The sequence below is a fragment of the Nonomuraea monospora genome (assembly GCF_039531895.1).
GTDB lineage: Bacteria > Actinomycetota > Actinomycetes > Streptosporangiales > Streptosporangiaceae > Nonomuraea > Nonomuraea monospora.
Map to the genome: position 1 here is coordinate 525,580 of NZ_BAAAQX010000001.1, position 56,368 is coordinate 581,947.

The 56,368-nt window shown below is 71.5% G+C and carries 52 protein-coding genes and 2 pseudogenes (1 of these 54 cut by a window edge); 36 read left to right on the forward strand and 18 right to left on the reverse strand.

Annotation, left to right across the window (positions count from 1 at the left end; translation table 11 throughout):
* Window positions 1-640, reverse strand: the 5' portion of a protein-coding gene (locus tag ABD331_RS02405; protein ID WP_344470513.1) for a pseudouridine-5'-phosphate glycosidase. The gene continues 287 nt to the left of window position 1, outside the view; the window shows 640 of its 927 coding nt (coding positions 1-640); it begins with the start codon at window positions 638-640; its stop codon lies off the left edge, out of view.
* A 119-nt stretch (window positions 641-759) separates the two neighbouring features.
* On the reverse strand, window positions 760-1,995 hold the full coding sequence (locus tag ABD331_RS02410; RefSeq protein ID WP_344470514.1) for a putative sulfate exporter family transporter: 1,236 nt from the start codon (window positions 1,993-1,995) through the stop codon (window positions 760-762).
* A gap of 70 nt (window positions 1,996-2,065) precedes the next feature.
* Between ABD331_RS02410 and ABD331_RS02415 the strand changes: the two genes are divergently transcribed.
* Window positions 2,066-2,956, forward strand: a complete 891-nt coding sequence (locus tag ABD331_RS02415; protein WP_344470515.1) for a LysR family transcriptional regulator — start codon at window positions 2,066-2,068, stop codon at window positions 2,954-2,956.
* Between the two features lie 198 nt (window positions 2,957-3,154).
* Window positions 3,155-4,678 carry a phytoene desaturase family protein gene (locus ABD331_RS02420; protein ID WP_344470516.1) on the forward strand — a complete coding sequence of 508 codons (1,524 nt, stop codon included), beginning with the start codon at window positions 3,155-3,157 and terminating at the stop codon, window positions 4,676-4,678.
* Here the strand turns inward: ABD331_RS02420 and ABD331_RS02425 are convergent.
* Window positions 4,665-5,180, reverse strand: a complete 516-nt coding sequence (locus ABD331_RS02425) for a TetR/AcrR family transcriptional regulator (RefSeq protein WP_344470517.1) — start codon at window positions 5,178-5,180, stop codon at window positions 4,665-4,667. The genes ABD331_RS02420 and ABD331_RS02425 overlap by 14 nt on opposite strands.
* A 128-nt stretch (window positions 5,181-5,308) precedes the next feature.
* Between ABD331_RS02425 and ABD331_RS02430 the strand changes: the two genes are divergently transcribed.
* From ABD331_RS02430 to ABD331_RS02465, 8 genes are all read left to right on the forward strand, one after another.
* Window positions 5,309-6,499, forward strand: a complete 1,191-nt coding sequence (locus ABD331_RS02430; RefSeq protein WP_344470518.1) for a cytochrome P450 — start codon at window positions 5,309-5,311, stop codon at window positions 6,497-6,499.
* Window positions 6,500-6,564: 65 nt separating this feature from the next.
* Window positions 6,565-7,263, forward strand: a complete 699-nt coding sequence (locus ABD331_RS02435) for a response regulator transcription factor (RefSeq protein ID WP_344470519.1) — start codon at window positions 6,565-6,567, stop codon at window positions 7,261-7,263.
* Window positions 7,260-8,660 carry a HAMP domain-containing sensor histidine kinase gene (locus ABD331_RS02440; protein ID WP_344470520.1) on the forward strand — a complete coding sequence of 467 codons (1,401 nt, stop codon included), beginning with the start codon at window positions 7,260-7,262 and terminating at the stop codon, window positions 8,658-8,660. Before ABD331_RS02435 ends, ABD331_RS02440 begins: the two co-directional genes overlap by 4 nt.
* 25 nt (window positions 8,661-8,685) lie before the next feature.
* Complete coding sequence (locus tag ABD331_RS02445) at window positions 8,686-9,861, forward strand: bifunctional glycosyltransferase family 2/GtrA family protein (protein WP_344470521.1); 1,176 nt, start codon at window positions 8,686-8,688, stop codon at window positions 9,859-9,861.
* Window positions 9,858-11,864: an ArnT family glycosyltransferase gene (locus ABD331_RS02450; protein ID WP_344470522.1), complete on the forward strand. Its 2,007-nt coding sequence runs from the start codon at window positions 9,858-9,860 to the stop codon at window positions 11,862-11,864. Before ABD331_RS02445 ends, ABD331_RS02450 begins: the two co-directional genes overlap by 4 nt.
* 38 nt (window positions 11,865-11,902) lie before the next feature.
* Complete coding sequence (locus tag ABD331_RS02455; protein WP_344470523.1) at window positions 11,903-12,691, forward strand: ATP-binding cassette domain-containing protein; 789 nt, start codon at window positions 11,903-11,905, stop codon at window positions 12,689-12,691.
* Window positions 12,688-13,635 carry an ABC transporter permease gene (locus ABD331_RS02460; RefSeq protein WP_344470524.1) on the forward strand — a complete coding sequence of 316 codons (948 nt, stop codon included), beginning with the start codon at window positions 12,688-12,690 and terminating at the stop codon, window positions 13,633-13,635. Before ABD331_RS02455 ends, ABD331_RS02460 begins: the two co-directional genes overlap by 4 nt.
* Window positions 13,636-13,645: 10 nt before the next feature.
* Window positions 13,646-14,602 (forward strand): ABC transporter substrate-binding protein, encoded by a 957-nt coding sequence (locus ABD331_RS02465; RefSeq protein ID WP_344470525.1) that lies wholly within the window; start codon window positions 13,646-13,648, stop codon window positions 14,600-14,602.
* A gap of 34 nt (window positions 14,603-14,636) precedes the next feature.
* Here ABD331_RS02465 and ABD331_RS02470 read toward each other — a convergent pair whose 3' ends face one another.
* Window positions 14,637-14,777, reverse strand: a complete 141-nt coding sequence (locus ABD331_RS02470; RefSeq protein WP_344470526.1) for a hypothetical protein — start codon at window positions 14,775-14,777, stop codon at window positions 14,637-14,639.
* Window positions 14,778-14,987: 210 nt separating this feature from the next.
* Between ABD331_RS02470 and ABD331_RS02475 the strand changes: the two genes are divergently transcribed.
* On the forward strand, window positions 14,988-15,398 hold the full coding sequence (locus tag ABD331_RS02475) for a GntR family transcriptional regulator (RefSeq protein WP_344470527.1): 411 nt from the start codon (window positions 14,988-14,990) through the stop codon (window positions 15,396-15,398).
* Window positions 15,399-15,622: 224 nt separating this feature from the next.
* Here ABD331_RS02475 and ABD331_RS02480 read toward each other — a convergent pair whose 3' ends face one another.
* From ABD331_RS02480 to ABD331_RS02500, 5 genes are all read right to left on the reverse strand, one after another.
* Window positions 15,623-15,889 (reverse strand): hypothetical protein, encoded by a 267-nt coding sequence (locus ABD331_RS02480; protein WP_344470529.1) that lies wholly within the window; start codon window positions 15,887-15,889, stop codon window positions 15,623-15,625.
* A 70-nt stretch (window positions 15,890-15,959) separates the two neighbouring features.
* The gene (locus ABD331_RS02485; protein WP_344470530.1) at window positions 15,960-16,811 is read right to left on the reverse strand and encodes a helix-turn-helix domain-containing protein; all 852 of its coding nucleotides are present in this window, start codon (window positions 16,809-16,811) and stop codon (window positions 15,960-15,962) included.
* A gap of 57 nt (window positions 16,812-16,868) precedes the next feature.
* Complete coding sequence (locus tag ABD331_RS02490) at window positions 16,869-17,138, reverse strand: hypothetical protein (protein WP_344470532.1); 270 nt, start codon at window positions 17,136-17,138, stop codon at window positions 16,869-16,871.
* Window positions 17,139-17,241: 103 nt separating this feature from the next.
* Window positions 17,242-18,255, reverse strand: coding sequence for a phosphotransferase family protein (locus ABD331_RS02495; RefSeq protein WP_344470534.1), 1,014 nt, complete (start codon window positions 18,253-18,255; stop codon window positions 17,242-17,244).
* Window positions 18,256-18,317: 62 nt separating this feature from the next.
* Window positions 18,318-19,124 (reverse strand): GNAT family N-acetyltransferase, encoded by an 807-nt coding sequence (locus tag ABD331_RS02500; RefSeq protein ID WP_344470535.1) that lies wholly within the window; start codon window positions 19,122-19,124, stop codon window positions 18,318-18,320.
* A gap of 46 nt (window positions 19,125-19,170) precedes the next feature.
* Here ABD331_RS02500 and ABD331_RS02505 point away from each other — a divergent pair, with 46 nt between their 5' ends.
* Window positions 19,171-20,145, forward strand: coding sequence for an ROK family protein (locus tag ABD331_RS02505; protein ID WP_344470536.1), 975 nt, complete (start codon window positions 19,171-19,173; stop codon window positions 20,143-20,145).
* Here the strand turns inward: ABD331_RS02505 and ABD331_RS02510 are convergent.
* The 6 genes from ABD331_RS02510 to ABD331_RS02535 all read right to left on the reverse strand — a co-directional run bounded on the left by ABD331_RS02510 (window position 20,087) and on the right by ABD331_RS02535 (window position 30,530).
* Window positions 20,087-22,291, reverse strand: a complete 2,205-nt coding sequence (locus ABD331_RS02510; protein WP_344470537.1) for an acyclic terpene utilization AtuA family protein — start codon at window positions 22,289-22,291, stop codon at window positions 20,087-20,089. The genes ABD331_RS02505 and ABD331_RS02510 overlap by 59 nt on opposite strands.
* 2 nt (window positions 22,292-22,293) lie before the next feature.
* Window positions 22,294-23,061, reverse strand: coding sequence for an enoyl-CoA hydratase-related protein (locus ABD331_RS02515; protein ID WP_344470538.1), 768 nt, complete (start codon window positions 23,059-23,061; stop codon window positions 22,294-22,296).
* Window positions 23,062-23,095: 34 nt separating this feature from the next.
* Window positions 23,096-24,964, reverse strand: coding sequence for an ATP-binding protein (locus tag ABD331_RS02520; protein ID WP_344470540.1), 1,869 nt, complete (start codon window positions 24,962-24,964; stop codon window positions 23,096-23,098).
* On the reverse strand, window positions 24,961-26,556 hold the full coding sequence (locus ABD331_RS02525) for an acyl-CoA carboxylase subunit beta (RefSeq protein ID WP_344470542.1): 1,596 nt from the start codon (window positions 26,554-26,556) through the stop codon (window positions 24,961-24,963). Before ABD331_RS02525 ends, ABD331_RS02520 begins: the two co-directional genes overlap by 4 nt.
* A gap of 72 nt (window positions 26,557-26,628) precedes the next feature.
* Entirely contained in the window at window positions 26,629-28,998 is a 2,370-nt protein-coding gene (locus ABD331_RS02530; protein WP_344470544.1) for a serine/threonine protein kinase, read from the reverse strand.
* 170 nt (window positions 28,999-29,168) lie between these two features.
* The gene (locus ABD331_RS02535; protein WP_344470546.1) at window positions 29,169-30,530 is read right to left on the reverse strand and encodes an FAD-binding oxidoreductase; all 1,362 of its coding nucleotides are present in this window, start codon (window positions 30,528-30,530) and stop codon (window positions 29,169-29,171) included.
* A gap of 70 nt (window positions 30,531-30,600) precedes the next feature.
* Between ABD331_RS02535 and ABD331_RS02540 the strand changes: the two genes are divergently transcribed.
* Window positions 30,601-31,164 carry a hypothetical protein gene (locus ABD331_RS02540; protein WP_344470547.1) on the forward strand — a complete coding sequence of 188 codons (564 nt, stop codon included), beginning with the start codon at window positions 30,601-30,603 and terminating at the stop codon, window positions 31,162-31,164.
* 30 nt (window positions 31,165-31,194) lie between these two features.
* Here ABD331_RS02540 and ABD331_RS02545 read toward each other — a convergent pair whose 3' ends face one another.
* Complete coding sequence (locus tag ABD331_RS02545; RefSeq protein ID WP_486348503.1) at window positions 31,195-32,406, reverse strand: aspartate aminotransferase type Ic; 1,212 nt, start codon at window positions 32,404-32,406, stop codon at window positions 31,195-31,197.
* 191 nt (window positions 32,407-32,597) lie between these two features.
* Between ABD331_RS02545 and ctaD the strand changes: the two genes are divergently transcribed.
* The 8 genes from ctaD (at window position 32,598) to ABD331_RS02585 (ending at window position 41,681) form a co-directional block, all read left to right on the forward strand.
* The gene (gene ctaD / locus ABD331_RS02550; protein WP_344470548.1) at window positions 32,598-34,319 is read left to right on the forward strand and encodes an aa3-type cytochrome oxidase subunit I; all 1,722 of its coding nucleotides are present in this window, start codon (window positions 32,598-32,600) and stop codon (window positions 34,317-34,319) included.
* A gap of 41 nt (window positions 34,320-34,360) precedes the next feature.
* Entirely contained in the window at window positions 34,361-34,594 is a 234-nt protein-coding gene (locus ABD331_RS02555) for a hypothetical protein (RefSeq protein ID WP_148433964.1), read from the forward strand.
* Window positions 34,595-34,599: 5 nt separating this feature from the next.
* Window positions 34,600-36,333 (forward strand): fumarate reductase (quinol) flavoprotein subunit, encoded by a 1,734-nt coding sequence (gene frdA, locus ABD331_RS02560; protein ID WP_344470549.1) that lies wholly within the window; start codon window positions 34,600-34,602, stop codon window positions 36,331-36,333.
* Window positions 36,326-37,087, forward strand: coding sequence for a succinate dehydrogenase iron-sulfur subunit (sdhB, locus tag ABD331_RS02565; protein WP_344470550.1), 762 nt, complete (start codon window positions 36,326-36,328; stop codon window positions 37,085-37,087). Before frdA ends, sdhB begins: the two co-directional genes overlap by 8 nt.
* Window positions 37,084-37,488, forward strand: coding sequence for a hypothetical protein (locus ABD331_RS02570; protein WP_344470551.1), 405 nt, complete (start codon window positions 37,084-37,086; stop codon window positions 37,486-37,488). The genes sdhB and ABD331_RS02570 overlap by 4 nt, the downstream gene beginning before the upstream one ends.
* Window positions 37,485-37,826, forward strand: a complete 342-nt coding sequence (frdD, locus tag ABD331_RS02575) for a fumarate reductase subunit FrdD (RefSeq protein ID WP_344470552.1) — start codon at window positions 37,485-37,487, stop codon at window positions 37,824-37,826. The genes ABD331_RS02570 and frdD overlap by 4 nt, the downstream gene beginning before the upstream one ends.
* A 122-nt stretch (window positions 37,827-37,948) precedes the next feature.
* A complete protein-coding gene (locus tag ABD331_RS02580) occupies window positions 37,949-40,693 on the forward strand; it encodes an immune inhibitor A domain-containing protein (RefSeq protein ID WP_344470553.1) in 2,745 nt (914 codons plus the stop codon).
* A 49-nt stretch (window positions 40,694-40,742) separates the two neighbouring features.
* Window positions 40,743-41,681 carry a diacylglycerol/lipid kinase family protein gene (locus ABD331_RS02585; protein ID WP_148433960.1) on the forward strand — a complete coding sequence of 313 codons (939 nt, stop codon included), beginning with the start codon at window positions 40,743-40,745 and terminating at the stop codon, window positions 41,679-41,681.
* Between the two features lie 126 nt (window positions 41,682-41,807).
* Here ABD331_RS02585 and ABD331_RS02590 read toward each other — a convergent pair whose 3' ends face one another.
* Together ABD331_RS02590 and ABD331_RS02595 are read right to left on the reverse strand one after the other, a co-directional pair.
* A complete protein-coding gene (locus ABD331_RS02590) occupies window positions 41,808-42,575 on the reverse strand; it encodes an SWIM zinc finger family protein (protein WP_344470554.1) in 768 nt (255 codons plus the stop codon).
* Window positions 42,575-45,550: a DEAD/DEAH box helicase gene (locus ABD331_RS02595; protein ID WP_344470555.1), complete on the reverse strand. Its 2,976-nt coding sequence runs from the start codon at window positions 45,548-45,550 to the stop codon at window positions 42,575-42,577. The genes ABD331_RS02590 and ABD331_RS02595 overlap by 1 nt, the downstream gene beginning before the upstream one ends.
* 312 nt (window positions 45,551-45,862) lie before the next feature.
* Here ABD331_RS02595 and ABD331_RS02600 point away from each other — a divergent pair, with 312 nt between their 5' ends.
* The 15 genes and pseudogenes from ABD331_RS02600 to ABD331_RS02670 form a co-directional block, all read left to right on the forward strand.
* Complete coding sequence (locus ABD331_RS02600; protein WP_344470556.1) at window positions 45,863-46,615, forward strand: methyltransferase domain-containing protein; 753 nt, start codon at window positions 45,863-45,865, stop codon at window positions 46,613-46,615.
* Between the two features lie 326 nt (window positions 46,616-46,941).
* Window positions 46,942-47,322 carry a phage holin family protein gene (locus tag ABD331_RS02605; protein WP_344470557.1) on the forward strand — a complete coding sequence of 127 codons (381 nt, stop codon included), beginning with the start codon at window positions 46,942-46,944 and terminating at the stop codon, window positions 47,320-47,322.
* Window positions 47,319-47,954 (forward strand): DUF3618 domain-containing protein, encoded by a 636-nt coding sequence (locus ABD331_RS02610; protein ID WP_344470558.1) that lies wholly within the window; start codon window positions 47,319-47,321, stop codon window positions 47,952-47,954. The genes ABD331_RS02605 and ABD331_RS02610 overlap by 4 nt, the downstream gene beginning before the upstream one ends.
* Window positions 47,955-47,986: 32 nt before the next feature.
* Window positions 47,987-48,421 carry a protease inhibitor I42 family protein gene (locus ABD331_RS02615; protein WP_344470559.1) on the forward strand — a complete coding sequence of 145 codons (435 nt, stop codon included), beginning with the start codon at window positions 47,987-47,989 and terminating at the stop codon, window positions 48,419-48,421.
* Window positions 48,422-48,764: 343 nt separating this feature from the next.
* Entirely contained in the window at window positions 48,765-49,472 is a 708-nt protein-coding gene (locus ABD331_RS02620; protein WP_344470560.1) for a DUF1838 family protein, read from the forward strand.
* The gene (locus ABD331_RS02625; RefSeq protein WP_344470561.1) at window positions 49,469-49,873 is read left to right on the forward strand and encodes an HIT family protein; all 405 of its coding nucleotides are present in this window, start codon (window positions 49,469-49,471) and stop codon (window positions 49,871-49,873) included. The genes ABD331_RS02620 and ABD331_RS02625 overlap by 4 nt, the downstream gene beginning before the upstream one ends.
* 81 nt (window positions 49,874-49,954) lie before the next feature.
* A complete protein-coding gene (locus tag ABD331_RS02630) occupies window positions 49,955-51,136 on the forward strand; it encodes a sensor histidine kinase (protein WP_344470562.1) in 1,182 nt (393 codons plus the stop codon).
* Between the two features lie 33 nt (window positions 51,137-51,169).
* Complete coding sequence (locus ABD331_RS02635; protein ID WP_344470563.1) at window positions 51,170-51,919, forward strand: LytR/AlgR family response regulator transcription factor; 750 nt, start codon at window positions 51,170-51,172, stop codon at window positions 51,917-51,919.
* Window positions 51,916-52,284, forward strand: coding sequence for a hypothetical protein (locus tag ABD331_RS02640; protein ID WP_344470564.1), 369 nt, complete (start codon window positions 51,916-51,918; stop codon window positions 52,282-52,284). Before ABD331_RS02635 ends, ABD331_RS02640 begins: the two co-directional genes overlap by 4 nt.
* Before the next feature lie 31 nt (window positions 52,285-52,315).
* Window positions 52,316-53,803 (forward strand): sodium/solute symporter, encoded by a 1,488-nt coding sequence (locus ABD331_RS02645; RefSeq protein WP_344470565.1) that lies wholly within the window; start codon window positions 52,316-52,318, stop codon window positions 53,801-53,803.
* Between the two features lie 150 nt (window positions 53,804-53,953).
* Window positions 53,954-54,763, forward strand: coding sequence for a phosphate/phosphite/phosphonate ABC transporter substrate-binding protein (locus ABD331_RS02650; RefSeq protein WP_344470566.1), 810 nt, complete (start codon window positions 53,954-53,956; stop codon window positions 54,761-54,763).
* Window positions 54,760-55,182 (forward strand): annotated as a pseudogene (locus ABD331_RS02655) (ATP-binding cassette domain-containing protein); the annotation flags it as partial. The gene ABD331_RS02650 and the pseudogene ABD331_RS02655, both read left to right, overlap by 4 nt.
* 85 nt (window positions 55,183-55,267) lie before the next feature.
* A complete protein-coding gene (locus ABD331_RS02660; protein ID WP_344470750.1) occupies window positions 55,268-55,522 on the forward strand; it encodes an ATP-binding cassette domain-containing protein in 255 nt (84 codons plus the stop codon).
* Window positions 55,519-56,082, forward strand: a complete 564-nt coding sequence (locus ABD331_RS02665; protein ID WP_344470751.1) for an amidohydrolase family protein — start codon at window positions 55,519-55,521, stop codon at window positions 56,080-56,082. The genes ABD331_RS02660 and ABD331_RS02665 overlap by 4 nt, the downstream gene beginning before the upstream one ends.
* Window positions 56,083-56,142: 60 nt before the next feature.
* Window positions 56,143-56,368 (forward strand): annotated as a pseudogene (locus ABD331_RS02670) (hypothetical protein); the annotation flags it as partial.

Genomic DNA, 56,368 nt, shown 5'->3' on the forward strand with positions numbered 1-56,368 from the left:
CCGCGGCCTCGTCGGGCGACTCGATCCGCCAGTCGATCGGCTGGCCGGAGGAGTGCAGGTAGAAGCCGGGGAACGTGTCCGTGCCGAACCCCGCCACGCTCACGCCCCGCGTCTCCAGCCGCTGCAGCGTCGCCGGCACGTCCAGGATCGACTTGACGCCCGCGCACACCACGGTGATCCGGGTGCGGGCGAGCGTGTCGAGGTCGGCGGACTCGTCCTGGTCCTCGGCCCAGCCGCGGTGCACGCCGCCCAGCCCGCCGGTGGCGAACACCCGGATCCCGGCCCGCGCCGCCAGGAACGACGTGGCCGACACCGTCGTCGCGCCGCTCGCCTTCAGCGCCGCCGCCACGGGCAGGTCCCGCTGGCCCAGCTTGCGCAGCCCGGACTCGGTCGCGATGCGCTCCAGCTCCGCCTCGTCGAGACCGATGCGGGGCACGCCGTCCAGGACGGCGATCGTGGCCGGCACGGCGCCCGCCGCCCGTACGACTCCCTCGAGCTCCCGCGCCACCTCCAGGTTGCGCGGCTGCGGCAGCCCGTGGGAGATGATCGTGGACTCCAGCGCCACGACCGGCGCGCCGGCGGCCAGGGCCGCGGCGACCTCGTCGGACGGCTGCAGGACGGAGTCGGTGGTGCTGTGCATGGCGGTTTTCTTGCTCCTCGAGTGGTGCTGGACCTGCTTATCGGAACGGCCGCTTTCGCGTTATTTGTTCCGAACGGAGCAGGGTACGGGCCCCCTGGCCCGGCCGTCCACTCCGAGGATCACACGAGCAGCGCGACCCCGGCCAGGGACGTGGCCGCGATGATCGCCGTCGCGATGCCGCCAAGCAGCGCCGCCCGGCCGCCCCGCACGAGTTTGCGCACGTCGATGCCGGTGCCGAGGCCGAACAGGGCGGCGGCCATCAGCACGTTCGTGGTGCCGGGCAGCGCGGCCGTCACCGCCCCGGGCACCAGGCCGGTGCTGCGCACGGCCACCATCGCCAGGAACGCGACCACGAACAGCGGCACCACCGGCGGCCGCTTCCGGTCCTGTGGCTCTGCGGCGGCCGGTTCCGGGCGCTTCCCGTCCTGCGGCGGTGCGGCGGCCGGTTCCGGCCGCTTCTGGTGCTGTGGCGGTGCGGCTGGTTCCGGTCGCTTCCCGTGCTGGGCCTGTGCGGTCATCCGGCGCCTTCGGTACGTGGTCAGCGCCACGAGCGGGGCCAGCAGGATCACCCGGCCGAGCTTGACCGTCACGGCCGCCGCCAGCACGCCCGAGGCCGCGCCGATCGCGGCCACCTGCGCCACCTCGTGCACGGCCGCGCCCGTCCACACGGCGAGCTGCGCGGGTGACAGGCCGATGGCGGAGGCCAGCAGGGGGATGAACGCGATGGCCGCGGTTCCGTACAGCACCACGACGCCGAGCGCGCTCGCGGCGGCCTCGTCGTCGTCCGGCAGGTCCGTGCTCTCGCGCATCGCCGCGATGGCCGCCGCGCCGCAGATGGCCACGCCTGTGGCGATGAGCAGGGACGTGCCGGGGCTCAGGCCCAGCCTGCGGCCGATCGGCGGCGTCACGGCGAACGTCAGGCCCGTCGCGACCGCCACGACGGCCAGGCTCTGCCAGCCGAGCGCCAGCACCTGGGGCACCGCTATCTGCAGGCCCAGCAGGGCGATCGCCACGCGCAGGACCCGCCTGGACACGAACGCCAGGCCCGGCCTGAGGCGGTCGTCGACGCCCGCCACGCTTGCCATGGCCGCGCCGGCGGCTACGGCCAGGACGGCGGGGGTCGCGGCCGGCACGAGCCGGTTGGCGAGCGTCGCGCACACCACCGCAGCGGCCGTCACGGCCAGGCCCGGCCCGAGCAGCGCGACTTGCGCCTTGGCCCGCGCCGCCCACCGGCCGCCCGGCTCGCCGGAGACCACCGGGTGGGCGCTGAGTCCGGGAAGACGCGCCCCGCGCGTGTCGGAGTTGGAGCTAGGGCGGGGTGAGCGGGAGCCGGGGTTGGGCGGGCTCGTGAGCATGATCCCAGTCTTCAGACCCCCAGAACCCCCCGGTAGCCACGCCTTGCCTGTGAGCCCATAGCCTGAGGCTATGAGCGCCCTGCCCGACCTCGACTCACTCAAGCTCCTCGTGGACGTAGGCGAGCTGGGCAGCCTGGGCCGGGCCGCCAGGGCGGCGGGGATCGCGCAGCCGTCCGCCAGCAAGCGCATCGCCCTGCTGGAACGCCGCCTCGGCCTCCCCCTGCTGGAACGCACGCCGCGCGGCTCCACCCTCACCGCCGAGGGCAAGATGGTGGCCGGTTGGGCCACGCAGGTGCTGGCGGCGGCGCAGGAGCTGATGCGGGCCGCCCAGGCGGTGCGCCTGAGTGAGGCCGCGCACCTGCGGGTGGCGTCGAGCATGACGGTGGCCGAGTACCTGGTGCCGCGCTGGCTCGGGGAGTTGCAGCACCGGGAGCCCGAGGTGCAGGTGGGGCTGGACGTGGTCAACTCGGCGGACGTCGCGGCCAGGGTGCTGGCAGGGGAGGTGGAGCTGGGGTTCGTCGAGGGCCCGACCGTGCCGGACGGGCTGGACGTGCGGGTCGTGGGGACGGACCGGCTGGTGGTCGTGGTGGCGCCGGCGCATCCGTGGGCGCGCCGGCGTACCGCGCTGAGGGGACCCGAGCTGGCCGCCACGCCGCTCGTCGTGCGGGAGCCCGGCTCCGGTACGCGCGAGACGCTCGACGTGGCGTTCGCGGCGATGCAGCGGGCCGTGCCGCGGCTGGAGCTGGGGTCGAACTCGGCGGTGAAGGGGGCGGCGCAGGCGGGGGTGGCGCCCGCGGTGCTGAGCGGGTACGCGGTCGAGTCGGACGTGGCCACGGGGCGGCTGGTGGAGGTGCCGCTGACCGGCGTGAACCTGGTGCGCAGCCTGCGCGCGGTGTGGCGCCGCGGCCGCCCGCTGACCGGCCCGGCGGCTACCCTGCTGACCATCGCGAGCCGCCCTTGACCGGCCCCTGCCGTCATGTGGCCAGGCCATGGCGGGCCGCCCCCGCCTCCGTACGGACACACGACCGGAAGCGGCGCGACTGAGCCGCCGCACCGGCGCAGGACCGGAAGCGGCGCGATCCGGCCACGCTGGGGGAGAGCCGGGTGGAAGCCGTGATCCCCGGTTGAGGAGGGGCCGGGTGGGTCGTAGGGTGCCAGGGTGGCTTCGTATGACGTGGTCGTGGCGGGCGGCGGGCACAACGGGCTGGTCGCGGCGGCCTACCTGGCCGGCGCCGGCCGCCGGGTGCTGGTGCTGGAGCGGTACGCGCACGCGGGCGGCCTGGCGATCTCCGCGCGGCCGTTCCCCGGCGTGGACGTGCGTCTGTCGCGCTACTCCTACCTGGTGAGCCTGCTGCCCACCAGGATCGTCCGCGACCTGGGCCTGGACCTGGAGCTGCGCCGCCGCCGCTACGCCTCCTACACCCCCAAGGCGGGCACGGGCCTGCTGGTCGACCACGAGGACGACCTGCGCACGGCGGCCTCGTTCAGGACTGTCACGGGCGGCGAGGCCGACCACGAGGCGTGGCGCCGCTTCTACGGCATGACGGCCGGGGTGGCCGAGGCGCTGGCCCCGACGCTGCTCGAACCGCTGCGCCCCCAGGCGGAGATCGAGCGCCTGGTCGGGCCGGAGGCGTGGCGTGACCTGTTCGCGCGGCCGATCGGCGAGGTGGTGGACGAGCGGTTCGCGGACGACACGGTGCGCGGCGTCGTGCTGACCGACGCGCTGATCGGCACGTTCGCGGATCCCGCCACCGACCTGCTGGCCAACCGGTGCTTCCTGTATCACGTGATCGGCGACGGCACCGGCGACTGGAACGTCCCGGTGGGCGGCATGGGCGCGGTGTCGGGCGCGCTGGAGTCGGCGGCCAGGCGGGCGGGCGCGGAGATCAGGACGGGGGCGGAGATCGTCGGCATCTCGCCGTCGGGCGAGGTGACGTTCGTGGCGGAGGACGGCGAGCACACGGTGACCGGCGGCCACGTGCTGGTGAACCTGCCGCCCGCGGTGCTCGACCGGCTGATGGGACGGCCTGAGACGGTGCCTGAGGGGGCGCAGCTCAAGGTCAACATGGTGCTGACGCGGCTGCCCCGGCTCAAGGACGCCTCGGTGGACCCGGTGGCGGCCTTCAGCGGGACGTTCCACATCAACGAGGGGCGCGACCAGCTCGCGGCGGCGTACGAGCAGGCGGCCCGCGGCCTGATCCCCGAGCTGCCGCCCGCCGAGGTCTACTGCCACTCGCTGACCGACGCGTCCATCCTGGGCCCGGGGCTGCGGGGCAGGGCCGAGACGATGACGCTGTTCGGCCTGCACATGCCCGCCCGCCTCTTCCGCGACGACCCGGAGCAGGCGCGCAAGCAGGCGCTGGAGGCCACGTTCGCCTCGATGAACGCGGTGCTCGCGGAGCCGATCGAAGGCTGCCTGCTCACCGCGCCCGACGGCGCCCCCTGCGTCGAGGCGAAGACCCCGGTGGACCTGGAACGGGACGCGGGCCTGCCCGGCGGCCACATCTTCCACACCGACCTGAGCTGGCCGTACGCCGAGGAGGGTGGCTGGGGTGTGGAGACGGAGCACGAGCGGATCCTGATGTGCGGCGCGGGCGCCCGCAGGGGCGGCGGCGTCAGCGGCATCGGCGGCCACAACGCCGCCATGGCCCTGCTGCGGCCGGAGCCGGCTACTCGTCGGTGACGAGCTTGGCCGCGACCTCCAGGGCGACGTTCGCCCGCTCGGTCTCGTCCAGCTCCATGTCGAACAGGAACGGCACGCTGCCGAGGATCACCGCGAACACCGCCAGCCTGGCCTCGAACTGCTTGACGGCGCCCGCTCCCGGCACGGACAGCACCGACAGCATGCCGATCATGCCCTGCTGCATGCGCTGCCCGGCGGCGTTGCCCTGCATGACGCCCTGGTTCACCTGGGCGAACTTGAACAGCGGCCGCCACTGGTCCTCCAGCAGCCCCGAGATGCGCCGCAGGATCTCCTGACGTGATTCGGCGGTCGCCGGCTGCTCCTTGGCCCAGGCCACCAGCTCGTCGATCGAGTCGCACAGTCGCTCGACCACGCTGGCGAGGATGTCCTCCTTCGTGCGGAAGTGGTAGTAGAGCGCCGGTCTGGTGATCTCCAGCCGTTCGGCCACCTCCTGCAGCGAGGTCTTGTCGTATCCGCGTTCGGCGAACAGCTCCAGCGCCACCTGCTGGATTCGCTCTCGTGTGTCCGTCCGCCGGCCCGCCATTGCGCTCCCATCACTTGACGGCCCATCGCATCATTGCTTACTTTCGCGTAAGTAAGCAATGCGATCGGCTACCTGGAGGCAACACTATGGCGCATTCCTTCCCAGTTCCGCGTACCTGCCCGTTCGCCCCGCCCCCCGAGTACGAGGCCCTGCGCGAGGAGGCCCCGCTCGTCCGCGCCACCCTGCCCAGAGGCGAGGTGTGGCTGGTCACCAGGCACGCCGAAGCCCAGCAGGTGCTCAGCGGCGGCGGCATCAGCACCAGCCCGGCCACGCCAGGACATCCCGGCTCCGCACTCCACGACGCGCCGTCCCCCGAGGAGGCGGCGGCCCTGGAACGGTTCATGACCGGCCACTTCATCGACCTGGACCCGCCCGAACACACCAGGTTCCGCCGCCTGCTCATCCCCGAGTTCACCGTCAGGCGGATGAAGGAGCTGCGGCCCGGCATCCAGGCGCTGGTGGACGGGCTCATCGACGACATGGTCGCGGCGGGCTCCGAGGCGGAGCTGGTGCAGGCGTTCGGGCTCGCGCTGCCCTCGCTGGTGATCTGCCAGCTTCTCGGCGTCCCGTACGACGAACGCGAGTTCTTCCAGTCGCGCACCAGGCGGATGCTCACCCCCGGCGAGGACTTCCACGCGGCCGCGTACGAGATCAGGGACTACCTCGACGGACTCGTCACCAGCGCCGAGAAGGCCCCGCGGGACGACCTCCTGGGCAGGCTGATCACCGGCGGGCGGCTCACGCACGACGAGCTGGTCGGCGTGATGTTCCTGCTGCTCGTCGCCGGCCACGAGACCACCGCCAACATGATCCCGCTGGCCGCGCTCACCCTCATGAAGCACCCCGCCCAGCTCGCCGCCCTGCGCGAGGACCCCGGCCGCTGGCCCATGGCGGTCGAGGAGCTGCTGCGCTACCACTCGATCGTGGACTGGGCGGCCTTCGACCGGGTCGCCGTGGAAGATCAGGAGATCGGCGGTCAGCTCGTCAGGAAGGGCGAGGGCATCTTCGTGCTCGGCGCCTCCGCCAACAGGGACGAGCGGGCGTTCGAGCGGCCCGACGAGTTCGACGTCGAGCGCGGCGCCCGCCACCACGTGGCCTTCGGCTACGGCGTCCACCAGTGCCTGGGGCAGAACCTGGCGCGCGCCGAGCTGGAGATCGCGCTCCGCACGCTGTTCGAACGCCTGCCCGGCCTGCGGCTCGCCGTGGCCGAGGAGGAACTGCCCGCCAAGTACGATGGACCCATCTTCGGGCTCACCTCGATGCCCGTGGCGTGGTGAACCTTATGAATCTTCTGTGAGGTCGTTCATCACGTTCTCATGATGAACATCTAGCGTCGGTAAGTATGAGTGAGCCCGCACGGTTGCTGGTAGTGGACGACGAGCCCGCGTTGCGCGAGGCTCTGCAGTCGAGCCTGGAGTTCGAGGGCTACAAGGTCGTCACGGCCAACGACGGGCAACAGGCGCTCGACGCCCTCGCGGCGGAGCCGTACGACGCGGTGCTGCTCGACGTCATGATGCCCAAGCTCGACGGGCTGACCGCGTGCCGCAGGCTGCGCGGGTCGGGCAACCACGTGCCGGTGCTCATGCTCACGGCCCGCGACGCGGTCGGCGACCGGGTGTCCGGGCTCGACGCGGGGGCCGACGACTACCTCGTCAAGCCGTTCGAGCTGGACGAGCTGCTGGCCAGGGTCAGGGCGCTGCTGCGGCGCGGCGCCCTGAGCACGGGCGCCCAGGAGGGCGACACGCTCTCGTACGGCGATCTGCACATGGACCCGGCGACCAGGGAGGTCACGCGCGGCGAGCGCAGGCTCGACCTGACCAGGACTGAATACCTGCTGATGGAGCTGTTCCTGGCGCATCCGCGTCAGGTGCTGACCAGGGATCAGATCCTCAGCGAGGTGTGGGGGTTCGACTTCGAGCCGACGTCCAACTCGCTCGACGTGTACGTCATGTACCTGCGGCGCAAGACGGAGGCCGGGGGCGAGCCGCGCGTGATCCACACCGTGCGCGGGGTCGGTTATGTCCTGCGGGCCTCGCAGTGAAAGGCGCGAGCCTGGGTGAGCGCCTGCGCGGCCTGGCCACGCGGGGGACTCTGCGCACGCGGCTGACGCTCCTGGTCACGGTGGCGGTGGCGCTGGCCATCGCGACGTGCGCGGGCGCGTCGTACGTCATCCTGGAGAACCGGCTCATCGGCAACTTCGACCAGAGCATCCTGGAGTCGCTGCGGGCCGGCGACAAGGGGTTCATGGAGCGCAACTGCACGCCGGAGGGCGCGCGGGGCCCGTTCAGTGACGGGCTGGCGACTTTACTGTACGACGACAACACCACGTGCTCGATCGGCCCGTCCCCGATCGTGCCGGACTACGAGAACGACTCGAAGGCCTTCGAGCCGTGCGAGCCGGTCTACCGTTACGGGACGACGCGCGACGGCAAGGACGTGCGCGTGGTGACGATCAACTTCAAGCCCGGCGTGGCGGTCATGGAGGCCAGGCCGGTCGGGTACATCCAGCGCACGCTGCGCAACGCGGGCATCATGCTCGTGGGCGTCTCGGTGCTCGGCGTGCTCGGCGCGGCCCTGGCCGGGCTCGCGATCTCCCGCTCCGCTCTGCGTCCGGTCGGCGACCTGACCAGGGCGGTCGAGCACATCGCGCAGACCGAGGACCTCGACACGCGCATCCCCATCCAGGGCAACGACGAGATCGCCCGCCTGTCCTCCTCCTTCAACGCCATGACGGCCGCCCTAGCCGGATCGAGAGAACGCCAGAAACAGCTCGTCGCCGACGCGGGCCACGAGCTGCGAACCCCCCTGACCACCCTGCGCACCAACATCGACCTGCTGCTGCGCAGCGAGCAGACGGGCCGCAGCCTCGACCCGGGCGCCAAGGAGCGCCTGCTGGTCAATGTGAAGGCGCAATTCGCCGAGCTGTCCACGCTGGTGGCCGACCTGCTGCAGCTGGCCAGGGGCGACACCGACCACGAGCCGCACGTCGAGCTGGGCTTCCACGAGGTGGTCACGGCCGCCGTCGAGCGTGCCAGGCTGCGCGGCGCCGAGGTCGTCACGGACCTCAGCCCCTGGTACGTCGTGGGCAGCGCCACCTCTCTGGAACGTGCCGTGCTGAACCTCATCGACAACGCCGCCAAGTTCAGCCCGCCTGGCGCCCAGGTCGAGGTGAAGCTGCGCGACGGCAGCCTGACCGTGCGCGACCACGGCCCCGGCCTGCCGGAGGAAGAGCTGCCGCACGTCTTCGAGCGGTTCTGGCGTTCCCCGTCGGCGCGCGGCCTGCCCGGCTCGGGGCTGGGGCTGGCGATCGTGGCCCAGGCGGTCACGGAGGCGGGCGGCAGCGTGCGGCTGGCGAACGCCCCGGGGGGCGGCGCCATCGCCACGCTGGAGGTGCCGGGAACTCTCATCCGTAACTCAGAATCGGATAAGTCACCTTAAAGACCCGAAAAGTGTCCTTAGCTGCATGGAGACAACAGCAGTGCGGACACGCCTGGTCGAGGTGGTCGTTCCGGTCTACAACGAGCAGCGGGCGTTGCGCGCCAGCATCACCCGGCTGCAGACCTACCTCACCAGGAACTTCCCCTACGGCTTCCGCATCACGATCGCCGACAACGCCAGCACGGACAACACCTGGCAGCTCGCCACCGAGCTGGCCAGGGAGCTGCCGCACGTGCGGGCCGTGCACCTGGACGAGAAGGGCCGCGGCCGGGCGCTGCGCAGGGTGTGGTCGCAGAGCGAGGCCGACGTCGTCAGCTACATGGACGTGGACCTGTCCACCGACCTCGACGCGTTCCTGCCGCTGGTGGCTCCGCTGCTGTCCGGCCACAGCGACCTGGCCATCGGCACCCGCCTGGCCCGCGCCGCGCGGGTCGAGCGGGGGCCCAAGCGGGAGTTCATCTCCCGCTCCTACAACCTGCTGCTCCGCTTCGGCATGGGCGCCGGGTTCTCGGACGCGCAGTGCGGCTTCAAGGCCGTGCGTACGGAGATCGCCCAGGCGCTGCTGCCCGGTGTCGAGGACGAACAGTGGTTCTTCGACACCGAGCTGCTGCTCCTGGCCGAGCGCCACGGGCTGCGCATCCACGAGGTCCCCGTGGACTGGGTGGACGACCCCGACAGCCGGGTGGACATCGTCCAGACCGCCCTCGACGACCTGCGCGGCATGCTGCGCGTCGGGCGCAGGACGGTGTCCGGCGCCGCCCGCATCCCCGTGCCCGCCAGGGTCGAACGGGCCGAGCTGCCGAAGGGCATGGCCAGGCAACTGCCCAGGTTCGCGGTCGTCGGCGTGATCAGCACGCTGGCCTACCTGGTGCTGTACTCGCTGCTGCGCCAGGTCGTGCCGCCCCTCGCGGCCAACGCGGTCGCGCTGCTCGTCACCGCCGTGGCCAACACCGCCGCCAACCGCCGCTTCACCTTCGGCGTGAAGGGCTCGGGCGGGGCCATGCGGCACCAGTTCGAAGGGCTCATCGCGTTCCTCGTCGGGCTGGCGCTCACCTCGGGCAGCCTCGCGCTGCTGCCCGCCGGGGTCTCCCACGGCGTGGAGCTGGCCGCCGTCATCGCCGCCAACGCCGCCGCCACGCTCGTCCGCTTCCTGCTGCTGCGCGCGTGGGTCTTCAACCCGAAGCGGGAGGCCACCCGATGACCGTCACCGCCATCAGGCCCGGTCACCGGGCCGCCGCCGGGCGCGGCGCGCTCGCCCGCGCCTTCCTCGGCGCGCAGGACGACCCGCGCTGGTCGCGCCCCGCGATGTGGGCGGTGCTCGTCGTGGCGTTCGTCCTGTACGCGTGGGCGCTCAGCGGCAACGCCAACGAGTACTACGCCGCCGCCATCCTGTCGGGCACCAAGAGTTGGAAGGCGTTCTTCTTCGGCGCCATCGACGCCGGCTCCTTCATCACCGTGGACAAGCCGCCGCTGGCGCTGTGGGTGATGGGCCTGTCGGCGCGGATCTTCGGCTACGGCACCTGGAGCATGCTGCTGCCGCAGGCGCTCGCCGGGGTGGCCGCCATCGGGCTGGTGCACTCGGCCGTGCGCCGCGCGTTCGCGTCCCAGGCCGGGGCGGCCGGGCGCGTCGCCGCGCTGGTCGCCGCCGTCGTCATGACGCTCACACCCATCACCGTGGCCATCAACCGGGACAACAACCCCGACACCGTGCTCGTGCTGCTGCTCGTGCTGTCGGCCTGGTTCTGCCTGGAGGCGCTGCGCACCGGGCGGATGCGGTCGCTGCTGCTGGCGGCGTTCTTCGTGGGGCTCGGGTTCAACGCCAAGATGTTGCAGGCGTACCTGGTGGTGCCGGCGCTCGCGCTGGCGTACCTGGTGTGCGCGGGCGTGCCGTGGCTCAAGCGGGTCGGGCACCTGCTGGCGGCCGGGGTCGTACTGGTGGTGTCCAGCGCGTGGTGGATGGTGATCACCGACCTGTGGCCGAAGGACTCCCGCCCCTACATCGGCGGCTCCACCGACAACACCGTCTGGGACCTGGTGATCGGCTACAACGGCCTCGGCCGCGTCTTCGGCCAGGGCCGGGGCAACGGCGGCGGGGGCGGCGGAGGCGGCGGCTTCGGCGGGGAGTCGGGGGCCGGGCGGCTGTTCAACGACGTCCTGGCCGGGCAGATCTCGTGGCTGCTGCCGCTCTGCGTGGTGGCGCTGGCCTTGGCGATCCTGCTGCGGGTGCGGCGGCTGAACGGCGGCGGGCCCTCGGGGGCGGCCTGGCTGGTGTGGGGCGGCTGGCTGGCCGTGCACTACGTGGTGTTCAGCTTCTCCAGCGGCACCTTCCACCCGTACTACACGACCGCCATGGCTCCGGCGGTGGCCGCGCTGGCCGGGATGGGGGTCGTGGTGATGTGGGAGGCGTACCGGCGGTCGCGGGCGTGGGCCTGGGTGCTGCCGGTGGCGGTGGCGCTGACGGGCGGCTGGTCTTTCGTGGTGCTGCGCCGCACGCCTGACTGGCTGCCGTGGCTGGCCTGGGTCGTGCTCGGGGCGACCCTGGTGGCCGTGGTGGCGCTCGTGCTGGCGCGGCTGCGGGCGCGGGTGACGGTGCGGATCGCGGCCGTCGCGCTGGTGGCCGCGGTGGTCGCGGGGCTGGCAGGGCCCGCCGCGTACGCGGTGACGCCGCTGCAGTCGCAGGTCAACGGGTCGAACCCGACCGCGGGGCCGTCGTCGGGGCGGATGGGCTTCGGCGGCGGACCTGGAGGGACACAGGGGCGGATGCCCGGCGGCGGTGAGTTCCCTGGTGGCGGCCAGAACGGTCAGACAGGGCAGTCCGGCACCGCTGAGCGTGGTGGCGGCCGGTCCGGCTTCGGGGGGCGTGGCGGCCCCGGCGGCGGGGTGAGCGACGCCATGGCCAAGTACCTGGTGGCGAACCAGGGCAGCGCCACCTGGCTGGTCGCGGTGAGCAGCGCCCAGCAGGCGTCCGGCCTGATCCTGTCCACCGGCAAGCCCGTCATCGCCATGGGCGGCTTCACCGGCAGCGACCCCGCCATGACCGTGGACCGCCTCCAGTCGCTCATCTCCTCGGGACAGCTCCGTTACGTCCTGTCCGGCAGCGGCGGCGGCCCCGGCGGTCGCGGCAACTCGGAGGTGACGACCTGGGTGCAGCAGAACTGCACGGCCGTGGACGGCCAGGAGGGGCTCTACGACTGCGCCGGGTAGGTCTTGACAACGATGTCAGGGCGATTCTTGATGGTCGTATGGCCGTACCGCTGATCGCCGCCCGCGGGATCGTGAAGAGCTACGGCCAGGTCGAGGCGCTGCGCGGCGCGGACTTCAGCCTGGAAACCGGCGAGGTGGTCGCGCTGATCGGCGACAACGGAGCGGGCAAGTCCACGCTGGCCAAGATCCTCTCGGGGGTGGAGCGTCCGGACGGCGGGACGGTCGAGGTCGAGGGGGAGCCGGTCGCGTTCGGGTCGGTCGAGGAGGCCAGGGGCGCCGGGATCGAGACCGTCCACCAGGACCTCGCGCTCTGCGCCGACCTCACCCCGGCCGCCAACTTCTTCCTCGGCAGGGAACGGCTGCGCCCCGGCCTGCTCGGGCTGCTCGGCGTGCTCGACAACGCGGCCATGCGGCGGGAGACGCGGGAGGCGTGCGAGCGGCTCGGCGTTCGGCTGGCCTCGCAGAGCGCGCCCGTGTCCGCGCTGTCCGGCGGGCAGCGGCAGGGGGTCGCGGTGGCCAGGGCGGTGACGTGGGCGCGGCGGGTCGTGTTCATGGACGAGCCGACGGCGGCGCTCGGGGTGGTGCAGACGCGGCGGGTGCTCGACCTCATCAGGACCGTGCGGGACTCCGGGGTGTCCGTCGTGCTGATCAGCCACAACATGCAGGACGTGATGGCGGTCTCCGACCGGGTCGAGGTGCTGCGGCTGGGGCGCAGGGTGGCCAGGTTCGACACGGCGCGGGCGTCGATGGAGGAGCTGGTCGGGGCGATGACGGGGGCGCTGGAGCAACCGGCGGACGTTGCGCCGATCGAGGGGGATCGGGCATGAGGGCGTCGCGGCTGGGCGGGCTCCAGGTCGTCTGGATCGGGCTGGTGCTGGCCGGGCTGCTGGTCGCGTTCTCCCTGCTGGCCCCCCGCGCGTTCCCCACCTCCTTCAACCTGCTCAACCTGGTCAGCGACGCAGCGATCCTGCTGCTGCTGGCCACCGGCATGACGTTCGTGATCATCACGGCGGGCATCGACCTGTCGGTGGGCGGCGTGCTGGTGTTCTCCGCCGTGGTGGCGGCCAGGGTCATCGACATCACGGGCTCCCCGGTGACAGGCGCGGCGGCCGCGCTGGTGACGGGCCTGACCTGGGGCGTGCTGAACGGGGTGCTGGTCGCGCTGGGCCGCATCCCGCCGCTGATCGTGACGCTGGGCACGCTCGGCATGTCGCTCGGCGGGGCGCTGCTGCTCACCGGAGGCGTCGATCTGCGCGCCCCCGCCGGTCTCAACCTCGGGCTGGGGCTGGCGCGCTGGCTGGGCGTGCCGCTGATCGGGTGGATCTGCGCCGCCATCACCGCCGTCCTGGCGCTCGCGCTGGCCGTCACCCGCTTCGGCCGCCACACGTACGCGATCGGCTCGAACGCCGAGGCCGCCCGGCGCGGCGGCGTGGCCGTGCGCAGGCACCTGATCAAGGTGTACGGCCTGGCCGGCCTGCTGGCCGGGCTGGCGGGGCACCTGTCGCTGGCCAAGTACGGCATCACCGGCGTCTCCGCCCACTCCACCGACAACCTCCAGGCCATCGCGGCCGTGGTGATCGGCGGCACGTCCCTGTTCGGCGGGGTCGGGACGGTGGCGGGCACGGTCATCGGCGTGTTCATCCCCGTCGTCCTCCAGAACGGCTTCCAGATCCTCGGCGTGCGGCCGTTCTGGCAGCAGGTGGTGGTGGGCGCCGTGCTCATCGCCGCCGTCTACGTGGACCAGTGGCGGCGCCGGTCCCGTGACCAGTGAAGGAGGCACCATGCGCAAGGCGATGGCCGCTCTCGGAGCGATGCTGGCGATCTCCGCCTGCGGCGGCTCCCCGGGCGGCGGCGGCGACCAGATCAGGGTGTCGCTCGTGCAGGGGCTGGCGGGGGAGGAGTTCTACGAGACCATGGCGTGCGGGGCGCGGGCCAAGGCCAAGGAGCTGGGGGTGGCGCTGGACGTGCAGGGGCCGCAGAAGTTCGACCCGACGTTGCAGACGCCGATCGTCAACTCGGTCGTGGCGGGCGGGCCCGACGCCATGCTGATCGCGCCGACCGACGTCAAGGCCATGATCGCGCCGCTGACCCAGGCCAAGCAGCAGAACATCAAGATCATTTTGGTGGACACGGTGGTCGAGGACCCGAGCATCGGCCTGTCCAGGATCAGCACCGACAACCTCAAGGGCGGCGCGGCGGCGGCCAAGGCGCTGTCGGAGCAGGTCGGCGGCGAGGGCAAGGTGCTGGTGATCTCCACCGACCCGGGCGTCAGCACGGTGGACGCCCGGATCAAGGGCTTCGAGGAGGAGATCAAGGCCAACCACCCGGGCCTGTCGTACGCCGGCGTGCAGTATTCGCACAACGACGTCGGCGAGGCCTCCCGCATCATGAACGCGGCCCTGGCCAAGGACGCCGACCTGGCGGGCGTGTTCGCCACGAACCTGAACTCCGCCACCGGCGCGGGCACCGCCCTCCAGCAGGCCGGCAAGCTGGGCAAGGTGAAGATGGTCGGCTTCGACGCCGGGCCCGCCCAGGTCGAGCAGCTCAAGGACGGCGTCGTACAGGCGCTGATCGCGCAGTTGCCCGGCGACATCGGCGCGAAGGGCGTCGAGCAGGCCGTCGCGGCGGTCAAGGGCGGGCAGGTCACGCCGTCCATACCGACCGACGCCACCATCGTCACCGCCGCGAACGTGAACCAGCCGGACGTCCAGAAGGTGCTCTACAAGGCGGGTTGCTGAGGGGCGCGGCTGCTCCACGGTGAATCACGGCCGCTTACGGGGAGGCTCGCTGACGGAGGCGGCCGAGCCGGGTCAGCGGGCCGTGCTCGTGGTGTGCCCAGCCGAGCGGGCCACGGAACTCGCCGTTCAGGAGTTCGATGATCGGTTCCTGGTCGTGCAGGTCGCCGGTGTCCATCCAAAGACGATCTGCGGCGTCCATCCAGACGGCGATCGTCGCTGGTGCCCGTCGTCTGATGGGTGATGAGGAGCTCATGTGTCACAAGATAAGGGTCTACTCGCCAGTAGTGTAGCAACTAGCTTAGCAATCACTAGCTGTCAGCTTAGAAGCTGCATCCTAAGTCATGTCAAACTAGGTAGTAACGGCGGTCCTACCTATCCTTGGACTGTGATCGATTACGAGTCGGAGTTCACCGTGAAAGAGCAAATCGCGGCCGATGTCCGGCGGCGGATCGAGGAGGGCGAGTGGGGGCCGCGTAAGCGCCTGCCTTCAGTCACCCATCTGGAGCAGCAATACGGCGTGGCCAGAAACACGATGCTCGAAGCCCTCGGCGTGCTGCGCGGCCTGGGCCTCATCTACACCGTCAAGAATCGGGGGTCGTTCGTGCGGGCGGGCGCGGACTTCGTCACGGCGATCGTGGCCGACGGGCAGACGCGCATCATCAACCGTCCCGCTCGTGACACCGAGATCGACGAGTTGGATCTGCCGGAGCACGGTTGGGTGACCGTGGTCGAGCGGGCCGGCGAGGTCGAGGTCTTCCCTGCGGACAAGGTGGAGATCCGCGGTTCCTCTGAGTGATCGCACTCCCGGCCGGCTTCTCGCACTCCGGAGCGACTGATCGCGGTCGGGGTGGAACGCTCGCTGCTGCATTCAGGCCCGGAAGCGTCACCTGGCCGGCCAAGCCACGGAACCCGGCCCACATCGCGCTCGTCACGGCGAGCACCCCGTGAGCCTTCACGACCGGCCATGACGGACGGAAACCAGCGTCGGCGCGTGCGGTGCCCCTGGCCTGCCGTAAAAAATCAAGCAGGAAGAGCGGCCAGGAGGAAGGCGAGGCGGGCGGCGGCGGACTCGACGTCCTCCGAGGTGCCCAGCCGGTAGCCCCACGAGGTGAGGAAGGCGCCCTCGTCGGAGCAGGTCACGGTCTCCGCGAGGGTGGCGGAGAAGCGGTTGCGGACCGATACGTACGCCGGGTCGCTGGACAGCGCGAGGTTCTGCACGGCCAGGTCGGCGTGACGGCCGGCATGCCAGGCGAACCGCTCGAGGCAGAGCGCGGTATCAAGCATCATGCGTCACCTCCGCAACGTCTCGCGGTCAGAATTGCACGATCTTGCGGTAGGTGGCAAGCAATTGCTGCGGTTAATGTGGAGTTTGTTTCCGGAAATCGCGAAGAATGCGGATGATGACCTCCCGGCCCTCCTCCTCGAAATCGGCTACTTTGGCATAATTGTCAAAAGCCTGGACATAGAACGCGATGTCATCCGGCTCCCGCAGGACCAGGTCCTTCGTCATCGTGGCCACGCCCACCATGGCGTCGTTGTAGATCCAGAAACCGTTGATCGGCGCGGAGGGCAGCTCCCTGCCGAAGGGGATCACGCCGAACTCCACGTTCGGCAGCGTGCTCACCGCCAGCAGCCGGTCGAGCTGGCCGCGCATCACCTCCTGCGGGGCGAGGGCGGTGTGCAGCGCCGCCTCCGGCACCACGAACCGGAACGTGCGATTGCGGTCGTAGAGGATCTCCTGGCGCTGCATCCGCACCCGCACCGCCGCGTCGATCTGGTCGGCGGCGCTGTAGAGGCGCTTGACCTTGCGGAAGACGTGCCTGGCGTACTCGGAGGTCTGCAGCAGGCCCATGATGATGCCCGGCTCGAAGGCGCGGAACAGCTTCGTGCGCGCCTCCAAATCGCGCATGTCCTCCTGAATGGCGGCCAGGCCGCTGCGGTAGCGCTGCTTCCAGCTGTCGTGCCGCTCCTGGAGGGCGAGGGTCTGCCGGATCAGCTCGTCCGTCGTGTCGGGCGGGGCGTTGACGGCCTGCGCCCACCCCACCACGTCGTCCTCGGTCGCCGTCTGCCTGGCGTTCTCCAGCCTGGAGACCTTGGACGGCTGCCAGCGCAGCCGTTCGGCCAGCTCCTTGCCCGACAGATGGGCGGCCTCGCGCAGCCCGCGCAACTGGCTGCCGAGGTCGATGCGCGCCTGCTGAAACGACGTCACGCCGCAAGAGGCTAGCCTCGCGGGCGCCGATCAAGCCAGGGCCTGTCGCAATTGTGATCAACCGGTTGCCGTCGGTGTTCCCCCGCTGCTCGGGAAAGCGGTTGCTGGCGCGGTGCCGGCGTCCGTCAGCACCCGGCGGGCGATCACGGTGAGCAGCTCGCGGGGGACCTCGACGGCGGCCTCTCCGTCGAGGACGTCGCGCAGGTCCGCGAGCGCCTCCGCGTCGGTGACCTGGAGGCCCTGCACGACGATGGTGCCGCGGTCGGTCTCGTAGAGGGTGGGGCAGGCGCCCGCCTCAGAGGTGGAGCCGAGGAACCGCATGCGCATGACGATCCTTCCCCGAAACATTGCGTGCAATTGCGCGCAATTGTACGTCGCGAGGCGTCGCCTGTGATCGGCTTTCCGTAAAATGTGATATGAGCCTGCCCTTTTAGTCGAGTGCCCCCTTCATGAACTCCTGCGCCCGCTCGAACAGCCCCAGCGTCGCCGCGTGCAGCAGGTCGCCGATGTCCTTGGGCGCCTTGCCGGCGAACGCCCTGGCGTGGGTGCCCTCCAGCACGATGCCGAGCTTGAAGCAGGCCATGACCGCGTACCAGTCGACGGCCGACAGGTCCCGCTCCGACAGCGCCGCGTAGTACGCGACCAGCTCGCGCGGCGGCGGCAGCCCGGGCACGTGGTCGTTGCCGGACGGCCACATGGCCAGCAGCCAGCCCAGATCCACCAGCGGATCGCCGATCGTGCACATCTCCCAGTCGACGATCGCGGCCACCCGGGGGCCGTCGGGGGCGAACATGAGGTTGGCGAAGTGGTAGTCGCCGTGCATGACGCCCGGCGTGAACGTGCGCGGCAGGTGGCGGGTCAGCCAGTCGGCCGTCTCCCGCAGGCCGGGGATGTCGGGCCCTGGATAGCCGTCCAGCTCGCCGTAGGAGTCGAGCTCCTTGAGCCAGCGCGGCACCTGCCGCTCCAGGAAGCCCTCGGGCCGCCCGAACCCGGGCAGCACCGCCGGATCGATCCGCCCCAGCTCGGCCAGCGCCGCGGCGGCCTCCAGCCCCATCCGGTGCCTGATCGCCGGATCGGACGCGTGCGGCTCAGGCAGGCCCGTCGAGGGGTTGAACCCCTCGACCGGCTCCATCAGGTAGAACACCGGCTCCCGCTCGGTCTGCGCGGCCACCAGCCTGGGCGCGGGCACGGGCGTGTCCCGCAGCGCCGCCAGCACCCGCGCCTCACGCCGCAGCACCTCGTTGCTCTTGCGGCGGGTGTGCAGGGGAGGGCGGCGCAAGATGTACGGCCGGCCGCCGCGCTCGAAGCGGACCATGACGTTCTGCGTGCCGCCCAGGACCGGCGCGACGTCCGTGATCGGACCGCCCGGCAGGCCCTCGGCGTCCATCCACGCGGCGAGCTCCTCGAAGTCGACGGCCCCGACGTCGATGTGGGTGGAGGTCATGTACCGCCCCTCTACAGAACGATGTTCTAGAGCCCGACCCTACGAGAGCGCCGCACGCACGGTCAACCCAGCGCCTGCATGAACGGCAGATACTGGCACGACCGCTCGCCCGGCAGCTCCCCGCCGCGCACCATCATCGACACCGGCCACGGGCTGCCGACGCCGTGCTCGCCCGCCCACGCCACCATCGACTCCCTGGACAGGTCGAAGTCCATCCGCACCTCGCCGCCCGCGTGCAGCGCCAGATCGCCGATCAGCGCCCTGGCCGTCTCCTCGTCCCGCGCCACGACCGGGCCGATCACCGTGTTGTCATCGTTGCGCCAGCAGTGACCGAAACCACCCTCCGCGACCAGCACCTGCTCGCCGAACCCGAACATCCGCCGCAACGCCGCCGACCGGTCCGTGCCGAACAGCTCCGCGTCCAGCCGCAGAATGCCGTCGAGATCCGCCTCCGTGGCCGGACGGGTGCGGCCCGACGGCTCGCCGCGGAAAACCCCCGTGTGCTTCGCGGCCCGGCCGACCACCCGGAAGCCCAGCCGCTCGTACAGGGGGCGGCCCAGATCCGTGGCGTACAGCGACACCGTGCGCCCGCCCGCCTGCTCCAGCACGTGCTCCATCAGGCGGCGGCCCAGCCCCTGCCGCTCGTACCTCGCGGCCGTCAGCACCATGCTGATCACGGCGTGGTCGTCGCCGTAACGGGTCAGGACGTTCGACGCGGCCAGGCCGTCGCCGTCGGGCGCGTCGATGCCGTACGGCTCGCCGATCTCGAACAGCAGGCCCCACTTGTGCCGCTCGGGCAGCCAGCCGCGGTCCTTGGCCAGGAGGGTGCAGGCGTCGAGGTCATCCCAGGTGAGCAGGCGCACGTTCATGACAGGCATTCTTGTGCATGAAGGACAGTGCTGACGAAGGAGGCGCATGAGTTACGTCGCGGCGATCGACGTCGGCGGCACCACGATGAAGGGCGGGTTCGTCACCAGGGACGGGACGATCCACGCGTTCGAACGCCGCCCCACCCCGCGCGCCGACGGCCCGTCCGCCGTCGTCGCCGCCGTCTCCGCCTTCGTCGCCGACCTCGCCCGCCCCCGCGACGGCGTGCGCCCCCTCGCGGTGGGGCTCGCCGTCCCCGGCCTCGTCACGCCCACCCACGCCGTCTTCTCGGCCGCGTTCGGCTGGCGGGACGTGCCCGCCTCCGCGTTCGCGGCGGACGTGCCTGTCCCGGTCGCGCTCGGGCACGACGTCCGGTCCGCCGGGGAGGCGGAACTCGCCTACGGGGGCGACGTCCGGTCTGCCGGGGACGCGGGGCTGGCCTACGGGGGCGACGTACGGTCTGCCGGGGATGCGGCGCTGGCCTACGGGGACGGTAGGCGGGACGTGTTGTACCTGCCCATCGGGACGGGCATCGCGGGCGCCGTGGTGCTGTCAGGGGCCCTCTACGGGGGCGCGGGCGGCTGGGCCGGGCAGATCGGGCACATCCCGGTGCGTCCCGGCGGGGTGGCCTGCGGGTGCGGGCAGCGGGGCTGCCTGGCCGCCTACGCCTCCGGAGGGGCGCTGGCGGCGCGGTGCGGGGTGGACGGCGCCGAGGAGGTGCTGCGGCGCTTCCTGGACGGGGACGCGCGGGCCGCCGAGGTGTGGGGTGAGGCCGTGGAGGCGCTCGCCCTGGCGCTCACCACCTACACGCTGCTGCTCGACCCGGCGGCCGTGGTGATCGGGGGCGGGGTGTCGCAGGCCGGTGAGGCGCTGCTCGCGCCGCTGCGGGCCGCGCTGACGGGGCGGCTGGCCTTCCGGCGGGCGCCGGAGGTGCGGGCGTCGTCCCTGGGGGCCCTGGCTGGGCTCATGGGGGCGGGGCTGCTGGGGTGGCGGGCGGTGCCAGGTGCGTCGGGACGTTCGTGAGGCAGGCGCGGAGCTCTTCGCCGAGTGCCTTCGCCTGGGGGTCCATGCGGGGGCTGGCGGCCACGCCTCTGCCCAGTAGGCCGTGGATGACGAAGTTCAGTGCCTTGAGGTTGGGGAAGGCGTGGCGGTCTATGCGGTAGGGGGTCAGGGCTGGGAGGAGGTTCTTCAGCGTTTCTGGGGTGAGGTGGGCGGACAGCCAGTCGTAGCGGGCTGTTGTGTCGGTCCACACGCCCAGGTTGGCGTTGCCGCCCTTGTCTCCTGAACGGGCGCCTGCGATGCGTCCCAGGGGCATCGTGGTCGTGGCGCTCGTGGCGCTCGTGGCGCTCGTGGCGCTCGTGGCGGTCGGGTGGCCGGGTGGCCGGGCGCCGTCCGCGGGCGCCGAGCTCCGCCGCACACCGTCTCGCCGACCCGGCGCTGGGAGAGACGCGGGTGCGGCGTCGCACGGCACCGCGCCCACCGCCACCGCGTCCGCCGCCGCGCCCATCGCTGTCGCGTCCGCCGCCGCTGCGCTCGCCGCCTGCGCGCTGGCCGTTTCCCCCGCGTGTGCTGCGCCCGTCGTGCCCGCCGCGTGTGCTGCGCCTGCCGCGCCCGCCGCCGCCTCCGTGTTGGCCCCGCCCGCTGCGCTCGTCGCGTCCGCCGCTGTCGCGTCCGCCGCCGCTGCGCTCGCCGCCTGCGCGCTGGCCGTTTCCCCCGCGTGTGCTGCGCCCGTCGTGCCCGCCGCGTGTGCTGCGCCTGCCGCGCCCGCTGCGTCCGTCGCCGTCGCGTCCGTCGCCGTCGCGTCCGCCGCCTGGGCGCTGGGCGTGCCCGGCGTGTGCGCTGCGCCTGTCACGCCCGGCGCGGGTGCTGCGTCGTCGGTGGTCAGCGCGTTCGTGGGTGGGGTGGGGAGTTCCTTGCCGTCGAGGAACACCCGGGGGTGGACCTCCGACGCAGGGATCAGCACCGGCCAGTACACCCCGTACGGCGAGGCGTTGCCGGGTGGGGAGAGGCCGTAGAAGCCCGGGTAGCTGGCCAGCCCCGTCTCCACCACGGCGGCCGAGAAGGCCCGCCCCACCAGGCGCTCGTCCGCCGACATGACCGTGATCCGCAACAGCCCGGAGTCCGTGAGCGTGACGTCCACCTCGTCGAACGACTCGCGCGGGACCCGGGCCCACAGCGCCTCCTGCGCCACCCGCGCCTTGGCGGCCACGTCCAGTCCCGTCAGGACGAGCGTCATCGTGTTGCGGTAACCACCGAGGTAGTTCACGGCGACCTTCACCGTGCCGGGCGGCGGCTCACCGCGTACCCCCGAGATCAGCACCCGATCGGGCCCGTCGTCCGTCAGGGTGATGGTGTCGAAGCGGGCCACCACGTCGGGCCCCAGGTAGCGCGGCCCGCCCAGCTCGTACACGAGCTGCGCCGTGACCGTGCCGACCGAGACCAGCCCGCCGGTGCCCGGGTGCTTGGTGATGACGGACGAGCCGTCCGCGCGCAGCTCGGCGAGGGGGAAGCCGCAGTGGGCCAGGTCCGGGACGTCCTGGAAGAAGGCGTAGTTGCCGCCCGTCGCCTGGCAGCCGCACTCGATGACGTGGCCCGCCACCACCGAGCCCGCCAGCGGGTCGAGGTCGTCGGCGCTCCACCCGTACCGCCAGATGCCGGGACCCGTCACCAGGGCGGCGTCCGTGACGCGGCCGGTCACCACGACGTCCGCGCCCGCCGCGAGGGCGGCGGCGATGGGCCGGCCGCCGAGGTAGGCGTTGGCGGTCAGCGGGGTGGCGGTGAGGTGCTCGCCGGTGTCGGCGTTGACGAGCGGGAACGGGCGGCCGGTGAGGTCGTCGCCGGCGACGTGCGCGATGGACGGGGACAGTCCGAGGCGGCCGGCCAGCTCGTGCACGGCCTCCGCACAGCCGACCGGGTCGAGGCCGCCCGCGTTCGTCACGATCTTGATGCCCTTGTCGAGGCAGGGGCCCAGGACGTCCTCGAGCTGACGCAGGAACGTCGGCGCGTAGCCGGGGCGACCCTTGAGCCGGTTGCCGGCCAGGATGAGCATCGTCAGCTCGGCCAGCCAGTCGCCGGTGAGCACGTCGATCGGGCCGCCCTCGACCATCTCCCTGGCGGCGGAGAGCCGGTCGCCGTAGAAGCCGCTGCAGTTCGCGACGCGCAGCACCATGGTCAGCCCTCCTCGGGCACCCAGGCGGGCGGGCGCTTGGCCATGAACGCCGCGATGCCCTCCTGCCCCTCCGCCGAGGTGAAGCGCTCGGCCGACAGCTCGCTCATCCGCCGCAGCCCGTCCTGGAACGACATCGCCGGCACCTCCCTGACGAGCCGCTTGGTGATCGCCAGCGCTTCCGGGCCGCCCATCGTGAGCATCCCGGTGTAGCGGGCCACGGCCGTATCGAGCTCCTCCGGCGGGACGGCCGCCGACAGCAGGCCGATCTCCACCGCGCGGGCCGCGTCGAAGACCTCGCCGGTCAGGAAGTACTCGGCCGCCGCGCGGGGGCTCAGCCTGCGCAGCACCGGCACGGCGATCATGGCGGGCGCGACGCCGAGGCGTACCTCCGTGAACGCGAACGACGCCGTCAGCGGCGCGACCGCGAAGTCGCACGCCGCCACCAGCCCCAGGCCGCCCGCCCGCGCGGTGCCGTTGAGCCGGCAGATCACCGGCTTCGGGCTCTCCCAGATCGTCTCCAGGATCTCCGGGAACGACGTCGTGACGGGCGCACCCGAGGCGCGCTGCTCCTTGATGTCGGCTCCCGAGCAGAACACGTGCCCCGTCGCGGTCAGCACGATCACCCTGGCCGCCGGCTCGGCCAGCGCCCAGGCCAGCCGGTCGGCCAGCTCGGCGAGCAGCCGGGTGGACAGCGCGTTGCGGTTGTGCGGCGAGTCCAGCGTGATCGTCGCGACGCCGCCCGCCAGCTCCTTGTGCACCAGGTCCGTCATGCGTCTCCCACCTGTTCCTCGCGCACCGGGCCCGTCATGAGTCCCCCTCCTGGATGATCGCCAGCACGGCTCCGGCGTCCACCTGGCTGCCCTTCTCCACGTGCACGGCGGACACCACGCCGCCCGCCGGGGCGGTGACCCGGTGCTCCATCTTCATCGCCTCCAGCACCAGGACCGCCTGGCCCTTCACCACCCGATCACCCGGCTCCACCTCGACCCGCAGCACGTTACCCGGCATGGGGGCCAGGAGGGAGCCGGGCGCGACGTGTTCGGCGGGTTCGGGCAGGCGCGGGACGGGGGTCAGCTCGGCGTGGCCGTCCGCGTGGTCGACGCACACGCTGCCGGGGTAGTGGCTGATCTCGTACGTGCGGCGCAGGCCGTCGCATTCCAGGATCACCCGGTACGGGGCCGCGTCCGTGACGGTGACGCCCTCGGGGAGCGGGTCGTAGGTCACCTCGCCGATCTCCTCGAAGCGGAGGGTGCGGGGCTGGGAGCGGACGTTCCGCCAGCCGCTGGGGAGGCCGGGCAGGACGCGGGCGCGGCTGCGGTTGAGCGCCGCGAGCGCGAGGGCGGCGGCGAGCCCGGCGCCCTCGTCGATGACCGCAGGAGTGGCCCGGAGGGGACCCTCAGGAGACAGAAAACCGGTGTGCGTGTCACCCGCCACGAAATGCCGATTCGTCAGGATATTCACAAGCAAATCGCGATTCGTGGTCAAACCGTGCAACCGCGCCCCGCGCAACGCCGCCACCAGCCCGCGCACCGCCTCCCCCCGAGTCGCCCCATGCGCCACCACCTTGGCCAGCAACGCGTCGTAGTGCGGCGACACCACCGACCCCGACTCCACCCCGGCGTCCACCCGCACCCTGCCCGGGATCTCGAACCGCCGCAACACCCCGGCCTGCGGCACGTACCCGGCGTCCTCCGCGTACAGCCGCGCCTCGACCGCCCACCCGGACGGCGACGGCGGCGCGGCGGGCAGCGCGGCGCCCTCCGCCACCTCGATCTGCAGCCGGACCAGGTCCACCCCGTACACCAGCTCGGTCACCGGATGCTCGACCTGGAGCCGGGTGTTCATCTCCAGGAACGCCACCCGGTCCGCCGCGACCAGGAACTCCACCGTCCCGGCTCCGACGTACCCGATGGTGCGGGCCGCGCGGACCGCGGCCTCGTACAGCAGCGAACGCGTCGCGTCCGGGACGCCCGGCGAGGGGCACTCCTCGACCACCTTCTGGTGCCGCCGCTGCACGCTGCACTCGCGCTCGCCCAGCGCCCACACCGTCCCGTGCCGGTCGGCCAGCACCTGGACCTCCACGTGCCTGGCCCGCTCCAGCAGCGGCTCGGCGAACACCGTGCCGTCGCCGAAGGCGGCGGCGGCCTCCCGGCGCGCCGACTCCACCGCCTCGGCCAGCTCCCCCGGCTCGCGCACCACCCGCATGCCGCGCCCGCCGCCGCCCGCCGACGCCTTCACCAGCAGCGGGAACTCCTCCGGGGCGGCGAGGTCGAGCGAGGGCAGCACCGGCACCCCGGCGTCCGCCATCAGCCGCTTCGCCCCGATCTTGACGCCCATGGCCGCGATCGCCTCGGGCGGCGGGCCCACCCACACCAGCCCGGCCGCCAGCACCTCCCGCGCGAAGTCCGCGCTCTCCGACAGGAAGCCGTAGCCGGGATGCACGGCGTCCGCACCCGAGGCCCGGCAGGCCCCCAGGAGCCGCGCCACGTCCAGGTACGTGTCCGCCGGGCGGGTGCCGGGCAGGCGTACCGCCAGGTCAGCCTCGGCCACGTGCGGCGCGTCCGCGTCGGCGTCGGAGAACACCGCCACCGTGGAGATACCCAGCTCACGGCAGGTGCGGAAGACGCGGCGGGCGATCTCGCCCCGGTTCGCGACGAGCAGGCGGGTGATCACGGCCGGAACACCCCGAACCCCGCCGCCTCGGGCACCGGCGCGCTGTTGATCGCCGACAGGCACAGGCCCAGCACCGTACGGGTGTCGCGCGGATCGATCACCCCGTCGTCGTACAGGCGCCCCGACAGGAAGAAGGCCAGCGACTCGGCCTCGATCTGCGCCTCCACCATCGCCCGCATCGCCGCGTCGGCCTCCTCGTCGAACGTCTGCCCCCTGGCCAGCGCCGAGGCCCGTCCCACGATGGACAGCACCCCGGCGAGCTGCGTGGGGCCCATCACCGCCGACTTCGCGCTCGGCCAGCTGAACAGGAAACGCGGGTCGTAGGCGCGCCCGCACATGCCGTAGTTGCCCGCCCCGTACGAGGCGCCCATGACGACCGTCAGATGCGGCACCGTCGAGTTGGACACCGCGTTGATCATCATGGCGCCGTGCTTGATGATGCCGCCCTGCTCGTAGTCCTTGCCGACCATGTAGCCGGTCGTGTTCTGCAGGAACAGCAGCGGCGTGCGCGACTGGTTCGCGAGCTGGATGAACTGCGTCGCCTTCTGCGACTCCTCGCTGAACAGCACCCCGCGCGCGTTGGCCAGCACCCCCACCCGATAGCCGTGGATCCGCGCCCACCCCGTCACCAGCGAGGCCCCGTACAGCGGCTTGAACTCCTCGAAGACGCTCCCGTCCACCACCCGCGCGATCACCTCACGCGGGTCGAACGGCACCTTCAGATCCTCCGGCACGATCCCCAGCAGGTCGTCCGCCGCGAACACCGGCTCCGCCACGTCCGGATCGGGCGCGCGGCCCAGCTTCCGCCAGCCCAGCGAGGCGATGACGCGCCGCCCGATCCGCAGCGCGTCGTACTCGTCCTGCGCCAGATAGTCGGCCAGCCCGCTCACCCTGGCGTGCATCTCGGCGCCGCCCAGCGACTCGTCGTCGGACTCCTCGCCCGTCGCCATCTTGACCAGCGGCGGACCGCCCAGGAACACCTTGGCCCGCTCCCGCACCATCACCACGTGGTCGCTCATCCCCGGCACGTACGCGCCGCCCGCCGTCGAGTTGCCGAACACCAGCGCCACCGTCGGCACCCCCGCCGCCGACAGCCTGGTCAGATCGCGGAAGATCTGCCCGCCCGGGATGAAGATCTCCTTCTGCGTCGGCAGGTCCGCGCCGCCGCTCTCCACCAGATTCACGTACGGCAGCCGGTTGCGCAGCGCGATCTCCGCCGAGCGGAGGGTCTTCTTCAGCGTCCACGGGTTCGACGCGCCGCCGCGCACCGTGGGATCGTTCGCCGTGATCACACACTCGACGCCCTCGATCACCCCGATGCCCGTCACCACGCTCGCGCCCACAGGGAAGTCGCTGCCCCACGCCGCCAGCGGCGACAGCTCCAGGAACGGGGAGTCGGGGTCGAGCAGCAGCTCCACGCGCTCCCTGGCCAGCAGCTTCTTGCGGGCGCGGTGCCGCCGCACGTACTTCTCGCCGCCGCCCGCCACGGCCTTGGCGTGCTCGGCTTCGAGGTCGGCCAGCTTGGCGAGCATCGCCTCGCGCCTGGCCCGGTAGTCGTCGCCTTCGGGGTCGAGGCTGGTCCCGACGATCATGTCAAGCACGCTAGCTCAGGGATGGAACGAGCCGCCACCCTGTGGTGGGTGGCGGCTCGATCGCGTTCTGGGTCAGGTGCAGTGGCTCCAGCCGGACTTCCAGGTGTACGGGCCCCACGTGCCGCCCCAGATCACGCACTTCTTGGCGGCGGCCAGCCGGACGGGGCCGGCGTACGCCGTGAAGTTGCCTGGATTGCTTGCGGAGGAACCGCCCTTGACCTGGAGAATCGCGTTCATCTTGGCCTTGTTGGGATAGACGTAGCGCGACATGGTCACCACGCAGTTCTTACCCGCACTGCTGTTGTACAGCAGGTAGATCGTGGCGTTGTTGCTCCCCAGCACCCGCGAGTTGATGACCTTGTAACCGGAACCACAGACCGAGGCCACCTTGTAGGGGTTGGGCTTCAAGGTCTGGGCCGGCTTGCCAGTCGGGTGCAGGGTCACCGTCGGTCCTTGGGACGGCTTCTCCGTAGGCTCGAGGTCCGGCTCGATCAAGGTTGTCTTCTTGGTCTTGGACGGCTTGGGCGTGGGAGTTGGCTCGGGCCGCTTCGTGGTGGTCTGCGGGCGGGGAGCCTGCGTCACCGGGTCGGGAACCTGAGCGATGGGCTCCTTCGTCGGCTTCTTGGTCTTCTTCGTCTCTTCCGGCTCGACGTCCAGCGTCGGCACCGGGGCCGTGCTGTCCGTGGGGAACGTCACCGGAGGGGACTGCTCGACCGGGGCTTCGCCGGGCTGGCCTGCGCCTGAGCCGCCGTCGCTCTCGCTGGCGGAGTTGCCCACCGCGACTATCGGCGTCTGCTTGCTGTTGGCCTGTACGACTACGGCGCCGACCACGACCAGCAGTGCGGCTGCTGCGGCGCCTGACAGGGCGAGGGTGAGGGTGCGGCGTTGCTTGGCGGGTGCGCCGCCGGCGGGACGCGTACCGGCCGCACCACCGGGGCCTGCCGCGCCGCCCGGGCCGGTCGGGCCGTTGGGCCTGCCGGGACCGCCCGCTCCGCCGCGACCGCCCGGGCTTGCGGGGCCGCCGTGGGGGCCCGCCTGGAAGGGCTGGCCGGGACCGTGAGGGGCGGCTGCCTGCTGACCGCCGTTGGGGCCGCTGGGCATCCCAGGACCGCCGGGCATACCGGGGGCGTGCGGCATCCCGCCGTGCGGCGCGCCGCCCTGAGCGGGGCCGCCGTGCGGGCTGTTGCCTGCGGGGCCGCCGAAGGGCATACCGGCCTGAGGCCCGTTGCCTGGCGCGCCAGCCTGAGCCGGGTTGCCCGGCGCGCCGCCCTGTGCCGGATTGCCGGGCATGCCGCCCTGTGCCGGGTTGCTTGACGCGCCAGCCTGACCAGGGCCGCCCGCCGGGCCGCCGTGCTGAGCGCCGCCCTGGGCGGGGCTGCCCTGGACCGGGCCGCCGTGCGGCGCGCCGGCACCAGGCGCGCCCTGGGCCGAGGCTGCCTGGTGGCTGTAGTCGCCGGTCTGCGGGAGGGGAAGCTGCTGAGGCCCGGTCGGCTGATGCCACGGCCCTGGGTAGTGATCCTGCCCCGACGCACCCTCGACCCGGGTCGCACCGGCAGCAGCCGCAGCCGCCGCGGCGGCGGCCCCCGCGGCTTTCTGGTTGCCCGTGACGGGCTCGACGGCGGCCTTGGGGGCGGGCTGGCCCGTGAGGTGGACGATCAGCTCGTCGGCGCTGGGCCGCTGCGCCGGGTCCTTGGACAGGCAGGCGGCCACCAGCTCACCCAGCAGCCCCTCCATCTTGCCGAGCTCCGGCTCCTCGTTGAGGATCCGGTTCATCACGACGGGAATGGAGTCGGCCCCGAACGCGGGCTTCCCGGTGGCGGCGAACACCATGGTGACGCCCCAGGCGAACACGTCGGCCGCCTCGGACACCTGCGCCCCGCTGAGCTGTTCGGGCGCCAGGTAGGAGGGTGTTCCCATGGCCATGCCGGTGGCGGTGGCGCCGGGGGAGTCGAGGGCCCTGGCGATGCCGAAGTCGATCACGACGGGCCCTTCGGGGCCCATCAGGACGTTGGCGGGCTTGAAGTCGCGGTGCAGGATGCCGGCGCGGTGGATGGCCGCGAGGGCGGTGGCCGTGCTGATGGCCAGGCGTTCCAGGGCGGCGCCGCGCCGCGGGCCCTCGTTGATGACCATCTCGCGCAGGGAGGGCCCTGGCACGTACTCGCTGACGATGTACGGCTTGCTGCCGTCGAGGTCGGCGTGGAGCACTGGAGCGGTGCAGAACCGGGCGACGCGCTGCGCGACCGCCACTTCGCGCAGGAAGCGCGTCCTGGCGTCGGCGTCCGCCACCAGGGCCTGGTGCAGCAGCTTGACGGCGACCTGTTCCCCCGAGTCGCTCTTGCCGAGATAGACGATGCCCTGGCCGCCCTCGCCGAGCCGGGCGACGATGTCATACGCCCCCAGCCGCCGCGGATCGTCCGCCGCCAACGGCTGGAACTGATTCACGTCGGACCCCCATCACAACCCAATAGATGTGGCAAGACGCTACCAGCGTGAACCTTGGGGCGTCTGCCGGACCTGTCAGAAGTTTCACCTTTTGACGAGATAAGTCAGGCTTTCGTCGCAGGTCGTGTACGCCTCGACGCCCAAGGTCACGGCTTGGTGAAGGGAACGGTCTAGATCGCCTTGCCGGGGTTGAGGAGGCCGAGGGGGTCGAACACGCCCTTGATCCCCCGCTGCAGCTCATGCGCCACCGGCCCCGCCTCCAGCGCCAGCCAGCGCTGCTTCAGCAGCCCCACGCCGTGCTCCCCGGTGAGCGTGCCGCCGAGCTCCAGCGCGTCCTTGAACACCTGGTCCGCCGCGGCCCACACCTCGGGGGGCGGTTCGAGGGTGCCGTGCTCGAAGATGAAGACCGGGTGCAGGTTGCCGTCGCCGGCGTGCGCGACCGTGGCGATCCGCACCCCGTGCCGCGCCGCGGCGGCCTCGATCCGGCCGATCATCTCGGCCAGCGCGGAGCGGGGCACGCACACGTCCTCGACCAGGCAGGCGCCCTGCCGCTCCTTGGCCCCGTACGCCAGCCGCCGCAGCCCGATCAGCTCGTCGGCCTCCTGCGGGCTGGAGGAGACGGCGACGAAGGAGGCGCCGTTCTCGGTGCAGATGCGTTCCATGCGCTCGACGGCGGCCTGGCTGTCGGCGGCGTCGGACTGGCCGATGAGCATGGCCTGGGTGGTGGGTTCGAGGCCGATGTTGCGCCACTCGTCGATGGCGGCCAGCGTGGCCCGGTCGAGCAGCTCCATGAGCGACGGCTGGCAGCCCGCCGCCATGATCGCCGAGACGGCCGCTCCGGCGTCCCGGAGTGAGGAGAAGTCGGCCGCGAACGTCGCGGGCGGCGTCGCGGGCGCGCGCCGCAGCCGCACGGTGGCGGCGGTGATCACGCCGAGCGTGCCCTCCGAGCCGACGAACAGCCCGGTCAGGTCGTAGCCGGTGACGCCCTTCATGGTGCGCCGCCCGGTGTTCAGCACCCGGCCGTCGGCCAGCACGACCTCCAGGCCGAGCGCCGAGTCCCTGGTCACGCCGTACTTCACGCAGCGCAGCCCGCCGGCGTTGGTGGCCAGGTTCCCGCCGATGGTGGAGATCTCGTACGAGGACGGGTCCGGCGCGTACATCAGCCCGTGTGCCCTGGCGGCCTTGTCCAGGTCGGCGGTGATGACGCCGGGCTCGACGACGGCGATCTCGTCGGCGGGGGACAGCTCCCTGATGGCCGTCATCCTGGCCAGCGAGAGGATGAGCGAGCCGTCGCCGGCCACGGACGCGCCGGCCAGGCCGGTGCCGCCGCCGCGCGGCACCACGGGCACCCGGTGCTCGGTGGCCCACCTCATGGTGGTGACCACGTCGTCGCGGGAGGCGGCGAGCACGACGCCGAGCGGTTTGCCGGGCTCGAGGAAGGTGCGGTCGCGGGCGTAGGAGTCGATCACGTCGGGGTCGGTCAGAACGCGGGCATCGGACAGAGCGTCCACCAGGGCATCAATCGGTCTCACACTATGCACCCTATGGTTTGCGCAGCGCGTTCCTTAAGGCCAGACTGCCCGGGTGAAAGTCGGGTGCCCGGTGTGTACGGAGGCTGACCAGGTTGTCGCGGTTCCCGGGGCGGTGGCGGCCGGGACGACGTACAAGATAGGGCGGGTCAGGTTACCGGGCACGCGCGAGGTCGCGGACCTGCCCACGCAGGCGGCGCTCGGCGCGTCCAAGCACGTCATGAGCCGCACGCAGCTCGCGGTGTGGCTGTCGTTCCCCAGTCGCCACTACACGCCGTGGGCCAGGAACCAGGGGTACGTGCTGCTGCTGGTCGCGGCGCTGGTGCACCTCGTCGTGTCGCTGGTGATCGCGATGGGCCAGGACCCGAACTGGGGCGAGGTGCTGCTGGCCCCGTTCTGCCTGACGGGCCTGTTCTGGGGGTTCGGCCTGCTGAACGTGCTCGGCGCGCACGGCGCGCGCAAGCGCGACACGCTGGAGGCGCCCGCCAGGGAGAAGGCGCTGGGCGTCTGGGAGGCCCTGCTCTACTGCGCGCGCGACAACGTCGTCTTCGAGCCCGGCGTGGACGTGACGTTCCACCCGAGCGAGACGCGCGAGTACATCTTCGGCTTCAGGAACGGCGGCGGCCCCCGCCCCTGAACAGGGCGGAGGCCGCGTGGCCTGACAGGGTCAGGCGTGCTCCTCGGCCACCAGGCGGACGCAGACGGCCAGGCCGTCGATGGCCTGCTCCAGCTCCTGGAGGTCCGGGTAGGTGGGCGCGATCCTGATCGTGCGGTCGTCGGGGTCCTTGCCGTACGGGTGCGTGGCCCCGGCGGGCGTCAGCGCGATGCCGGCCGCCTTGGCCTTGGCCACCACCTCGGCGGCGTGCGGCACCTCCAGGCTGATGAAGTAGCCGCCCCGCGGGCTGGTCCAGGTGGCCAGGTCGCCGAGCCGCTCGGTCAGCACCTTGTCGACCAGCTCGAACTTCGGCCCGATCAGCTCGGCGTGCCGCCGCATGTGCGCGGCCACGCCGGCGCCGTCACGCAGGAACTCCACGTGCCGGAGCTGGTTGATCTTGTCGGGTCCGATCGACTGCTTCGAGGTGTTGTGCAGGAACCACTTCACGTTCGCCGGCGAGCCGCCGAAGAACGAGACGCCGGAGCCGGCCAGCGTCACCTTCGAGGTCGAGGCGTAGACGAACACCCGGTCGGCGTTGCCGGCCTCGGCGGCCAGCGCCAGCAGGTCGGCCAGCTCGTCGGGGGTGTCGGTGAGGTGGTGCACCGCGTACGCGTTGTCCCAGAAGATCCGGAAGTCGGGCGCGGCCGTGGACATGGCGGCCAGCCTGCGCACGGTCTCGTCGCTGTAGGTGAGGCCGGACGGGTTGCTGTACTTCGGCACGCACCACATGCCCTTGACGCTCGCGTCCTCGGCGACCAGGCGCTCGACGACGTCCATGTCGGGGCCCTCCGCGTTCATCGGGACGGGGACCATCTTGATCCCGAACCGCTCGCAGATGGTGAAATGCCGGTCGTAGCCGGGCACCGGGCACAGGAACGTGATCTCCGGCTCCTCGACCCAGCGGCGCGCGGCGCCGGGCACCGGGCTGAGCAGCGCGTGCACCACGGTGTCGTGCATCATCGCGAGGCTGGAGTTGCCGCCGACGACGAGCTGCTCCGCCGGCACCTGCACCAGCGGCGCGAACAGCTCGCGCAGCTCGGCCAGGCCCTGGAGGTTGCCGTAGTTGCGGCCGTCCGTGCCGTCGGCCGCCCGGTACGTCGTGGGCAGTTTCAGCAGATCATCGGAGAGGTCGAGCTGGCGCGGCGACGGCTTGCCCCGGGTGAGGTCGAGCGAGAGCCCTCGCTGGACGAGGTCGGCGTAGTCACGCTGGGCGGTCACGAGCATCTCCTCCGATTCTGTGTGGCCTACGAAGGATAGAAGATGTCACCAGGTAGGCCGGTAGATATCCGCAATGTGGACTCCCCCGCGCCCAAACCTTCGCAAGGCAATCACAAAGAACGCCTAGCCGAGCGGCGATCGTTGGCGTGGAATGGGTAGATCGGGGCAGGCCCAACTCCGCGTCGGAGGGAGCAGCCGTGACGACCGTTCGAGAGTCCTCGATCGAGCAGGTCAGGCGCCGTCGTACCGGGACCATCATCGCCTCCTGGCTGTCGACGACCGACCACAAGGTCATCGGGTACCTCTACCTGATCACCTCGTTCGGGTTCTTCCTCATCGCGGGCGTCATGGCCATGTTCATGCGGGCCGAGCTGGCCGCGCCCGGCATGCAGATCGTCTCCCAGCAGCAGTACAACCAGCTCTTCACCATCCACGGCACGCTGATGCTGCTGATGTTCGCCACCCCGCTGTTCGCCGGGTTCGCGAACGTGGTGATGCCGCTGCAGATCGGCGCGCCCGACGTGGCCTTCCCGCGGCTGAACGCGGTGGCGTACTGGCTGTTCCTGTTCGGCGGGCTGATGGTGGTGGCCGGGTTCTTCACGCCGGGCGGCGCCGCCGACTTCGGCTGGTTCGCGTACACGCCGCTGTCGTCGGCGACGTACTCGCCGCAGATCGGCGGCGACCTGTGGATCATGGGCCTGGCGCTGTCGGGGCTCGGGACGATCCTCGGCGCGGTCAACTTCATCACCACGATCATCGGCATGCGCGCGCCCGGCATGACCATGTTCCGGATGCCGCTGTTCACCTGGAACGTCCTGCTGACCAGCATGCTCGTGCTGATGGCGTTCCCCGTGCTGGCCGCGGCGCTGCTGGTGCTGGAGGCGGACCGCAAGCTGGGCACGCAGGTCTTCGTGGCCGACAACGGCGGGCCGCTGCTGTGGCAGCACCTGTTCTGGTTCTTCGGCCATCCCGAGGTCTACATCATCGCGCTGCCGTTCTTCGGGATCATCACCGAGGTCATCCCGGTCTTCAGCCGCAAGCCGATCTTCGGCTACATGAGCCTGGTCGGCGCCACCATCGCGATCGCCGGATTGTCGATGACGGTGTGGGCGCACCACATGTTCCCCACCGGGCAGGTGCTGCTGCCGTTCTTCTCGTTCATGACGTTCCTCATCGCGGTGCCGACAGGGGTGAAGTTCTTCAACTGGATCGGCACGATGTGGCGGGGCCATCTGTCGTTCGAGACGCCGATGCTGTTCGCGGTCGGCTTCCTCATCACGTTCCTGCTGGGCGGCCTGACCGGGATCATCCTGGCCTCACCGCCGCTCGACTTCCACATCAGCGACACCTACTTCGTCGTCGCCCACTTCCACTACGTGGTCTTCGGCACCGTCGTGTTCGCCATGTTCTCGGGCTTCTACTTCTGGTGGCCCAAGATGACCGGCCGGATGCTCGACGACCGGCTCGGCAAGCTGCACTTCTGGACGCTGTTCATCGGCTTCCACACCACGTTCTGGGTGCAGCACGCGCTCGGGCAGCTCGGCATGCCCAGGCGCTACGCCGACTACGGCCCCGCCGACGGCTTCACGGCGCTCAACGAGCTGTCCTCCATCGGCGCGTTCCTGCTGGGCGCCTCGACGCTGCCGTTCCTCTACAACGTGTGGAAGACCGCCAGGTACGCGCCCAAGGTCACGCTCGACGACCCGTGGGGCTACGGCAACTCCCTGGAATGGGCGACGAGCTGCCCGCCGCCGCGCCACAACTTCACCCGCATGCCGCCCATCCGCTCGGAACGCCCGGCCTTCGACCTGCACTACCCGCACGAGAAGCCCGAGCAGCCCGAGCCGCTGGACGAGAAGCCGGAAGCGGAGCAGGGCGGCGCTCCCGAGGTGCCGCCGCGCCAGGACGAGCCCGGCTGACCCCTCCTCCATGATGTTTCGCCTATCTAGGGAGATCGGCGATGACAGGCACGAAGATTCCCTTCGACCCCGAGACGGCCCCCTGCGGGAAGAAGTCCGGAGGTGATCGCCTCGTCGACGACGACGGCTACGGCCTGGTCATCCGCGACCAGCTCTTCGACTGCGGCTGCCGGCGCATCCGGCACGAGTACCACGACGGCAGCATCCATCTGTCGGCCATCCGCCACGACGGCAAGCGGGTGAAGGACCCGATACAGCCGGACCAGGGGAAGTGACGTCCATGATCGACGTGCTCATCGTCGGGGGAGGCGGAGCCGGGCTGCGGGCGGCCGTCGCGGTCGCCGAGACGGACCCTGCGCTGAAGGTGGCGGTCGTGTCGAAGGTCTACCCGATGCGCAGCCACACCGTCTCCGCCGAGGGCGGCGCCGCCGCGGTGATCGGCGCCGGCGACACGCTCGACGAGCACTGCTACGACACGATCTCCGGCGGCGACTGGCTGTGCGACCAGGACGCGGTGGAGGCGTTCGTGGCCGAGGCGCCCAGGGAGCTGATCCAGCTCGAACACTGGGGCTGCCCCTGGAGCCGCGAGAGCGACGGCCGGGTGGCGGTGCGGCCGTTCGGCGGGATGAAGAAGATGCGCACCTGGTACGCGGCCGACAAGACCGGCTTCCACCTGCTGCACACGCTCTTCCAGACAACCCTGAAATATCAGGACATCATCAGGTACGACGAGTGGTACGTCACCAAGCTCGTCGTCGACGACGGCCGCGTCCACGGCGTCGTGGCCGTGGAGCTGCGCACCGGCCGCATCGAGACCATCCCCGCCAGGACCGTCATCCTGGCCACCGGCGGCTGCGGCAAGGTCTTCCCCTTCACCACCAACGCCGCGATCAAGACCGGCGACGGCATGGCGCTGGCCTACCGGGAGGGCGCGCCGCTGAAGGACATGGAGTTCGTCCAGTACCACCCCACCGGCCTGCCGTTCACCGGCATCCTCATCACCGAGGCGGCCAGGGCGGAGGGCGGCTGGCTGATCAACAAGGACGGCTACCGCTACTTACAGGACTACGACCTGGGCAAGCCCACGCCCACCCCCAAGCTGCGCAGCATGGAGCTGGGCCCGCGCGACCGGCTGTCGCAGGCGTTCGTGCACGAGCAGCACAAGGGCCGCACCGTTGACACCCCGTACGGGCCCGTCGTCTACCTGGACCTGCGCCACCTGGGCGAGGGCAAGATCGACGCCCGCATCCCGTTCGTGCGCGAGCTGTGCCGCAGCTACCAGAACCTCGACCCGGCCACCGACCTCATCCCGGTACGCCCGGTCGTGCACTACATGATGGGCGGCGTCCACACCGACCTAGACGGCGCCACCCCCATCGCGGGGCTGTACGCGGCCGGGGAGACGGCCTGCGTGAGCATCAACGGGGCCAACCGGCTGGGCTCCAACTCGCTGCCCGAGATCCTGGTGTTCGGCCGCCGGGCGGGTCTCGCGGCGGCCTCGTTCGCGAAGGAGCACCGCGAGGGCGAGCCGCCGGCCGTACGCAGTCAGGGGGGTGACGAGCGGCGGCGGCTGGAACGCGGGCGCGACAGCGGCGGGAACGGCGAGCGGATCGCGGACCTGCGCGAGCAGATGCAGCACACGCTCGAAGGGGCGGCCGGCATCTACCGCACGGGCGACGAGCTGGCCAAGGCCGTGGACACACTGGCGGACCTGCGCGAGCGGGCCGCCGAGGCGCGCGTCGAGGACGGCAGCACCGCCTTCAACACCGAGCTGACCAGCCTGCACGAGCTGCACTGCATGCTGGAGATCGCGCAGACGATCGTCGCCTGCGCGCTGAACAGGCAGGAGTCGCGCGGCGCGCACCAGCGCACCGACTTCTCCGCCAGGGACGACGAGGCGTTCCTGGCGCACTCGCTGGTGCACCGCGCGCCCGACGGCACGCCATCGGTCGGCCTGCTGCCCGTGACGATCACCCGCTGGCCTCCGGGAGAAAGGGTCTACGGCCGTGACTGACACCACGCCATCGGTACGGCAGGAGGCGGGCACGCGGACGATCCGGATGGAAGTGGCGAGGTATCGGCCGGGGCAGGACGCCGAGCCGGTGTTCCAGGGCTACGACGTGCCGCTGATGAGCGACTGGGCCGTGCTCGACGGGCTCAACTACATCAAGGACCAGCTCGACGGCAGCCTGTCCTACCGCTGGTCGTGCCGGATGGGCGTGTGCGGCTCGTGCGGCATGACGGTGAACGGTGAGGCGCGGCTGACCTGCGGCACCTTCCTCACCGAGTACGGCGAGGGGCCGGTCAGGATCGAGCCGCTGAAGGGGTTCCCGGTGATCAGGGACCTGGTGGTGGACATCGAGGACTTCCTGGCCAAGCTGTCGTCCGTGCGCCCTTGGCTGATCAGGGAGGGCGAGGACCTGCCGCTGACCGCCGAGTACGCGCAGACGCCCGAGCAACTGGAGGCGTACAAGCAGTACAGCATGTGCATCAACTGCCTGCTGTGCTACTCGGCCTGCCCGGTGTACGTGCTCGACCCCGACTTCCTCGGCCCGGCCGCCATCGCGCTGGCGCAGCGCTACAACCTGGACTCGCGTGACATGGGCGACCGGTTCGACGTGCTGAACCAGGACGACGCGGTGTGGGGGTGCACGTTCGTGGGCGAGTGCACGAAGGTGTGCCCCAAGCACGTGGACCCGGCCGAGGCGATCCAGCGCTACAAGCTGACCGCCGCCCTGCGCTCGGTGCTGCCGTGGAGCAGGCGATGAGGAACGACGTCACTCCGGGCGCCGTCTACCGGCCGCGGCGCGACAACCTGTGGTTCGCCCGCACCCGCAACTACACGATCTTCGTGCTGCGCGAGCTGACCAGCGTCTTCGTGGCCTGGTCGATCGCCTTCCTGCTGATGCTGATCGCCGCGGTGCTCGACGGCTCCCTGGCCGCCTTCGCGGCGCTGGCCGCGCGGCCCTGGATGATCGCGCTGAACGTGCTGGCCCTGGCGGCGACCGCCTTCCACGCGGTCACGTTCCTCAACCTCGCGCCGAAGGCCACCGTGGTGCGGCTCGACGGCTACCGGCTGCCCGCGTGGATGATCCAGGGCGGCAACCACTCGTTGTGGCTGGCCGTGTCCCTGGTCATCACGTTCTTCGTGCTGAGGGGTTTCCGATGAGGCGGACGCTGGAGCCGTACCTGTGGCTGCTGTTCAGCGGCGGGGGAGTGGTGGCGGCGCTCGTGCTGCCGGTGCTGGTGCTGCTGTTCGGGGTGCTCATGCCGCTCGGGATCGTGGACTGGCCGACCGCCGAGCACCTGCGCGGGCTGCTGAGCAATGTGCTGGTCAGGCTGGCGCTGGTCGTGATCGTGGTGCTGTGTCTCTTCCACGCCGCGCACCGCATCCGGCACACCAGTGAGGAGCTGCTCGGCATCGCCAGGTTCGACCTGCTCATCGCGCTGTTGTGTTACGGCGGGGCGATAACGGGCGGGGTGCTCTCGGTGATGTTGATGTTCTGAAATGTCGTAGTTTGATCACGTTTCAACAACGTACTTTACGTTGGGTTGACGCACCCCTTAGCGTCCGGCATTGCACACCCTATGGCCATGCGCCCGGCGATCCCGGGCAGAGAGGGTTCCTGGTGCCACGTACTAAGCGCCTGTTAGCAACGTTCCCGGCGGTCGCCCTCCTTGGCGCCGCCCTGTCCGCGCCGCCGGCCGCCGCGACGTCCGTCGCGAGTTACCAGCCCACGGCCTCGGACTACTACATCAACTACGCTCCGCCGGCCGTCCCCCAGGACACCGAGGAGCCGGCGGTCGACAACGCGAGGGCCCGCTCGCTGACGCCCGCCCAGAAGTTCGACAGGAAGTTCAACAGCGGCAACCCGGTCACCGGCCGCATCCTCGCCGCCCGCGAGCAGCAGGCCATCAAGACCGGCCGCAACCCCGCTGAGTGGATCTTCAAGAACACCAAGCAGGCCAAGACCGCCAAACTCCTGACGGTCCTCGTCGAGTTCAACGAGCAGGCCAACGACGACTTCTCCGGCTACAACCGGCTCCGCAGCACCCAGAGCGCCCCCGACGACTGCGTCGTCGAGCCGCCGGGCACGCTGCAGAACGGCCCGCTGCACAACCAGATCCCCGACCCGGCCACGCTGCCGCACAAGGACAACAACTCCTTCTGGGTCAAGGACTTCAGCACCGCGCACTTCAACAAGATGCTCTACACCGACAAGGGCATCACCGAGCGCGTGCGCCCGGACCTGAAGGACCCGCGCGACGGCAAGCCCGGCATCGACATCTCCGGCTTCACGATGAAGAAGATGTACGAGGAGATGTCCAAGGGCGCCTACTCCGTCACCGGCTCGGCCGTCGGCTGGATCAAGGTGCCGCACTCCGAGGCCTGGTACGGCGCCGCCGCCTGCGGCAACGCCCCCCAGGACATGTCCGGCCACCCGGACAACCCGCTCGGCGCCCAGCAGCTCCCCATCGACACGGTGAACGCGCTGGCCCAGGCCCAGCCCGACTTCCCGTGGGCCGACTACGACGTCGAGGACATCTCCGACGCCGACGGCGACGGCAACTACGCCGAGCCCGACGGCGTGATCGACCACCTCGTGCTCGTGCACGCCGGCAAGGACAAGTCGTCCGACGGCGGCGCCCAGGGCACGTACGCGATCTGGGCCCACTCCAGCGCGGTGGCCGGCGGCTACAAGGTGCCCGGCACCGACGTCAAGATCTCCAACTACATCGTGCAGCCCGAGGACTCCGGCGTCGGCGTCTTCGCCCACGAGTACGGCCACGACCTCGGCCTGCCCGACCTGTACGACACCTCCGGCGCGGCCAGCTCCGCCGTGGACTTCTGGGACCTCATGTCCAGCGGCTCCCACTCCGGCCCGATCTTCCAGTCGATGCCGAGCCACATGGGCCTGTGGGACAAGTGGGTGCTCGGCTGGGCGAACCCGAAGACGTTCAACCCCGGTGACGCCGCCAAGCTCGTCACCGTCGGCCAGTCCTCGCGCACGCCCAAGCTCACCCAGGACGGCGTCCGCGTCAACCTGGCCTCCACGCCGCTGAAGATGATCGACGTGCACAGCGGCTCCAACGCCTGGTGGAGCGGCCTCGACCAGGACTGGGCCAACCTCAGCCTGCAGCGCGACCTGCCCGTCCCCGCCGGCACCGATCTCAAGCTGTGGATGTGGAACAACTACGAGATCGAGCAGGACTGGGACTTCGGCTTCGTCGAGGTCTCCACCGACGGCGGCCAGACGTGGACCCAGCAGAAGGTCTACGACGAGGCCGGCAACGAGGTCACGACGCCGGACGACTACCCGGACCCGTACAAGAACCTCAAGACCTTCGGCAACAAGAAGTACGGCCTCACCGGTGACACCGGCGGCGCCTGGCGGCACGACTACGTCAACCTGACGCCGTTCGCCGGTCAGACGATCAAGCTGCGGCTGACGTACAACACCGACGCCGCCTACCAGATGCGCGGCTGGCACGTGGACGACTTCGAGCTCACCAACGGCGGCGCCGCCGTGTGGAGCGACGACGTCGAGACCGACACGGGCTGGAAGCCCCTGCACGGCACGTTCACCAACACCAGCGGCACCGGCTGGACCCGCAACAACGGCGAGCGCGAGATCGAGCGCTTCTACCTCGCCGAGTGGCGCAACTTCGACGGCTTCGACAAGGGCCTGCAGTACACCTACGACACCGACTACCTCCGTGAAGGGGCGTGGAAGGTGCAGAAGGTGAAGTACAACGCGCCCGGCCTGCTCGTCTGGTACCGCGACTCGACGTACATCAACAACAACGTCGCCGACACCCTGCGGCAGCCGCCGAGCCTCGGCCCGAAGGGCAGCCTGCTCGTCGTGGACTCCCACTTCGAGCCGCTGCGCAGGACCGGCGTCGCGGCCGAGAAGGACACGACCCTGCAGAAGAACCTGCAAGGACGGGTGCAGACCTCCAACGCCGCGTTCGGGTTCGGCAAGACGTACCCGTTCAAGGAGTGCCTGGAGGCGGCGAACGAGCCGTACAGCGAGTACTGCACGGACTTCCCGGCGCAGAAGGGCGTGTCCACGTTCACCGACGCGAAGACCTGGTACCCGGGTCTTGAGGTGATCAACGGCGGGCTGTACTACCGGGACGCCGACGCCTCCGTGGTCGTGCCGTCCAAGGGCGACCAGACGTACACCACCCGCGTGGTGCACCAGGACGGCACCCCGGCCACCGAGCTGTACGGCCAGGTGGCCGCCGGCTCCGTCCTCGGCACCGGCAACCCCGGCGACGAGGGCAAGGCGCTGGGCGTGCAGTTCAAGCTCGTGAGCCCGCTGCCCGGCAACCTGGGCGCGATCGTTCACGTCGTCCCCCCGAAGAAGTAATGATTCAGGGGGCCACCGGTAACTCCGTGGCCCCCTAACATTGATGACCATGAGCGAACTGCGCACCAAGGATGAGCACACCGAGGCGATCCGGCGGGATCGCCGGGTGGCGGTGGTGGTGAACACTCGCTCGCGCCGTGGCCGCCGTCACTACTTCGAGGTGATCGAGCAGATCCACAACCTCGGCTTCGAGCCGCTGGCGGAGCTGTCGGTCTACAACACCAAGAAGCTGCGCGACCTGCTCGACACCGCCCTCGCCACCGACCCCGACCTGCTCATCGTCGGCGGCGGCGACGGCACCCTGTCCACGGCCGTGCGCCACGTCGCCCACCGCGACGTGGCGCTCGGCGTGCTGCCGCTCGGCACCACCAACAACTTCGCGCGCAGCCTCGGCCTGCCGCTCGACCTGGCGGGCGCGATCAGGGTCTTCGCCACCGGCAAGGTGGCCGACATCGACCTCGGCATGGCCGACGACCGGCCGTTCGCCAACCTGGCCAGCTTCGGCGTCTCCGTCGAGGTGGCGGGCAAGGTCAAGCCGTGGCTCAAGCGCATCGTGGGCCGCCCCGCCTACCCGCTCACCGCGCTGACCATCCTGCCCGGCCACCGGGCGTTCCGCGCCTACATCACGGTCGAAGGGCAGCGCCACGAGCTGCTCACCCACCAGCTCAACATCGCCAACGGCCGCTTCCACGGCGGCTGGCAGGTGGCCAGGGACATCAGCATCGACAACGGCATGCTGGTCGCCTACCAGCTCGGCTCGGGCAAGAAGCTGCGGCTGCTCGGCGAGACCCTGCTGCGGGCGACGACGGGCCGCTGGCGCAGCCTGGCCGGTGGGCCGTTCGTGGTCGGCAGGGAGATGCTGCTGGAGACCGACCCGCCGATGGCCGCCGACGTGGACGGCGAGGTGCGGCTGCGCACTCCGATCAGGCTTCGCGTGGTCCCGAACGGAGTGCGCGTCATGGTGCCCGCCGCCTTCGAGGACCGCTGAGTCAGCGGCTCAGGTCCAGGAGAATCCCATGTTCTCGCCCTTTCCCTAGGTCGCGGCTTCTTCTACTCAAAGTAACCGAGCAATCGCCGTACGTCACGGGCAGGCAGAGTGCGAAGGGGGCTTGCGTCAGGCGTCCCCAAGCCTCTCGTACGCCGGGGCGAGCGCGCCCTCCAGGTCGCCGGGCGGCGGGAACACCCGCAGCAGCAGATCGGGCGCGGCGGCGGCCGGACGCCGCTCCGGCCGGTGCGCCGTGGCCCCCGGCGCGTAGAAGTCGGCCAGCCGGTCCGCGAACGGCACATCCGCCACCCGCAGCCGATCCGGCGGCGGCTCCTCGGCCAGCGAGCCCAGCAACCGCTCCCTCGTCCGCCCGCGCCAGGCCAGCACCAGGAACGGATCGTCGTCGAACGACTCGGCCAGCAGGTAGAGCACCGCCGACAGGTGCTTGCACGGGAAACCCCAGTCGGGGCACGAGCAGTCCATGTCGAGATCGCGCGGGAACAGGTCGGCGCCCAGCGCCGCGAACAGCTCCTCGATCTCCGCCGGCATCTCACCCGCCAGCAGCCTGGCCCGGTAGACGGCCTGCGCCGCGATCGACTCCTCGATGGCCGCCCAGCGCTCGTCGCTGAACGCCTCGATCCTGATCACGACCTCGTACGGTGCCGGCCGCGATCCCTGCACGGCCGCCACGACCTCGCCGGCGGACAGGTCGATCGACAGCACCTGACCCTTGCGGGCGTACGCGCGGCCCCGCGAGAGGCGGCCCTTGTCGCAGATGCGCTCCAGGATGTCGATGAAGCGCCGCGACCACCAGGCCGAGCCGATGCTGCCGCGCTGCGACCTGGCCTTGAGGCCGCCCTCCACCTTGATCGGCTTGCCCGCATCGAACCAGGCCATCAGCTCACCCCCTCGGCGGTCAGCCGGAACACCTCGCGCAGCTCCTCCGTCGACAGGTCGGTCAGCCACTCCTCGCCCGTGCCCACCACCCGCTCCGCCAGCGCCTTCTTGCGCTCGATCATCTGATCCACCCGCTCCTCCAGCGTGCCCGCGCAGATCAGCTTGCGCACCTGCACGTTCTTCCGCTGCCCGATCCGGAACGCCCGGTCGGTCGCCTGATCCTCCACCGCCGGGTTCCACCAGCGGTCCACGTGGATCACATGGTTGGCGGCGGTCAGGTTCAGCCCCACCCCGGCGGCCTTCAGCGAGAGCACGAACAACGTCGGCTCCTCGTCGTGCTGGAACCGGTCGACCAGCCGGTCGCGGGTCTTCTTCGGCAGCCCGCCGTGCAGCCACAGCACCGGGCGGTCCAGGCGCTGGGCGAGATACGGCTGGAGCATCGCGCCGAACTCCGCGTACTGCGTGAACAGCAGCGCCTTCTCGCCCTCCGCCAGGATCTCCTCCGCGAGCTGCTCCAGCCGGGCCAGCTTGCCCGACCTGCCGGCCAGCCGTGAGCCGTCCTTCAGCAGGTGGGCCGGGTGGTTGCAGACCTGCTTGAGCTTGGCCATGGCCGACAGCACCAGGCCGCGCCGCTCGATGCCCTCACTGCTGTCGATCTTGGCCAGCATGTCGTCCACGACCGCCTGATAGAGCGAGGCCTGCTCGGCCGTCAGCGGGCACCACTCCTTGACCTCCAGCTTCTCCGGCAGGTCCGAGATGATCGACTTGTCGGTCTTGAGGCGGCGCAGGATGAACGGGCCCGTCGCCCGCTTGAGCGCATCGGCCGCCTGCTCGTCCTGCCTGGCCTCGATCGGCTCCTGGAAGCGCGTCCTGAAGCGGGAGCGGGGGCCGAGCATCCCCGGGTTGGCGAACTCCATGATCGACCAGAGCTCGGCCAGGTGGTTCTCCACCGGGGTGCCCGTCAGCGCCAGCCTGGTGCCCGTGGGGATGGACCGCACCGCCTGGGCCTGCAACGTGCCGCTGTTCTTGATCGCCTGGGCCTCGTCGCAGACGACCCTGCGCCAGGTGTGCTCCTTGAGCGTCTCCAGGTCGCGGGCCGCGGTGCCGTACGTGGTGATCACCAGGTCGGCGTGGTCGATCTCGGTGGCGTCGCGTGCGGTGCCGTGGTGGACGTACACGCGCAGGCCCGGCGCGAACCTGGCGGCCTCGCGCTGCCAGTTCCCGATCAGCGACATCGGGCACACCAGCAGCGTGGGGGCGCCGGCGCGTTCGCGCTCCTGCTCCTGCTCCTGCGGCGCCGGGGTGCTGTCGGGTTCGTGCGGTGCCGCAGCGCTGGCGCGTTCGTGCACCAGGAGCGCCAGCGTGGTGATCGTCTTGCCCAGCCCCATGTCGTCGGCCAGCACCCCGCCCAGCCCCAGCTCCGACAGGAAGCTCAGCCAAGCCAGCCCCCGCTCCTGATACGGCCTGAGCGTGGCGTCCAGACCGGGCGGGGTGGCCAGCGGGGCGAGCCGCCGCTCGGCCTGCCCGGACAGCAGATCGCCCAGCACCCCGTCGGCGTCGACCTCCAGCAAGGGCAGCACCTCGTCGTCGCTCCCCACCACCCGCCGCAGGATCTCGGCGGCGTCCGCCTGGCCCGTGCGGCTGCCCTCCACCGCCCGCAGCGCCGCCTTGAGCTGCCTGTCGTCCAGCTCCACCCACTGGCCGCGCACCCTGACCAGCGGCACCTTCAGCCTGGCCAGCTCGGCCAGCTCCGCCTCACTGATCGTCTCGTCGCCCACCGCCAGGTCCACCCGGAAGTCCACCAGCTCCCGCATGCCGAAACCCTGGCTCGCCGCCGCCGACTGCTGCTTCGTGGTGCGGGTCGTCAGCTTCAGCCCCAGCCGGGTACGGCCCGCCCAGCGCGGCAACTGCACCCCGAACCCGGCCGCCTGCAACAGCGGCGCGGCCTGCCGCAGGAACCCGAACGCGCCCGCCGTGTCCAGCGCCAGCTCGCCCGGCTCCGGCACGCGCAACGCCCTGTCCAGCTCCGGATACAGCCGCACCGCCCGGCCCAGGCCGGTCAGCAGCTCCCGCTCCGGCTTGCCCGGCAGGCCCGTCACCCCGCCCCACACCTGCGCGGCCGGCACGTACAGGCTCGGGTCGTCGGCCGCCTGCAGCGCCAGCTCCACCCGCCAGTCGTCATTCTCGGACGGCTCCAGCAGGCGGAAACACAGCCGCGTCGCACCCTCGGACGTGGCCACCGCCTCATGCCATCGCTCCAGCTCGCGGCGGAGGCCGGGCACGTCGGGGCATCGCGCCGCCGTCGCCGTCGTTGCCGCGTCGCCGCTCAGCGCGGCCAGCCAGTGGTCCTGGGGGGTTCTCGGCGGTTTGGTGAGGAGGGGAGTGGTGAGGGCGCGGCGGACGAGGGCGTCGGTGAACTCTTCTAGGGCCTCGCGTTGGACGTCGGTGGAAGGGCGTTCGGTGGCGGAGGTGCGGCAGGCGGGGGGCATCGCCAGGGCCAGGTCGCGGAAGTAGGCGGCGTCCGCACCGGTCAGGACCGGGCGCCAGACGGCCCTGGCGTTGTTGGCAGGAGCTGCCCACATGGACATGGGATCGGGGTGGGCGTCCGCTGAGGTGGCGGGGGGTGGTGCGGGGTTCAGGACGAGCTGGGGTATCACGCGGCCCCGGCGTACCAGGTCGTGGGCGAAGGCGGCCACGGCGGCCCAGTGCCGTGTCGTGGCGGTGACGGCGGTGGTGGCCTGGTCGTCGAGGATGCGCAACGTGTCGGTGGTGGGTGGGATGACGGCCGGCACCTGCCACAGGCGCAGGCGCGGGCGCGCGACGTCCGCCATGCGGCCGGTCTCGGGGGACGGCAGCGGCTCCCGGGCCGAGCCGGGCAGGAGCAGCTCCAGCAGACGCGCCTCCGACGCCCGCCCGGCGAAGTGCGGCTCGGCGGCGCGCTCGGCAGCGCCTGGCTGGGCGTCCGGCGCGGTCATCGGCGTGTCGAGGGCGAGGCCGAGCGCGGTGGCGACGGCTGCGGTGGGAGCGGCGAAGGGGTGCGCCGTAGCGCTGGCCCCAACGCGGCTGGTACCGCCCGGCCGCCCTTGGTCCGTGACGCCCGGCCGAGGGCGGCCTGAGGCGGGTGAAGGGATGGGTGAGGGGTCGGGTGGGGTGGTCTCGGCCCAGAAGGCGAGCCCCTCCGCAGTCCAAACCCCGTGTACCAGCACCCCGGCAGGTTACCCGCACCGGCGGAAGACCGGAGCAGGCCGCAACGAGCCTGTGGACGACCGGCGGCTATCGTCGTGGGCATGACTTTCTCGGGGGCCGAGGGCAGGTGGCGGGCGGGTCTCGGCTCGCTGCGCGACGTCGTACGCCAGGAGCTGGTCACCCGTCAGCTCACCGAGCACCTCCCCGCCACCCCCTGCCGCATCCTCGACGTAGGTTCCGGCCAGGGCACGCAGGCCCTCAGGATGGCGGCCAGGGGCCACCACGTCACCGCCCTGGACGCCTCCCGCGAGCTGCTCGACGTCCTGGAGGCCGGGATCCAGCCCGGCATGCGGGTCAGGACCGTGCAGGCGGGGGCGGAGCGGCTGGGGGAGTTGTTCGAGCCGGGCGGGTTCCACGCGGTGCTCTGCCATGGCGTGTTGATGTACTTCGACGATCCGGGGCCGCTGCTGGCCGGGATGGCGGGGATGCTGGCTCCCGGTGGTGTGCTGTCGTTGCTGGTGCGCAATGGGGACGCGCTGGCGATGCGGGCCGGGCTGCAGGGGGATTGGGGCGGGGCGTTGCGTGCCTTCGACGGGGTGTCCTACGCCAACAGGATCGGGGTGACGGCCAGGGCTGATCGGCGGGAGGAGCTGGCGCGGCGGCTGGAGGGGGAGGGGCTGGCGGTGCGGCAGTGGTACGGGGTGCGGGTGTTCACGGATGTGGCCGCCGATGGGGCGCCGGTGCCGGAGGATCTGGACGAGCTGCTGGCGGCTGAGGAGCGGGCGGGGCGTACCGACCCGTATCGGGCGGTGGCCGCTCTCACGCATCTCATCTGTCAGGCCGATGGTGCCTGAGGGCGGTCGAGCAAAGGCCGGTTTCCCTGAGGGAGGGCCGTTCCAGCCGCCCGGCCGGCAGTTGAGGACGTAGGATCGAGGTATGGAGCGTCCAGGATCGTGGTGTGAGCGGCCGAAGCCGCAGGCTCCCTCGTGCGAGCTCCCCTCCCCGTGGAGCAAGCCGAAGCAGCCCGACAACTGGTGCGAGGTCCAGAAGGACCCGGTGGTTTCCGTCCTCGGGTTCCTCCTGAAGACCGCCGCGCGTAAGCGCCGCTAGGCGGATTTTGCGAGTGATAGAAGGCAGTTTGTCTGGGTAGTCGCCTTCCTCAGCGGAGGAGGCGAACGTCGTGACTGACACCCACAAACTGGTCAACGATCTCTCCGAGCAGGTCACCCGGCTTGTGAAGGATGAGCTTCGGCTGGCCAGGTTGGAGCTCACGGAGAAGGGCAAGCGCGCCGGGTTCGGCGCGGGCCTGTTCGGGGCGGCCGGGATGGCCGCGTTCTTCGGCGGCGCCGCTCTGGTGGCCGCCGTCGTCATGCTCCTCGCTTTGGTCCTGCCCGGGTGGGCGGCCGCCGCCATCGTGGCGGGAGCGCTGTTCATCGCGTCCGCCGTGCTCGGGCTGTTCGGCAAGAACGAGGTCAAGCGGGCCACGCCGCCGGTCCCCGAGGAGACCATCGCGAGCGTCAAGGCGGACATCGACATGGTCAAGGAGAGGGCACGGCGATGAGCGAGACCGACCCCGGACACAGCGAGCAGCACGCCGGTGACGTCGGCGCCCGCAGAGCGACCGTGGGCACGCCGACGGAGCGCGAATCCATCAACGTCCCTCCCACCAGGCCCGGTGCGGCGGACAACGCGCGGCGGGCCGAGGTCGCCCGGGAGGAACACGAGACCTTCATCCCAGAAGCCCCCATCGAGGACGAACGGTCGGAAGCGGCCGAACATTCGCGTACCGAGGAGGAGTCGGTGCGCGGGGCAAGCGGGGATGACGAAGAGGAGGAAGAGGACAGAGTGCGCAGGGATATTCAGGAGACCCGGAGAGAGATGGGCGAGACCGTCAGCCAGCTCGCGGCCAAGGCCGACGTGAAGGCCCGCGCGGGCCACGCGGCGGAGATCGCCAAGGAACGGGCCGTGGGCGCGGCGGAGGTCGCCAAGGAACGGGCCGTCGGCGCGGCCGACACCGTCAAGGGCAAGGCCTTCGAGGTGGCGGACAAGGTTCGCGAGAACACGCCCGACCAGGTCAAGGACGCCGCCGCCGAGGCGAGGAAGCGGCCGGTGGTGCTGTTCGTGGCGGTCGGCGCGGTGACCGCGTTCGTGGTGCGCCGCATGATGAAGCGTCGCAGGACCGTCAAGAAGTAGGTGCCGTCGCCCGAGCCCGGTAACCTTCGAGAGTGATACGCCGAACCTGTGCCGCAGCCCTGCTCGCCCTCCTGGCGGCGGGGTGCGGCGGCGGGTCGGCCGTGAGCGACTACGGCAAGGTGATCAAGGGCTCGAAGGGCGCGACCGTGCAGGTCGAGGTGCGCTCCGGCCAGCGGTTCTCGCTCGCCGTCGTCGACAACCCCTCGGTGGGCGACAACTGGGACCTGGTCGAGGTGCCCGACGCCAAGGTGGCCTCGTTCATCAGCGAGGAGCACGAGGGCGGGAGCGAGGAGCCGGGGTCCGGGCGCACCGCCTACTTCGTGTTCAACGGCAAGCAGCCGGGCACGACGGAGATCAGGCTGTTCGACTGCTGGCGGTGCGGGCAGGCCAAGACGCCCGGCACCGAGGAGAGCAGGCAGCAGTCCGGCGAGGCGATCTTCGCGGTGACCGTGGTCAGTGCCCGGTGAGCGGCCGTGAGCCATCGGGGTCCGCGCCCGCCGCGAGCCGCCCCTAAGCCTGGCCGAGGATGGCCCACCCCAGGTGCGGGCTGCTCGTGCCCGGCCTCGGCGACGACCTCGCGCAGCGGCGCGATCAGCACCTCGTGCAGCCGGTCCTGGCACTTCCGGGGCAGTTCGACGGACGTGTGCGCGCAGCAGTGCGTAGTCGGGGTGCCCGGTGCGGCGGCGGTCGCGCTGAAGAGCCGGTCAGCCCGATCGCGGCGCCGAGCCGGCGGATCGCGCCCCGCAGCCCTGAGGCGGCGCCGGACTTCCCGCAGGGGACGCCGGCCAGGGACGGGATAAGGTGCGGATCATGGACTTCCTCCGGGTACGCGCCTCCTCCGACGGCGCCGAGACGATCTCGTACTGGACCGGCGACGTCTACGGCTGGCAGGACGGCGACGGCCCGCACCACCTGTTCGGGTTCGAGGGGCTCAACGTGGCCAGGGCGGTCGAGACCGACGGCGGCTGGCAGCTCCTGACCAGGGAGGCCGCCCTCTACCTCGACCCCAGGGGCAGGCAGGTGCTCGACTCCTGGCACAACCCGATGACCGGGCGCGAGGTCGAGGTGCAGCACGTCTTCAACGACCCGGTCAACCAGCGGCTGGGCGCCTACCCGGTGCCGGAGACGCGGCTCGGCGACCAGATCGTCTACAACGTGGACGTCCGGCTGGCCTATCCGTCGCCGCTGAAGGTGGCCGACTACCCGGACAACTCCGCCAGTGACACCTACCGGGCGCTGGAGCTGTTCCAGTTCTTCGCGCCGGCCGCCGCCGTGGAGTCGGGCATGCCGGACGTGCCGTGCGTGTTCTCCTGGTGCCGGGTGTCGCCGTGGCTGCCGTGGATGGCCATGGGGCAGCGCGGCGGCGGGCTCGTCTACCACTGCCGGGGCGCCAAGGTGGCCGAGGTGCCCGAGCGGCTGCGCGAGCGGGTCGGCGAGCACTTCCTGCACGCACCGACGCAGTGGTCGGCGCCCAACATGACGAGCTGGACGGCCTTCGCCGATAAGGTCGGGCGGTGAGCACCGACCTGTTCTGCGAGATCATCGCCGGGGAGCGGCCCGCCTACGTGGTCAGCTCCGACGAGGTGGCGGTCTCCTTCCTCGACACCAGGCCCGTCTTCAAGGGCCACGTGCTGGTGGTGCCGCGCGTGCACGTGGAGACGCTCACCGACCTCGGCGACGTCGGGCCGTTCTTCGAGCGGGTGCGGGCCATGGCCCGGGCCGTGGAGCAGGGGCTGGGGGCGGGCGGCACGTTCGTGGCGATGAACAACCGGATCAGCCAGAGCGTCGCCCACCTGCACGTGCACGTCGTGCCGCGCAACAAGAAGGACGGGCTGCGCGGGTTCTTCTGGCCGCGCACCAAGTACGACTCGGACGAGGAGGCCCAGGAGTACGCGGGCCGCGTCTCCGGGGCGCTCTGACGCCTGGCCTGACGATCCGCGGCTCCGGGGCGCTCTGACGCCTGGCGTGACGGGCCGGGAAACGAGCTAGGCTCTGGCCGCGTGGAGTACCTGGTCGGCGTGGCCGTCGTCGCCGTGCTCGTCGGCGTGCCCGCGATCGTGCTGTGGCGGGTCATGCGGGGCCGTCGCGAGCTGGGCACCAGCCCGGCGGAGCGGGCCACGTTCGAGACCCTGCACACCGCCTCGCTCGCCGGCCCGCCGCTGCGGGCGGGCCTGACCGCCGACGGCGCCGAGCGCGCCTCGCGGCACCTGCGCACGCTGCTCGGCTCGGCCGCGCTGGCCATCACCGACGGCGAGCGGCTGCTCGTCTACGACGGCGACGGCGACGACCACCACGCCGAGCAGGCCTTCGAGCACGCGGCGGCCACCCTCAAGGACGGCCGCACGCAGGTGCTGACGATCGACTGCGACCTGCTCGAATGCCCCATCAGGCACGCCGTCGTGGTGCCGCTCACCACCGACGACCGCGTCGTGGGCGCGCTGGCCGCCTACGGGCAGAACGCCTCGGCCGGGCTGGTCAGGGCCGCGCAGGAGGTGGCCGGCTGGGTGGACTCGCAGCTCGAACTGGCCGAGCTGGACCGCTCGCGCACGCTGCTCATGGAGGCCGAGGTGCGGGCGCTGCGCGCGCAGATCTCGCCGCACTTCATCTACAACTCGCTGACGACCATCGCCTCGTTCGTCCGCACCGACCCCGAGCGGGCCAGGGAGCTGCTGCTGGAGTTCGCCGACTTCACCCGCTACTCCTTCCGGCGGCACGGCGAGTTCACCACGCTGGCCGAGGAGCTGCGCTCCATCGACCGCTACCTGATCCTGGAGCGGGCCAGGTTCGGCGACCAGCTCCAGGTGACGCTGCGCATCGCACCCGAGGTGCTGCCGGTCGCCGTGCCGTTCCTGTGCTTGCAGCCGCTCGTCGAGAACGCGGTGCGGCACGGCCTGGAGAGCAAGAACGGCGTCGGCCGCATCACGATCATCGCCGAGGACGCGGGCGCCGAGTGCCGCATCAGCGTCGAGGACGACGGCCTCGGCATGGACCCCGACAGGCTGCGCCGCATCCTCGCAGGTGAGATCACTCCCGCGGGCGGCGTCGGGCTGGCGAACGTGGACGAGCGGCTGCGCCAGGTGTACGGCGACGAGTACGGTCTGGTCGTCGAAACGGCCAGCGGCGCGGGCACCAAGGTCAACATCAGGTTGCCGAAATATCACCCAGGCGTCTCTGCCCGTTGACCTCGATCTTTGTTGTCGGTTTCATCACTGTCTATGGCACAACTCCGGGTACTCGCCGTCGATGACGAGCTGCCCGCCCTCGAAGACCTGTCGTACCTGCTGCGCGCCGATCCCCGCATCGGGGAGGTGGCCACCGCCAGGGACGGAGCAGCCGCGCTGCGGCTGCTCGACCGCGCCATCGCCGACGGGCGGCCGATCGACGCCGTGTTCCTCGACATCAGGATGCGCGGCCTGGACGGCGTGGTGCTCGGGCGGCTGCTGTCGCAGTTCGCGAACCCGCCGAGGGTGGTGTTCGTGACCGCGTACGAGGAGCACGCGGTGGACGCGTTCGAGATCAAGGCCGAGGACTACCTGCTCAAGCCCGTCCGCCCCGAGCGGCTGGCGGAGGCGATCAGGCGGGTGGCGATCTCCGCCGACGTGCCGGTGGAGGCCGGCGAGAGCGACACCATCCCGGTCGAGCTGGGCGGGGTGACCCGGTTCGTCTCCAGCGCCGACGTCGTGTACGTGGAGGCGCACGGCGACTACGCTCGCCTGCACACCGCCACGGGCAGCCACCTGGTGCGCATCCCGCTGGCCACGCTGGAGGAGCGGTGGGCGTCGGCGGGGTTCGTCCGGGTGCACCGCAGCCACCTGGTGGCGGTCAAGCACATCGAGGAGCTGCACATCGACTCCGGCAAGTGCACCGTGCGGGTCGGGGACACCGAGATCCCGGTCAGCCGGCGGCACACGCGCGAGCTGCGCGACCTGCTGGTGCGGCGGGCCAGGAAAGGCAGGCCGGAATGAGCGGCTCCAGGAGGGTGGCCGTCACGAGCCCGCGCACCGCCGCCGCGCGCCGCCCCCGCTACCCCGCCACCAGGGAGATCGACGAGCAGACCCGGCTCGGCGAGGTCTACATGCACTCGCTGCTGCGCACCCAGTTCAGGCTGGCGCTGTTCGTCTGCACGGTGCTGGCGTGCGTGGTGGGCGGGCTGCCGCTGCTGTTCCTGCTCATCCCCGAGCTGCGCGAGGTGCACCTGCTCGGCGTGCCGCTGCCGTGGGCGGTGCTGGCCGGCCTCATCTACCCCGCCTTCGTCATCGGCGCCTGGCTGTACGTGCGCCAGGCCGAGCGCAACGAGCGGCACTTCGCCGAGCTGGTCGAGCGCCGGTGAGCGGGACGCGGGCGGCCCTGGAGCCGGTCGGATGAGCCTGACGGCGGTGCTGGTCGTCGTGGTGGCGGCCGTGCTCATCGGGGCGTTCGGGATCAGGGTCTCGCGGACGACCTCCGACTTCTACGTCGCCTCACGCACGGTCAGCCCCCTCTGGAACGCCTCGGCCATCGGCGGCGAGTACCTGTCGGCCGCCTCCTTCCTGGGCATCGCGGGCCTGATCCTGACCTTCGGCGTGGACATGCTGTGGCTGCCCGTCGGCTGGACCGGCGGGTACCTGGTGCTGCTGGTGCTGGTCTCCGCGCCGCTGCGCCGGTCGGGGGCGTACACACTGCCCGACTTCGCCGAGGCCAGGCTGGAGTCGATGGCCGTGCGCCGCACCGCGAGCGTGCTCGTCGTGCTTATCGGCTGGCTCTACCTGATGCCGCAGTTCCAGAGCGCCGGCCTGGTGCTGCGGACGATCACCGGCGCGCCCGTGTGGGTGGGCGGCCTGCTGGTCGCGGTGGTCGTGGCGGTGAACGTGCTGTCCGGCGGGATGCGGTCGATCACGTTCGTGCAGGCGTTCCAGTACTGGCTGAAGCTGACGGCGCTGGCCGTGCCGCTGGTGTTCCTGCTGATGGCCTGGCAGGCCGACGGCGCGCCGAACGTGAGCGCGGCCGACGCGGCCACCTGGCAGGTGCCGCTCACCGGCAGCAAGGAGTACGGGCTGTACTCGACGTACTCGCTGATCCTGGCCACGTTCCTGGGCACGATGGGGCTGCCGCACGTGCTCGTCCGCTTCTACACCAACCCCGACGGGCGGGCCGCCCGTCGCACCACGCTCGTGGTGCTGTCGCTGCTCGGCGCCTTCTACCTGATGCCCGCCGTGTACGGGTGGCTGGGCCGCATGTACACGCCCGAGCTCATCCGCACCGACACCGTCGTGCTGGCCCTGCCCTCCCGCATGATCGGCGGCACCCTCGGCGACCTGCTGACCGCGCTGGTCACCGCGGGCGCCTTCGCCGCGTTCCTGTCCACCTCCTCCGGCCTGACCGTGTCCGTGGCAGGGGTGATCGCCCAGGACCTGCTCAAGGGCGGGGTGCGCTCGTTCAGGATCGCCACGCTGATGGCGGTCGCGGTGCCGCTGGCCCTGGCGCTGTGGGCGCGGGCGCTGCCGGTCGCGGACGTGGTGGGGCTGGCGTTCGCCGTGGCGGCCTCGTCGTTCTGCCCGCTGCTGGTGCTGGGCATCTGGTGGCGGCGGCTGTCCACGACCGGGGCGCTGGCGGGCCTGTTCGTGGGCGGCGGGCTGGCCTGCGGGGCCGTGCTGGTGACGATCGTCGCCGGGCCGCAGCGCGGGCTGGCGGGGGCGCTGCTCGCCCAGCCGGCGGCGTGGACGGTGCCGATCGCGTTCACCGTGATGGTGGCCGTGTCCTTCCTGACGCCGCACCGGGTGCCGGCCGGGGTGGCCAGGACCATGGTCAGGCTGCACACGCCGGAGGACCTCGACCTGGATCGCGGCGACTGGCGGCCCCGCTCCTCCTGACGCGTACCAGGTCTTGGCGGGCGGGTGGGTTCGCCCGGAGTTCACCCCCCGGTTCGTGCAGGGTCAGGCGCGACTGGCCTGCCCATCACTGTCGGCCACGACCGTGGCCAGCCGGATGCGCCACCTGCGACAAAGCTCGGAGAACTGACTGTGAAACCTACCCTGACCGCCCTGGCCATGATCGGCGCGCTCGCGGCGGCGGGCTGCTCCTCCGCCAGTGGCAGCAGCGCGGACGGCGGCGACGTGCTGCGCTTCGCCGCCATCCCCACGGAGCAGAACATCGACCCCACCGCCGAGTACAAGGACCTCATCGCGCTCCTGGAGAAGAACACCGGCAGGAAGGTGGAGTTCGTCCGCTCCACCGACTACAACGCGGTCATCGAGGGCATGGTGTCCGGCAAGATCGACCTGGCCGAGTTCGGGCCGCTGTCGTACGTACTCGCCAGGAGCAACGGCGCCAAGGTGTGCTTCGTGGACCCCGGCTCGACGTCCGGCTACCTCTTCCCCAGCCAGGGGCTGCTCGACGCGGGCATCGACCCCAAGACCGGCGTGCGGCCCGTCATGGCGGGCGGGCACGACAACTCCGTCCTGTCGGTCGCCTCAGGCAAGTGCCAGGCCGGCTTCTCCGAGAGCGGGATGGTCGACCACATCCTCATCGACAAGGGCAAGCTCAAGCAGGGCGACGCCAAGGTGGTGTGGAAGTCCCGGCCGATCCCCATGTCGCCCGTCGCCCTGCGCGACGAACTGCCCGCCGACCTCAAGACCAAGCTGCAGCAGACCTTCACCAAGGACGCCAGCAAGGACCGCATGGTGCAGCTCGGCATCTGCGCGGACACCGAGAGCTGCGCCGTGACCAACGACAAGTCCATCTGGAGCTGGCAGGCCGTCACCGACGCCACCTTCGACCCGGTACGCGAGGTGTGCGCCGCCACCGAGAACGAGAAGTGCTCGAAGGCATGACGGCGGCCGTCGTGGAGACCAGAGGGCTGGTCAAGGCGTTCGGCGAGGTGACCGCGTGCGCCGGGATCGACCTGACCGTGGCGCGCGGCGAGATCGTCGCCCTGCTCGGGCCGTCCGGGTCGGGCAAGTCCACGCTGCTGCGGCACCTCAACGGGCTCACCCGGCCCGACTCCGGCCAGGTCCGCGTGCTGGGAGTGGACGTGGCCGCCGCCAAGGGCGCCGAGCTGCGGGCGCTGCGGCGGCGGGTCGGCGCCGTCTTCCAGCAGTTCAACCTGGTCGGACGGCTGAGCGTGATGGAGAACGTGCTGCACGGCGCGCTCGGCCGGGTCCGCGGGCCACGGTACGGGATCGTCACCTGGCCCAGGTCCGTACGGGCGGAGGCGTTCGAGCACCTGGACCGGGTCGGGCTGGCCGACCGGGCCTACCAGCGGGCCGGCAGCCTGTCCGGCGGACAGCAGCAGCGCGTCGCCATCGCGCGGGGCCCTGCTGCAGCGGCCCGAGCTGATGCTCGCCGACGAACCCGTGGCCTCGCTCGATCCCGAGACCGCCGCCTCCGTGATGGACCTGCTGGTGCGGGTGTGCCGGGAGGACGGGCTGACCATGGTGTGCACGTTGCACCAGGTCGAGCTGGCGCTGGAGTGGACGCGGCGGGTGGTGGGGTTGCGGCTGGGGGAGGTCCTGCTGGACTCGCCGACCGAGCTGCTGGACGCGGTGCGGTTGCGCGGGCTGTATCTGTCCGACCCTGTGACGGTGCCGTGATCCGGGTCGGGCCGCCGCGCACCGCCCGCCGGGTCGTCGCGTGGGCGTTCCCGATCGGGCACCGCGAGATCGCCCTCGGGCGGCTCGCCGAACTGGCGGCCCAGGGGCGGGCGCGGCTGCTCGCCCACGACCCGGTCACCCCCGAGGAGGTGGACGTGGCGGTCGCCAACGGGGTCGCCGTCGCCGAGTTCCCCACCACCCCGGAGGCGGCGCGGGCCGCCCGCTCGCGCGGACTGCGCGTCGTGGCGGGGGCGCCTAACATCCTGCGCGGCGGCTCCCACTCCGGGAACGTCTCCGCCGCCGAACTGGTGGCCGAGGGGCTGGTGGACGGGCTGTCCAGCGACTACCTGCCCTCCGCGCCCCTCGCGGCGGCGCTCCTCCTCGCCACCCGCGAGATCGTCCCCCTGCCCCGGGCCGTCGCCCTGGTCACCTCGGGGCCCGCCGCCGTCGCGGGGCTCACCGATCGCGGCGAGCTGGTCGAGGGGCAGCGCGGCGACCTGACCGTGGTGACCGTGGACCGGGGGTGGCCGACCGTGCGGATGACCGTCACGGGGGGGTGATCCCCTGCTGCCGGCGGGGGTAGGACGATGAGCGGGACGGCCGGCGGAGAGGGGACGGCGATGGCGAACAGCCACACGGCACACGAGCCCGACCCGCCGCCGCCGGAACGCGAGCCGTCTGCGGCGGCCCAGGACCGCGAGGCGGCGCAGGATCGCGGGGCGGCGCAGGATCGCGGGGCGGCGCAGGATCGCGGGGCGGCGCAGGATCGCGGGGCGGCGCAGGATCGCGGGGCGGCGCAGGATCGCGGGGCGGCGCAGGATCGCGGGGCGGCGCAGGATCGCGGGG

What these genes read in the sequence shown, in the direction of transcription:
- ABD331_RS02410 (WP_344470514.1), bottom strand. Translation starts at nt 1,995, where the DNA reads ATGCTCACGAGCCCGCCCAACCCCGGCTCCCGCTCACCCCGCCCTAGC.
- ABD331_RS02415 (WP_344470515.1), top strand. Translation starts at nt 2,066, where the DNA reads ATGAGCGCCCTGCCCGACCTCGACTCACTCAAGCTCCTCGTGGACGTA.
- ABD331_RS02430 (WP_344470518.1), top strand. Translation starts at nt 5,309, where the DNA reads ATGGCGCATTCCTTCCCAGTTCCGCGTACCTGCCCGTTCGCCCCGCCC.
- ABD331_RS02435 (WP_344470519.1), top strand. Translation starts at nt 6,565, where the DNA reads ATGAGTGAGCCCGCACGGTTGCTGGTAGTGGACGACGAGCCCGCGTTG.
- ABD331_RS02445 (WP_344470521.1), top strand. Translation starts at nt 8,686, where the DNA reads ATGGAGACAACAGCAGTGCGGACACGCCTGGTCGAGGTGGTCGTTCCG.
- ABD331_RS02450 (WP_344470522.1), top strand. Translation starts at nt 9,858, where the DNA reads ATGACCGTCACCGCCATCAGGCCCGGTCACCGGGCCGCCGCCGGGCGC.
- ABD331_RS02455 (WP_344470523.1), top strand. Translation starts at nt 11,903, where the DNA reads ATGGCCGTACCGCTGATCGCCGCCCGCGGGATCGTGAAGAGCTACGGC.
- ABD331_RS02460 (WP_344470524.1), top strand. Translation starts at nt 12,688, where the DNA reads ATGAGGGCGTCGCGGCTGGGCGGGCTCCAGGTCGTCTGGATCGGGCTG.
- ABD331_RS02465 (WP_344470525.1), top strand. Translation starts at nt 13,646, where the DNA reads ATGCGCAAGGCGATGGCCGCTCTCGGAGCGATGCTGGCGATCTCCGCC.
- ABD331_RS02470 (WP_344470526.1), bottom strand. Translation starts at nt 14,777, where the DNA reads ATGGACACCGGCGACCTGCACGACCAGGAACCGATCATCGAACTCCTG.
- ABD331_RS02480 (WP_344470529.1), bottom strand. Translation starts at nt 15,889, where the DNA reads ATGATGCTTGATACCGCGCTCTGCCTCGAGCGGTTCGCCTGGCATGCC.
- ABD331_RS02490 (WP_344470532.1), bottom strand. Translation starts at nt 17,138, where the DNA reads ATGCGCATGCGGTTCCTCGGCTCCACCTCTGAGGCGGGCGCCTGCCCC.
- ABD331_RS02495 (WP_344470534.1), bottom strand. Translation starts at nt 18,255, where the DNA reads ATGACCTCCACCCACATCGACGTCGGGGCCGTCGACTTCGAGGAGCTC.
- ABD331_RS02500 (WP_344470535.1), bottom strand. Translation starts at nt 19,124, where the DNA reads ATGAACGTGCGCCTGCTCACCTGGGATGACCTCGACGCCTGCACCCTC.
- ABD331_RS02505 (WP_344470536.1), top strand. Translation starts at nt 19,171, where the DNA reads ATGAGTTACGTCGCGGCGATCGACGTCGGCGGCACCACGATGAAGGGC.
- ABD331_RS02510 (WP_344470537.1), bottom strand. Translation starts at nt 22,291, where the DNA reads ATGGTGCTGCGCGTCGCGAACTGCAGCGGCTTCTACGGCGACCGGCTC.
- ABD331_RS02515 (WP_344470538.1), bottom strand. Translation starts at nt 23,061, where the DNA reads ATGACGGACCTGGTGCACAAGGAGCTGGCGGGCGGCGTCGCGACGATC.
- ABD331_RS02525 (WP_344470542.1), bottom strand. Translation starts at nt 26,556, where the DNA reads ATGATCGTCGGGACCAGCCTCGACCCCGAAGGCGACGACTACCGGGCC.
- ABD331_RS02545 (WP_486348503.1), bottom strand. Translation starts at nt 32,406, where the DNA reads ATGCTCGTGACCGCCCAGCGTGACTACGCCGACCTCGTCCAGCGAGGG.
- ABD331_RS02555 (WP_148433964.1), top strand. Translation starts at nt 34,361, where the DNA reads ATGACAGGCACGAAGATTCCCTTCGACCCCGAGACGGCCCCCTGCGGG.
- frdA (WP_344470549.1), top strand. Translation starts at nt 34,600, where the DNA reads ATGATCGACGTGCTCATCGTCGGGGGAGGCGGAGCCGGGCTGCGGGCG.
- ABD331_RS02570 (WP_344470551.1), top strand. Translation starts at nt 37,084, where the DNA reads ATGAGGAACGACGTCACTCCGGGCGCCGTCTACCGGCCGCGGCGCGAC.
- frdD (WP_344470552.1), top strand. Translation starts at nt 37,485, where the DNA reads ATGAGGCGGACGCTGGAGCCGTACCTGTGGCTGCTGTTCAGCGGCGGG.
- ABD331_RS02585 (WP_148433960.1), top strand. Translation starts at nt 40,743, where the DNA reads ATGAGCGAACTGCGCACCAAGGATGAGCACACCGAGGCGATCCGGCGG.
- ABD331_RS02590 (WP_344470554.1), bottom strand. Translation starts at nt 42,575, where the DNA reads ATGGCCTGGTTCGATGCGGGCAAGCCGATCAAGGTGGAGGGCGGCCTC.
- ABD331_RS02595 (WP_344470555.1), bottom strand. Translation starts at nt 45,550, where the DNA reads ATGACCGCGCCGGACGCCCAGCCAGGCGCTGCCGAGCGCGCCGCCGAG.
- ABD331_RS02600 (WP_344470556.1), top strand. Translation starts at nt 45,863, where the DNA reads ATGACTTTCTCGGGGGCCGAGGGCAGGTGGCGGGCGGGTCTCGGCTCG.
- ABD331_RS02610 (WP_344470558.1), top strand. Translation starts at nt 47,319, where the DNA reads ATGAGCGAGACCGACCCCGGACACAGCGAGCAGCACGCCGGTGACGTC.
- ABD331_RS02620 (WP_344470560.1), top strand. Translation starts at nt 48,765, where the DNA reads ATGGACTTCCTCCGGGTACGCGCCTCCTCCGACGGCGCCGAGACGATC.
- ABD331_RS02635 (WP_344470563.1), top strand. Translation starts at nt 51,170, where the DNA reads ATGGCACAACTCCGGGTACTCGCCGTCGATGACGAGCTGCCCGCCCTC.
- ABD331_RS02640 (WP_344470564.1), top strand. Translation starts at nt 51,916, where the DNA reads ATGAGCGGCTCCAGGAGGGTGGCCGTCACGAGCCCGCGCACCGCCGCC.
- ABD331_RS02645 (WP_344470565.1), top strand. Translation starts at nt 52,316, where the DNA reads ATGAGCCTGACGGCGGTGCTGGTCGTCGTGGTGGCGGCCGTGCTCATC.
- ABD331_RS02660 (WP_344470750.1), top strand. Translation starts at nt 55,268, where the DNA reads ATGCTCGCCGACGAACCCGTGGCCTCGCTCGATCCCGAGACCGCCGCC.